60 protein-coding genes and 1 tRNA gene (1 of these 61 cut by a window edge) are annotated in these 54,325 nt (G+C 64.9%); 24 read left to right on the forward strand and 37 right to left on the reverse strand.

The genetic code is table 11. From position 1 onward, the window contains the following. A partial coding sequence (locus AC3XQU_RS13505; RefSeq protein ID WP_489874904.1) for a sugar phosphate nucleotidyltransferase occupies positions 1–64 on the reverse strand: 64 nt, incomplete at its 3' end. Positions 65–318: 254 nt separating this feature from the next. Continuing rightward, complete coding sequence (locus AC3XQU_RS13510) at positions 319–840, reverse strand: hypothetical protein (protein ID WP_489874677.1); 522 nt, start codon at positions 838–840, stop codon at positions 319–321. A gap of 214 nt (positions 841–1,054) precedes the next feature. Here AC3XQU_RS13510 and AC3XQU_RS13515 point away from each other — a divergent pair, with 214 nt between their 5' ends. From AC3XQU_RS13515 to AC3XQU_RS13555, 9 genes are all read left to right on the forward strand, one after another. Further along, positions 1,055–1,744, forward strand: a complete 690-nt coding sequence (locus tag AC3XQU_RS13515) for a response regulator transcription factor (RefSeq protein ID WP_489874678.1) — start codon at positions 1,055–1,057, stop codon at positions 1,742–1,744. 85 nt (positions 1,745–1,829) lie between these two features. After that, positions 1,830–3,110 carry a glutamyl-tRNA reductase gene (gene hemA, locus AC3XQU_RS13520; RefSeq protein ID WP_489874679.1) on the forward strand — a complete coding sequence of 427 codons (1,281 nt, stop codon included), beginning with the start codon at positions 1,830–1,832 and terminating at the stop codon, positions 3,108–3,110. 79 nt (positions 3,111–3,189) lie between these two features. Then, entirely contained in the window at positions 3,190–4,266 is a 1,077-nt protein-coding gene (gene prfA / locus AC3XQU_RS13525) for a peptide chain release factor 1 (protein ID WP_489874680.1), read from the forward strand. Positions 4,267–4,340: 74 nt separating this feature from the next. Further along, the gene (locus AC3XQU_RS13530; RefSeq protein ID WP_489874905.1) at positions 4,341–4,814 is read left to right on the forward strand and encodes a disulfide bond formation protein B; all 474 of its coding nucleotides are present in this window, start codon (positions 4,341–4,343) and stop codon (positions 4,812–4,814) included. Continuing rightward, complete coding sequence (gene prmC, locus AC3XQU_RS13535; protein WP_489874681.1) at positions 4,814–5,632, forward strand: peptide chain release factor N(5)-glutamine methyltransferase; 819 nt, start codon at positions 4,814–4,816, stop codon at positions 5,630–5,632. The genes AC3XQU_RS13530 and prmC overlap by 1 nt, the downstream gene beginning before the upstream one ends. 72 nt (positions 5,633–5,704) lie before the next feature. Beyond that, positions 5,705–7,519: a DUF885 domain-containing protein gene (locus AC3XQU_RS13540; RefSeq protein ID WP_489874682.1), complete on the forward strand. Its 1,815-nt coding sequence runs from the start codon at positions 5,705–5,707 to the stop codon at positions 7,517–7,519. Between the two features lie 79 nt (positions 7,520–7,598). Beyond that, positions 7,599–9,194 (forward strand): glutamate--cysteine ligase, encoded by a 1,596-nt coding sequence (gshA, locus tag AC3XQU_RS13545; protein ID WP_489874683.1) that lies wholly within the window; start codon positions 7,599–7,601, stop codon positions 9,192–9,194. Positions 9,195–9,218: 24 nt separating this feature from the next. Further along, on the forward strand, positions 9,219–10,265 hold the full coding sequence (locus AC3XQU_RS13550) for an arginase family protein (protein ID WP_489874684.1): 1,047 nt from the start codon (positions 9,219–9,221) through the stop codon (positions 10,263–10,265). A gap of 32 nt (positions 10,266–10,297) precedes the next feature. Beyond that, positions 10,298–10,750, forward strand: a complete 453-nt coding sequence (locus AC3XQU_RS13555; protein ID WP_489874685.1) for a GNAT family N-acetyltransferase — start codon at positions 10,298–10,300, stop codon at positions 10,748–10,750. Between the two features lie 543 nt (positions 10,751–11,293). Here the strand turns inward: AC3XQU_RS13555 and AC3XQU_RS13560 are convergent. Beyond that, on the reverse strand, positions 11,294–11,725 hold the full coding sequence (locus AC3XQU_RS13560; protein ID WP_489874686.1) for an FKBP-type peptidyl-prolyl cis-trans isomerase: 432 nt from the start codon (positions 11,723–11,725) through the stop codon (positions 11,294–11,296). Between the two features lie 153 nt (positions 11,726–11,878). Continuing rightward, positions 11,879–13,756 (reverse strand): potassium transporter Kup, encoded by a 1,878-nt coding sequence (locus AC3XQU_RS13565; protein ID WP_489874687.1) that lies wholly within the window; start codon positions 13,754–13,756, stop codon positions 11,879–11,881. Between the two features lie 166 nt (positions 13,757–13,922). Between AC3XQU_RS13565 and rarD the strand changes: the two genes are divergently transcribed. From rarD to AC3XQU_RS13580, 3 genes are all read left to right on the forward strand, one after another. Beyond that, entirely contained in the window at positions 13,923–14,801 is an 879-nt protein-coding gene (rarD, locus tag AC3XQU_RS13570; RefSeq protein WP_489874688.1) for an EamA family transporter RarD, read from the forward strand. 88 nt (positions 14,802–14,889) lie between these two features. Next, positions 14,890–16,557 (forward strand): energy-dependent translational throttle protein EttA, encoded by a 1,668-nt coding sequence (ettA, locus tag AC3XQU_RS13575; protein ID WP_489874689.1) that lies wholly within the window; start codon positions 14,890–14,892, stop codon positions 16,555–16,557. Between the two features lie 181 nt (positions 16,558–16,738). After that, a complete protein-coding gene (locus AC3XQU_RS13580) occupies positions 16,739–17,272 on the forward strand; it encodes an REP-associated tyrosine transposase (protein WP_489874690.1) in 534 nt (177 codons plus the stop codon). A 64-nt stretch (positions 17,273–17,336) separates the two neighbouring features. On the opposite strand, the gene AC3XQU_RS13585 is transcribed toward AC3XQU_RS13580, so the two are convergent. Both AC3XQU_RS13585 and AC3XQU_RS13590 read right to left on the reverse strand, forming a co-directional pair. Beyond that, complete coding sequence (locus tag AC3XQU_RS13585) at positions 17,337–17,909, reverse strand: outer membrane beta-barrel protein (protein ID WP_489874691.1); 573 nt, start codon at positions 17,907–17,909, stop codon at positions 17,337–17,339. Positions 17,910–18,081: 172 nt separating this feature from the next. Beyond that, positions 18,082–18,678 carry an alpha-ketoglutarate-dependent dioxygenase AlkB family protein gene (locus AC3XQU_RS13590; RefSeq protein ID WP_489874692.1) on the reverse strand — a complete coding sequence of 199 codons (597 nt, stop codon included), beginning with the start codon at positions 18,676–18,678 and terminating at the stop codon, positions 18,082–18,084. A 53-nt stretch (positions 18,679–18,731) separates the two neighbouring features. On the opposite strand from AC3XQU_RS13590, the gene AC3XQU_RS13595 reads away from it, so the two are divergent. Then, positions 18,732–19,310 (forward strand): putative pterin-binding protein, encoded by a 579-nt coding sequence (locus AC3XQU_RS13595; protein WP_489874693.1) that lies wholly within the window; start codon positions 18,732–18,734, stop codon positions 19,308–19,310. Positions 19,311–19,340: 30 nt separating this feature from the next. On the opposite strand, the gene AC3XQU_RS13600 is transcribed toward AC3XQU_RS13595, so the two are convergent. From AC3XQU_RS13600 to AC3XQU_RS13630, 7 genes are all read right to left on the reverse strand, one after another. After that, complete coding sequence (locus AC3XQU_RS13600) at positions 19,341–19,703, reverse strand: hypothetical protein (protein ID WP_489874694.1); 363 nt, start codon at positions 19,701–19,703, stop codon at positions 19,341–19,343. A 138-nt stretch (positions 19,704–19,841) separates the two neighbouring features. Further along, positions 19,842–20,219 carry an MAPEG family protein gene (locus AC3XQU_RS13605; protein WP_489874695.1) on the reverse strand — a complete coding sequence of 126 codons (378 nt, stop codon included), beginning with the start codon at positions 20,217–20,219 and terminating at the stop codon, positions 19,842–19,844. 113 nt (positions 20,220–20,332) lie between these two features. Next, on the reverse strand, positions 20,333–21,160 hold the full coding sequence (locus AC3XQU_RS13610; RefSeq protein WP_489874696.1) for a Rossmann-like and DUF2520 domain-containing protein: 828 nt from the start codon (positions 21,158–21,160) through the stop codon (positions 20,333–20,335). Between the two features lies 1 nt (position 21,161). Further along, on the reverse strand, positions 21,162–21,740 hold the full coding sequence (locus AC3XQU_RS13615; RefSeq protein WP_489874697.1) for a DUF924 family protein: 579 nt from the start codon (positions 21,738–21,740) through the stop codon (positions 21,162–21,164). A 41-nt stretch (positions 21,741–21,781) separates the two neighbouring features. Beyond that, positions 21,782–22,528: an MgtC/SapB family protein gene (locus tag AC3XQU_RS13620; protein WP_489874698.1), complete on the reverse strand. Its 747-nt coding sequence runs from the start codon at positions 22,526–22,528 to the stop codon at positions 21,782–21,784. A gap of 15 nt (positions 22,529–22,543) precedes the next feature. Further along, on the reverse strand, positions 22,544–22,813 hold the full coding sequence (locus AC3XQU_RS13625; protein WP_489874699.1) for a hypothetical protein: 270 nt from the start codon (positions 22,811–22,813) through the stop codon (positions 22,544–22,546). Beyond that, entirely contained in the window at positions 22,813–24,630 is a 1,818-nt protein-coding gene (locus AC3XQU_RS13630) for an aminopeptidase P family protein (protein WP_489874700.1), read from the reverse strand. Before AC3XQU_RS13630 ends, AC3XQU_RS13625 begins: the two co-directional genes overlap by 1 nt. A 165-nt stretch (positions 24,631–24,795) precedes the next feature. Here AC3XQU_RS13630 and AC3XQU_RS13635 point away from each other — a divergent pair, with 165 nt between their 5' ends. Together AC3XQU_RS13635 and AC3XQU_RS13640 are read left to right on the forward strand one after the other, a co-directional pair. Continuing rightward, entirely contained in the window at positions 24,796–25,146 is a 351-nt protein-coding gene (locus AC3XQU_RS13635; RefSeq protein WP_489874701.1) for an MmcQ/YjbR family DNA-binding protein, read from the forward strand. Between the two features lie 92 nt (positions 25,147–25,238). Then, a complete protein-coding gene (locus tag AC3XQU_RS13640) occupies positions 25,239–25,862 on the forward strand; it encodes a hypoxanthine-guanine phosphoribosyltransferase (protein ID WP_489874906.1) in 624 nt (207 codons plus the stop codon). A gap of 31 nt (positions 25,863–25,893) precedes the next feature. Here the strand turns inward: AC3XQU_RS13640 and AC3XQU_RS13645 are convergent, their stop codons facing one another. The 4 genes from AC3XQU_RS13645 to AC3XQU_RS13660 all read right to left on the reverse strand — a co-directional run bounded on the left by AC3XQU_RS13645 (position 25,894) and on the right by AC3XQU_RS13660 (position 28,486). Continuing rightward, entirely contained in the window at positions 25,894–26,850 is a 957-nt protein-coding gene (locus tag AC3XQU_RS13645; protein WP_489874702.1) for an NAD(P)H-dependent flavin oxidoreductase, read from the reverse strand. 92 nt (positions 26,851–26,942) lie between these two features. Then, complete coding sequence (locus AC3XQU_RS13650; RefSeq protein ID WP_489874907.1) at positions 26,943–27,836, reverse strand: MBL fold metallo-hydrolase; 894 nt, start codon at positions 27,834–27,836, stop codon at positions 26,943–26,945. Positions 27,837–27,869: 33 nt separating this feature from the next. Then, positions 27,870–28,070 carry a DUF1289 domain-containing protein gene (locus AC3XQU_RS13655; protein ID WP_489874703.1) on the reverse strand — a complete coding sequence of 67 codons (201 nt, stop codon included), beginning with the start codon at positions 28,068–28,070 and terminating at the stop codon, positions 27,870–27,872. A gap of 50 nt (positions 28,071–28,120) precedes the next feature. Beyond that, a complete protein-coding gene (locus tag AC3XQU_RS13660; protein WP_489874704.1) occupies positions 28,121–28,486 on the reverse strand; it encodes a thioesterase family protein in 366 nt (121 codons plus the stop codon). A 227-nt stretch (positions 28,487–28,713) separates the two neighbouring features. On the opposite strand from AC3XQU_RS13660, the gene AC3XQU_RS13665 reads away from it, so the two are divergent. Continuing rightward, positions 28,714–29,760: an extracellular catalytic domain type 1 short-chain-length polyhydroxyalkanoate depolymerase gene (locus tag AC3XQU_RS13665; protein ID WP_489874705.1), complete on the forward strand. Its 1,047-nt coding sequence runs from the start codon at positions 28,714–28,716 to the stop codon at positions 29,758–29,760. Between the two features lie 7 nt (positions 29,761–29,767). Here AC3XQU_RS13665 and AC3XQU_RS13670 read toward each other — a convergent pair whose 3' ends face one another. After that, entirely contained in the window at positions 29,768–29,953 is a 186-nt protein-coding gene (locus AC3XQU_RS13670) for a cysteine-rich CWC family protein (RefSeq protein ID WP_489874706.1), read from the reverse strand. 139 nt (positions 29,954–30,092) lie between these two features. Here AC3XQU_RS13670 and argB point away from each other — a divergent pair, with 139 nt between their 5' ends. Together argB and AC3XQU_RS13680 are read left to right on the forward strand one after the other, a co-directional pair. Beyond that, the gene (gene argB, locus AC3XQU_RS13675; RefSeq protein WP_489874707.1) at positions 30,093–31,022 is read left to right on the forward strand and encodes an acetylglutamate kinase; all 930 of its coding nucleotides are present in this window, start codon (positions 30,093–30,095) and stop codon (positions 31,020–31,022) included. A gap of 66 nt (positions 31,023–31,088) precedes the next feature. Beyond that, positions 31,089–31,163, forward strand: a tRNA-Thr gene (locus AC3XQU_RS13680). A gap of 27 nt (positions 31,164–31,190) precedes the next feature. Here the strand turns inward: AC3XQU_RS13680 and AC3XQU_RS13685 are convergent. Beyond that, a complete protein-coding gene (locus tag AC3XQU_RS13685) occupies positions 31,191–32,084 on the reverse strand; it encodes a TraB/GumN family protein (protein WP_489874708.1) in 894 nt (297 codons plus the stop codon). Between the two features lie 26 nt (positions 32,085–32,110). Between AC3XQU_RS13685 and AC3XQU_RS13690 the strand changes: the two genes are divergently transcribed. From AC3XQU_RS13690 to AC3XQU_RS13700, 3 genes are read left to right on the forward strand one after another with little or no spacing between them, the layout of a single operon-like run. Beyond that, positions 32,111–32,839, forward strand: coding sequence for a pyrimidine 5'-nucleotidase (locus tag AC3XQU_RS13690; RefSeq protein ID WP_489874709.1), 729 nt, complete (start codon positions 32,111–32,113; stop codon positions 32,837–32,839). A 26-nt stretch (positions 32,840–32,865) separates the two neighbouring features. After that, positions 32,866–33,444, forward strand: a complete 579-nt coding sequence (gene slmA, locus AC3XQU_RS13695) for a nucleoid occlusion factor SlmA (RefSeq protein WP_489874710.1) — start codon at positions 32,866–32,868, stop codon at positions 33,442–33,444. Positions 33,445–33,464: 20 nt separating this feature from the next. Then, on the forward strand, positions 33,465–35,306 hold the full coding sequence (locus tag AC3XQU_RS13700; RefSeq protein ID WP_489874711.1) for a chorismate-binding protein: 1,842 nt from the start codon (positions 33,465–33,467) through the stop codon (positions 35,304–35,306). Position 35,307: 1 nt separating this feature from the next. On the opposite strand, the gene AC3XQU_RS13705 is transcribed toward AC3XQU_RS13700, so the two are convergent. Together AC3XQU_RS13705 and AC3XQU_RS13710 are read right to left on the reverse strand one after the other, a co-directional pair. Further along, complete coding sequence (locus tag AC3XQU_RS13705) at positions 35,308–35,898, reverse strand: glutathione peroxidase (protein WP_489874712.1); 591 nt, start codon at positions 35,896–35,898, stop codon at positions 35,308–35,310. 74 nt (positions 35,899–35,972) lie between these two features. After that, a complete protein-coding gene (locus AC3XQU_RS13710) occupies positions 35,973–36,395 on the reverse strand; it encodes a CoA-binding protein (protein WP_489874713.1) in 423 nt (140 codons plus the stop codon). Positions 36,396–36,525: 130 nt separating this feature from the next. On the opposite strand from AC3XQU_RS13710, the gene AC3XQU_RS13715 reads away from it, so the two are divergent. Next, the gene (locus AC3XQU_RS13715) at positions 36,526–37,158 is read left to right on the forward strand and encodes a peptidoglycan recognition protein family protein (RefSeq protein ID WP_489874714.1); all 633 of its coding nucleotides are present in this window, start codon (positions 36,526–36,528) and stop codon (positions 37,156–37,158) included. A 93-nt stretch (positions 37,159–37,251) separates the two neighbouring features. Here the strand turns inward: AC3XQU_RS13715 and AC3XQU_RS13720 are convergent, their stop codons facing one another. Next, entirely contained in the window at positions 37,252–38,931 is a 1,680-nt protein-coding gene (locus tag AC3XQU_RS13720) for a serine hydrolase (RefSeq protein ID WP_489874715.1), read from the reverse strand. Positions 38,932–39,070: 139 nt separating this feature from the next. Next, positions 39,071–39,433, reverse strand: coding sequence for a hypothetical protein (locus tag AC3XQU_RS13725; RefSeq protein WP_489874716.1), 363 nt, complete (start codon positions 39,431–39,433; stop codon positions 39,071–39,073). A gap of 235 nt (positions 39,434–39,668) precedes the next feature. Between AC3XQU_RS13725 and AC3XQU_RS13730 the strand changes: the two genes are divergently transcribed. Continuing rightward, positions 39,669–40,373, forward strand: a complete 705-nt coding sequence (locus tag AC3XQU_RS13730) for a PEP-CTERM sorting domain-containing protein (protein WP_489874717.1) — start codon at positions 39,669–39,671, stop codon at positions 40,371–40,373. A 54-nt stretch (positions 40,374–40,427) separates the two neighbouring features. Here the strand turns inward: AC3XQU_RS13730 and AC3XQU_RS13735 are convergent, their stop codons facing one another. The 14 genes from AC3XQU_RS13735 to AC3XQU_RS13800 form a co-directional block, all read right to left on the reverse strand. Further along, the gene (locus tag AC3XQU_RS13735) at positions 40,428–40,850 is read right to left on the reverse strand and encodes a F0F1 ATP synthase subunit epsilon (protein WP_489874718.1); all 423 of its coding nucleotides are present in this window, start codon (positions 40,848–40,850) and stop codon (positions 40,428–40,430) included. A 27-nt stretch (positions 40,851–40,877) separates the two neighbouring features. Further along, positions 40,878–42,284 (reverse strand): F0F1 ATP synthase subunit beta, encoded by a 1,407-nt coding sequence (gene atpD, locus AC3XQU_RS13740; RefSeq protein ID WP_489874719.1) that lies wholly within the window; start codon positions 42,282–42,284, stop codon positions 40,878–40,880. A 56-nt stretch (positions 42,285–42,340) separates the two neighbouring features. Next, entirely contained in the window at positions 42,341–43,216 is an 876-nt protein-coding gene (gene atpG / locus AC3XQU_RS13745; RefSeq protein WP_489874720.1) for a F0F1 ATP synthase subunit gamma, read from the reverse strand. 56 nt (positions 43,217–43,272) lie between these two features. Beyond that, positions 43,273–44,814: a F0F1 ATP synthase subunit alpha gene (atpA, locus tag AC3XQU_RS13750; RefSeq protein WP_489874721.1), complete on the reverse strand. Its 1,542-nt coding sequence runs from the start codon at positions 44,812–44,814 to the stop codon at positions 43,273–43,275. A 72-nt stretch (positions 44,815–44,886) separates the two neighbouring features. Then, complete coding sequence (locus tag AC3XQU_RS13755; protein WP_489874722.1) at positions 44,887–45,420, reverse strand: F0F1 ATP synthase subunit delta; 534 nt, start codon at positions 45,418–45,420, stop codon at positions 44,887–44,889. Positions 45,421–45,422: 2 nt separating this feature from the next. Next, a complete protein-coding gene (locus tag AC3XQU_RS13760) occupies positions 45,423–45,893 on the reverse strand; it encodes a F0F1 ATP synthase subunit B (protein WP_489874723.1) in 471 nt (156 codons plus the stop codon). A 73-nt stretch (positions 45,894–45,966) separates the two neighbouring features. Next, positions 45,967–46,215: a F0F1 ATP synthase subunit C gene (gene atpE / locus AC3XQU_RS13765; protein WP_171087272.1), complete on the reverse strand. Its 249-nt coding sequence runs from the start codon at positions 46,213–46,215 to the stop codon at positions 45,967–45,969. An 86-nt stretch (positions 46,216–46,301) separates the two neighbouring features. Further along, the gene (gene atpB, locus AC3XQU_RS13770; protein ID WP_489874724.1) at positions 46,302–47,141 is read right to left on the reverse strand and encodes a F0F1 ATP synthase subunit A; all 840 of its coding nucleotides are present in this window, start codon (positions 47,139–47,141) and stop codon (positions 46,302–46,304) included. Then, entirely contained in the window at positions 47,141–47,482 is a 342-nt protein-coding gene (locus tag AC3XQU_RS13775; protein WP_489874725.1) for an ATP synthase subunit I, read from the reverse strand. The genes atpB and AC3XQU_RS13775 overlap by 1 nt, the downstream gene beginning before the upstream one ends. Positions 47,483–47,731: 249 nt before the next feature. Further along, positions 47,732–48,604, reverse strand: a complete 873-nt coding sequence (locus tag AC3XQU_RS13780; RefSeq protein ID WP_489874726.1) for a ParB/RepB/Spo0J family partition protein — start codon at positions 48,602–48,604, stop codon at positions 47,732–47,734. 27 nt (positions 48,605–48,631) lie between these two features. After that, a complete protein-coding gene (locus tag AC3XQU_RS13785) occupies positions 48,632–49,402 on the reverse strand; it encodes a ParA family protein (protein WP_489874727.1) in 771 nt (256 codons plus the stop codon). A gap of 126 nt (positions 49,403–49,528) precedes the next feature. Next, a complete protein-coding gene (rsmG, locus tag AC3XQU_RS13790; protein ID WP_489874728.1) occupies positions 49,529–50,188 on the reverse strand; it encodes a 16S rRNA (guanine(527)-N(7))-methyltransferase RsmG in 660 nt (219 codons plus the stop codon). Beyond that, entirely contained in the window at positions 50,185–52,119 is a 1,935-nt protein-coding gene (gene mnmG / locus AC3XQU_RS13795; RefSeq protein ID WP_489874729.1) for a tRNA uridine-5-carboxymethylaminomethyl(34) synthesis enzyme MnmG, read from the reverse strand. Before mnmG ends, rsmG begins: the two co-directional genes overlap by 4 nt. A gap of 207 nt (positions 52,120–52,326) precedes the next feature. Next, positions 52,327–53,097 carry a sulfite exporter TauE/SafE family protein gene (locus AC3XQU_RS13800; RefSeq protein WP_489874730.1) on the reverse strand — a complete coding sequence of 257 codons (771 nt, stop codon included), beginning with the start codon at positions 53,095–53,097 and terminating at the stop codon, positions 52,327–52,329. 117 nt (positions 53,098–53,214) lie between these two features. On the opposite strand from AC3XQU_RS13800, the gene AC3XQU_RS13805 reads away from it, so the two are divergent. Further along, on the forward strand, positions 53,215–54,325 hold the 5' portion of the coding sequence (locus AC3XQU_RS13805; RefSeq protein ID WP_489874731.1) for an iron-containing alcohol dehydrogenase. 47 nt of this gene lie beyond the right edge of the window; the window shows 1,111 of its 1,158 coding nt (coding positions 1–1,111); its start codon is at positions 53,215–53,217; its stop codon lies beyond the right edge, outside the window.

Genomic DNA, 54,325 nt, shown 5'->3' on the forward strand with positions numbered 1-54,325 from the left:
CCCGCGACAATGGCCACAGGCGGGTGCCGGCGCCGCCGGAGAGGATGACTGGATAAATTTTCATGCGCTGACTTTCTTTGGGGTTCTTTTAGAAGCGGGCTTCATGCACTCGGGCGATAGATAAAGACACAGGTTCGCCCCGACACATTGCGACCATTCGAAATCAATTAGATGGGCGTTAAATATTGGATCAACTAAAAATTAATCAATATAATATTACACTACGCAACACATGTGTTCATTTGAACAACGTGCGATTGTTGTTTTAATGTCTATTCGCTAACTTCCTCAAGCAAGGCAGTTTGTTGGCCCGATTTGTTAAATCGGCGCAACCGCACTCCCTAAGTCGATCGGATTGAGGCTCTCCAGCTCGCGCGCCACCTGCGCGCAGGCTTCGACGTGCTGGTTCCCCATCTTGCGAAACAGCGCGAACCCGATTGCCGCCGAGGCGATCTGCCCGGCGATCGGCACTACCTTGGCCACCGTCTTGGCCGCGATCCGGATGCCCGCGCGCTGGAACACGGCCAGCACCAGCTTGCGCGTCACCAGTTTCCCCACCAGCATCCCGCCCACCGAGGCCGCGGCCCGGTAGATCAGCACCTGCCGTTGCGGGTTCAGGCGCTCGATCTGCTTCTGGCTCAGCCCGAATTCCTTGTTGACCTCTTCGACCAGCACGGCAAACGTGGTCAGGTCGGACAGGATGTCCACGCCCGGCAAGGGCACTGCCGCCACGCCGGCCGACACCATCGCGCGCTTGCGCACCATCTCGCGGCAGCGCGTGCGCGCCAGTTCGATCCCGGCGCCGCTGACCGGCACCAATGGCGGCTCCGCCTCCAACATGTTCTTGTTTTTGCGTCCAAACAACATATCGCCTCCCGGTTATTGTCTGGTCAAAGTGTAACGCGGAGCCTGCTATCCCCTTAACACAACAGAACAAAGGTTCCAAATGTAAATTTCTAGTTTTCCTATAGCATTATTTTGTGAAAGTCTGCTATATTCGGTTTAACCCTTGTAGGAGACTTCCTACAAGGGTAACCTTACCAGTAGATGACCTATGAAGATTGCGATTCTGGAACAAGACCGTGCTCAGGCAGAGCTGATTTGCCAGGTGCTGACCGCGGCCGGCCATAGCTGCCTGGCCTTCGACAGCGCCCGCGAATGCCTGGCCCAGTTGCGCAAGGAAACAGCGGACATGCTGGTCATGGACTGGAACGTGCCGGACATGGAAGGCGGCGAAGTCATGCGCCGCGCCAAGGAAAAGATGGCGTCCAACGCTCCCATCATCTTCCTGGTCGCCAACAATGCCGAGGACGACATCATCGCGGGCGTGACCGCCGGCGCCGACGACTACCTGGTCAAGCCGCTGCGCCGCGGCGAGCTGGTAGCGCGCGTCTCGGCCCTGCTGCGCCGCGCCTACCCGTCGCAAAACAGCGCGGAACAGCTGCAGTTCGGTCCCTACATTTTCGAAACCCGCCCGGGCCGCCTGATCAAGGATGGTTCGGTGGTCGACGTCACCCAGAAGGAATTCTCGCTGGCGCTGCTGTTCTTCCGTAACATCGGCCGCCCGCTGTCGCGCGCCTACATCCACGAATCGGTCTGGGTACGCGATACCGACGTGCCTTCGCGCACCATGGACACCCATGTCTCGCGCGTGCGCAACAAGCTGAGCCTGCGCCCGGAAAACGGCTTCCGCCTGGTGCCGGTCTACAGCTACGGCTACCGCCTGGAAAAACTGGGCGCCTGAGCCTCCTCACGGCCGTCCTCGGCGGCCGCTGAAACCCTTCCCGCACAAGGGTATAATGGGCGCATACCGTCCACCCCGCCCCACCATGCAACTGCTTGCCGTTGGCCTGAACCACACGACCGCACCGGTCTCGCTCCGCGAGCAGCTGGCGCTCGGGCCTGAGCAGCTCGGCGGCGCGGTGCAGGCCGCGCGCGGCTGGTTCGCGCGCCAGGGCGGCAGCGGCGGCGCCAGCAACGAGGCGGCCATTCTCTCGACCTGCAACCGCACCGAGATGTACGCGGCCAGCGACGCCCCCAATCCGCTCGACGCCTCGGCCCAGTTCCTGGCCCACTACCACGCCCTGAATTTCGCCGAGCTGCGCCCCCACCTGTACATGCTGCCGCACGACAGCGCGGTGCGCCATGCCTTCCGGGTCGCCTCCGGGCTCGACTCGATGGTGCTGGGCGAGCCCCAGATCCTGGGCCAGATGAAGGATGCGGTGCGCACCGCCGACCAGGCCGGGGGCCTGGGCACCTACCTGCACCAGCTGTTCCAGCGCAGCTTCGCGGTCGCCAAGGAAGTGCGCAGCACCACCGAGATCGGCGCCCACAGCGTTTCCATGGCCGCGGCCGCGGTACGCCTGTCGCAGCGCATCTTCGATTCCATCGCCGACCAGCACGTGCTGTTCATCGGCGCCGGCGAAATGATCGAACTGTGCGCGGCGCACTTCGCCGCGCAGAACCCGAAATCGGTCACCATCGCCAACCGCTCGCTGTCGCGCGGCCAGGCCCTGGCCACCCGCTACAACGGCGAGGCGATCCTGCTGGCCGACCTGCCCGAGCGGCTGCACCAGTTCGACATCGTGGTCTCGTGCACCGCGTCCACCCTGCCCTTGCTGGGCCTGGGCATGGTCGAGCGCGCGATCAAGGCGCGCCGCCACCGTCCCATCTTCATGGCCGACCTGGCCGTGCCGCGCGATATCGAACCGGAAGTCGCGCGCCTGGACGACGTGTTCCTGTATACCGTCGACGACCTGGCGCAGGTGGTGCAGACCGGCCTGGAAAGCCGCCAGGCCGCGGTGTCGCAGGCCGAAGCCATCATCGAGACCCGGGTCCAGTCCTTCATGCACTGGGTGGGCGACCGCGCCGTGGTGCCGGTGATCCGCGACCTGCACGAGTCGAGCGAGGCGCTGCGCCTGGCCGAACTCGAACGCGCGCGCAAGCTGCTGGCGCGCGGCGAAGATCCCGAGGCCGTGCTCGAGGCATTGTCCCGCGGCCTCACCGCCAAGTTCCTGCATGGCCCGCAGCAGGCGCTGCACCATGCCCAGGGCGACGAGCGCGCCCGCCTGGCAGCCCTGCTGCCGCAGCTGTTCCGCGGCCGCCGTTAGCGGTCCTCCCCCATTTGCCGTGCCTGCTCCAGGCGCGTCCCGGCCGCACCGCGGCTTTCCGAATTGAACGAGTATCCCCATGAAACCATCCATGCTGGCCAAGCTGGAACAACTGGCCAACCGATTCGTCGAACTCGACGAGCTCCTGATGTGCGAAGGCGCCACCGCCAACATGGACAGCTACCGCAAGCTCACGCGCGAGCGCGCCGAGCTGGCGCCGCTGGTCGAGCTGTTCCACCAGTACGGCGCCGCGCAGGGCGACATGGATGCGGCCCAGGAGATGGCGCAGGATCCGGAGATGAAGGAGTTCGCGCAGGACGAGATCGAAGCGGCCAAGGCGCGCCTGGCCGCGCTTGAACTGGACCTGCAAAAAATGCTGCTGCCGAAGGACGTCAACGACGAGCGCAACATCTTCCTCGAGATCCGCGCCGGCACCGGCGGCGACGAATCGGCGCTGTTCGCGGGCGACCTGCTGCGCATGTACACGCGTTTCGCCGAGCGCAACCGTTGGCAGGTCGAAGTGGTGTCGGAGTCAAACTCGGACCTGGGCGGCTACCGCGAAGTCATCGTGCGCATCATCGGCAACGGCGTGTACTCGAAGCTGAAATTCGAATCGGGCGGCCACCGCGTGCAGCGCGTGCCGGCCACCGAGACCCAGGGCCGCATCCACACCTCGGCCTGCACCGTGGCCGTGATGCCGGAAGCGGACGAAGTCGAGGACGTGAACATCAACCCGGCCGACCTGCGCATCGACACCTACCGCGCCTCCGGCGCCGGCGGGCAGCACATCAACAAGACCGATTCGGCAGTGCGCCTGACCCACCTGCCGACCGGCATCGTGGTGGAATGCCAGGACGACCGCAGCCAGCACAAGAACAAGGCGCAGGCGCTGAAGGTGCTGGCGGCGCGCATCAAGGACGTGCAGCTGCGCGAGCAGCAATCGAAGGAAGCGGCCACCCGCAAGAGCCTGATCGGCTCGGGCGACCGCAGCGAGCGGATCCGCACCTACAACTTCCCGCAGGGGCGGCTGACCGACCACCGCATCAACCTGACCTTGTACAAGCTGGACTTCATCATGGATGGCGACCTGGCGGAACTGACCAATGCGCTGGCGGCGGAGCACCAGGCGGAATTGCTGGCGGCGCTCGGCGATTAAGTTTCACGACGGGTTCACCCGGCGTCAATTATGCGAGAATGCCTCGTCCCGACCACGCCCATAACAACACCATGATGCTGCCTACCACCCGCCAGATCCTGTTCGCCATCTCGTCGATCTGCTTCGCGCTGATCGCCGTGGCCCTCTATCTCCAGCACATCCAGCAGATGCTGCCTTGCCCGCTGTGCGTGATCCAGCGCTACATGTTCCTGGCGATCGGCGTGGCCACCCTGGTCTCGGCCATCAGCGGCAAGGTCCGCGAGGGCACGATCCTGGCGCTGCTGGCGGCGCTCGGCGGCCTGTACGCGGTCGGCAAGCACCTGTACGTGATCGCCAACCCGGGCTTCAGCTGCGGCATCGACCCGATGGAGACCTTCCTCAACAAGATTCCGACCGCCGAATACCTGCCATGGCTGTTCCGCGCCGACGGCCTGTGCGCCGGCGCCACCGATGCGGTGATGGGCCTGGCGATCCCGCAATGGTCGGCGATCTGGTTCGTGGCCCTGACCGTGCTGCTGGTCTTCGTCCTGGTGCGCAAGGCACGCTGATGATCGAGGCCGGGGCCACGCTCAAGCAGCTGCAGGCATCGCTGCCGCTGGACCCGCTGGAAAACCGCATCCTGCTGTGCCATGCGCTGGGCCTGGCAAGGGTTGGCTTGATCACGCAGTCCGAACGCGCCCTCACGCTTGAGGAAGCGGCGAGGCTGGCCGCGCTGGTGCAGCGCCGGCTGGAGGGCGAGCCGATCGCGTACATCGTCGGCAGCCGCGAGTTCTTCGGGCTGCCGTTCCGCGTCGCCCCCGGCGTCCTGATTCCCCGCCCCGACACCGAATTGCTCGTCGAACTGGCGCTGGAACGCCTGCCGCCGCAAGGCCGGCTGCTCGACATGGGCACCGGCAGCGGCGCCATTGCCGTGGCCTGCGCCCACACCCGGCCCGATGCGATCGTCACCGCGCTCGACCTGAGCGAAGCGGCGCTGGCGATTGCGCGCGACAATGCGGCGGCCAACGGCGCCGCGGTGCGCTTCCTGCGCAGCGACTGGTTCGCTGCCGTCGCCGAGGAGCGGTTCGAGCTCATCGCCTCGAATCCCCCCTATATCGCGGCGGGCGACGCACACCTGACGCAAGGCGACCTGCGCTTCGAACCATCGGGCGCACTGACCGACTTTGCCGACGGCCTGTCGGCGCTGCGCACCATCGTCGATGGCGCACCGGACCACCTGGCGGCAGGCGGCCGGCTGCTGCTCGAACACGGCTACGACCAGGCCGAAGCCGTGCGCGCCCTGCTTGCGGCGCGCGGTTTCCTCGACGTGCAGAGCTGGCGCGACCTGTCGAACATCGAACGCGTCAGCGGCGGCCGCCTGCCCTAGCCTGCGCGGCGCCGGGCCGGGTCTTGCTACAATGACCATTCCTTGACTGTCGGCCCATTGCGCGGGCACCGCATGCGCACCTTCCTCGCCTCGTTCTTCCTGCTGCTTCCCCTGGCCTGCGGCGCCGCCGACACGGCTGACGAGGCGCGCCGGCTGTTCGAGCGCGAATGGCAATACCAGCTGCGCCAGCAACCCGAATTCGCCACCAGCATCGGCGAGCACCGCCACAATGCGCTGCTCACCGACACCTCGCTGGCCGCACGCGCCGCCGCCCTCGAGCACACGCGCCAGGTGCTGGACGAAGCCCGCAAGCTCGACCGCAGCGAGCTCGACGCCCAGGACCAGCTGTCCTACGACCTGTTCATAGCCGCGCGCGAGCGCAGCCTGGCGGCGGCCGCCTTCACCGCCTTCGACCCGCAGCCGATCAGCGCTTGGGACGGCCTGCACCTGCGCCTGCCGCGCCTGGCCGCGCAGATGCCCTTCGCCACCGAAGCGGACTACCGCGCCTACCTGGCGCGCCTGAAGGCCTTGCCGGCCCATGTCGACGGCCTGATCGAGCAGCTGCGCGCGGGGATGCGCGCCGGCTGGACCGTGCCGAAGGCGGCGATCGCGCCGGTGCCCGATGCGCTGCGCGCACTGCGCGAGAACATCGCCACCGGCCCGCTGAATGCCCCGTTCGGCCGCATTCCGGCATCGATCGAGCCGGACACCCGCGAGGAACTGGTCGACCGCAGCATCACCGTGCTGGCCAATGCGGCAGTGAGCCTGCACCGGCTGGAAGACTTCCTGCGCAGCGACTACCTGCCGGCCGCGCGCGAGACCATCGGCGCATCGTACCTGCCCGGCGGCGCGGCCTGGTATGCCTTCCTGCTGCGCAGCGCCACCACCACCGGCCTGGCGCCAGGCGATGTGCACGCCATCGGCCTGCGCGAAGTGGCGCGCATCCGCGGCCAGATCGCGGCGCTGGTTCCGCGCACCGGCTTTCGCGGCACGCTGCCCCAGTTCCTGGTGTTTGCACGCACCGACCCGCGCCTGTTCTTCAGCGAGCCCGACGCCCTGCTGGGACGCTACCGCAAGGCCCTGGCGCGGGCCGAGGCCAGGCTGCCGAAGGTGGTGGCCACGATTCCCGAGGCCGGCATCGCGGTCAAGCCGATGATCCAGGACGGGACCTGGCAGCCGGTGGCGTATTACGAAGCCGGCAGCGAGGCGCGCAGCGCGGCACTGGTGGTGAACATCACGCAGCTGGGCGCGCGCCCGCTGTGGCAGGTCGACAGCGTGGCGCTGCACGAAGCGCTGCCCGGCCACCACCTGCAGGTGGCGCGCGCGCAAAGCCTGGCGCTGCCGGCCTTCCGCCGCCATGGCTGGATCGACGCCTTCGGCGAAGGCTGGGCCACCTATGCGGAAGGCCTGGGGCCGCAGCTCGGCTTCTTCGACGATCCCTTCTCGCGCTTCGGCCAGCTCAACGAAGAGATGCTGCGCGCCGCGCGGCTGGTGGTCGATACCGGCATCCATGCGATGGGCTGGTCGCGCCGCCAGGCGATCGACTACCTCCATGCCCACACGGCCAACCCGCCGCAGGACAACGAAGCGGAAGTGGACCGCTACATCGCCCAGCCGGCCCAGGCGCTGGGCTACAAGATCGGCCAGCTGCGCATCGCCGCCCTGCGCGAGCGCGCCCGCGCCGTGCTCGGCGCGCGCTTCGACCTGCGCCGCTTCCACGATGCGGTGCTGGGCAGCGGCGCCCTGCCGCTCGACGTGCTCCAGCGCCAGGTCGAACGCTGGATCCAGGCCGAAAGAACCGCAGTCCCGAAGGCCGCCCCACGGCCGGTCCCGAAGGCCCGCCAGGGGCCCTCCGTGCCGGCCGCGGCGGCTACCCGGCGGGAATGAGGGGGTGCCCGGCGCGCTTGGCGTTTTTCGGTTAATCTCTGCTCCAATCCGCATTGGCAGTATAAGAAAGGAAACACCCGTGTCGACCCAATTACAACGCCGCCTGGCCCTGCTCGACGACGACGACCACCGCGCCCTGCTCGGCCAGGGCCTGCGTGGCATCGAGCGCGAGACCCTGCGCGTCGACCGCTACGGCCACCTGGCGCGCACCCCGCACCCGGTACAACTTGGTTCGGCACTGACTCACCCGCTCATCACCACCGACTACGCCGAAGCCCTGCTCGAGTTCATCACCCCGGCCGAGCACGATATTTCGGTGGCCCTGAACCGCCTCGACGCCATCCACCGCTTTGCGCACGCCCGCATGGACGGCGACATGCTGTGGAGCGTGTCGATGCCCGGCGAATTGCCGTCGGAAGAAGAGATCGAGATCGCCTGGTACGGCAAGTCGAACCTGGGCATGCTCAAGCACGTGTACCGGCGCGGCCTGGCGCTGCGCTACGGGAAAGCGATGCAGTGCATCGCGGGCATCCACTACAACTACTCGCTGCCCGAAAAACTGTGGCAGCTGGTGGCCGCCAGCGAAGGCATCGTCGAAGAACGCCGCAATGCGCTGCGCGACTTCCAGTCCGAAAGCTATATCGCGACCATCCGCAACTTCCGCCGCTACAGCTGGCTGCTGATGTATTTGTTCGGCGCCACCCCGGCCCTGACCACCAGCTTCCTGCGCGGCCGCACGCACAATCTCGAGACCTTGTCGAGCGACACGCTCTACCTGCCTTACGCGACCAGCCTGCGCATGAGCGACCTCGGTTACCAGAACGACGCGCAAAGCGGCTTGCGCCCGCACGAGAACAGCCTGGAGAGCTATGTCACCAGCCTGATGACGGCGGTGAACACGCCCTACGAGCCTTACCAGGCGATCGGCACCAAGAAGGACGGCGAGTGGATCCAGCTGTCCACCAACGTGCTGCAGATCGAGAACGAGTACTACTCGACGATCCGCCCGAAGCGCGTGATCCGCACCGGCGAGCGCCCGGTGCAGGCCCTGTGCAACCGCGGCGTGCAGTACATCGAAGTGCGCTGCCTCGACGTCGATCCGTACGAGCCGGTCGGCATCAGCCTGGAGACCGGCCGCTTCCTCGACGCCTTCCTGCTGTTCTGCGCGCTCGAGGAAAGCCCCCTGATCAGCGCCCTCGAAGGCCAGGTCCATGCGCGCAACTTCGCGCGCACGGTCAAGCAAGGCCGCGACCCGGCCTTGCTGCTCACCCGCGACGGCGTCGAGGTGCCCTTGAAGCAGTGGGCGCTGGAACTGATCGAACGCATCCGCCCGGTGGCGCGTCTGCTCGACGAGCAGCACAACGAGGGCGAGGTGCATGCCAGCTCGCTCGGCCTGCAGAAGGCCAAGATCGAGAACCCGGCGCTCACGCCGTCGGCGCGGGTGCTGGAAGACATCCGCGCGCTCGGCTCGGCCAGCGCCTTCGGCCTGCGCCAGAGCGAGCTGCATGCGGCCAGCTTCCGCGATAGTCCACTCATGCCGGCCGAGGAAGCGCTGTTCGACGAGCTGGTCGAGGTGTCGCTGGCCGAGCAGGCACGCATCGAGGCGGCCGACAGCGGCAGCTTCGACGACTTCGTGGCGGCCTACAACACCAGCACCCTGTGCGGCAACCAGTAGGCTGCGATCGCCTGCGGGGATGCCTTGCTCACCTTTTATAACGAACACCATGCCCAGCACGATGCCGGCGCGCCTGCCCCCTGGCAGGAAGGCAGCGGCGCAGTCGATGCGCTCGGCCTGACGCTGGCGGAGTTCGAGCGGCGCGGCCTGGGACGCATCGTCACGCCGCACGGCGTGCCGCTGGTCTCGCTCGAGCGCGTGCACACGCCGCGCTACCTGCACTTCCTGCGCACGGCCTGGAGCGAATGGACGGCCCGAGAACCGGGCAATGCGGCGCGTCCGCTGCTGCCGTCGCTGTGGCCGGTGCGCGGCATGCGCGCGCATGGCGACGCCCCCGAGCCCGAGGATTTTCTCGCGCGGGCCGGCCTGTATGCGGCGGACAGCCACACGCCGCTGGGCCCGGGCACCTGGACCGCGGCCAAGACCGGCGCCGACTGCGCCGTGAATGCCGCCCACGCCCTGCGCATGGGCGAGCGCGGCACCCTCGCCTTGAGCAGTCCACCCGGGCGCCATGCGGGCGCCGACTGGTTCGGCGGCGGCTGCTTCCTGAACAATGCCGCGCTGGCGGCCCAGCACCTGCTGGACGACGGCCTGCAGCGCGTCGCCATCCTCGACATCGGCCGCCACCACGGCCACGGCACCCAGCACATCTTGTATGAACGGGCCGACGCCCTGTTCGTGTCGATCCACCTCGACCCGCGCGGCGCCTACCCCTTCTACCTCGGGCATGCCGGCGAACAGGGCGCCGGCGCGGGACTGGGCTACAACATGAACCTGCCGCTGGCGGCAGGCAGCGGCAGCGCGCAGTGGTTCGCCGCGCTGGAGACGGCCTGCCTCAAGCTGGCGATGTTCCGCGCGGACGCGCTGGTGGTGTCGCTGGGGGACGAGAGCGCACCCAGCTTCGGCCTGCAGGGCGGCGACTTCCTGCGCATCGGCGAACGCCTCGCGCATCTGGGCCTGCCTACTACCTTCATCTTCGAGGGCGGCTCTGCCGCGGCGGAGCCTGGCGCAGGCAGCAGCGCCGGCACCAATACCGTCAACATCCTCGAAGGCTTCGAAACCGCCGCATAAGCCCTGGCGCTGCGGCATAACACCACACCATCATGATCGACTGGCAGTTCTCCCCTTTCAACGACCTCAGCCCCGCCGACCTGTACGAGGTGCTGGCCCAGCGCCAGAACGTGTTCATCCTCGAGCAGACCTGCCTGTATCCCGACATCGACGGCCTCGACCCGGTGGCCCACCACCTGCTCGGCTGGCGCACGGTCGAGGGCAAGCGCCAGCTGGCGGCCTACCTGCGCGTGCTCGGTCCCGGCGTGAAATACACCGAGATGTCGCTCGGCCGGGTGATCACCACCCAGGCCGCACGCGGCAGCGGTGCCGGACGCGCGCTGCTGACGCGCGGCATCGCGTGCGCGGAAAACCTGTACCCGGGTCATCGCATCCGCATCGGCGCCCAGCAATACCTGGAACAGTTCTACCAGGGCTTCGGCTTCGAAACCGTCTCTGCCCCCTACGACGAAGACGGCATCATGCACGTCGACATGCTGCGCTGAACGCAGCCCGGCCTGGCTGGCCGGCACCGGGTCGGGACGCACCTCACCCGCGCCGGCTCGTGGCAAGCCGGCCCGCCGTGCAGACGGCCACGGCGGCCAGCAACAGCCAGATGTCGTTATCGGCCGGAGGCGGATCGGCAGCGACCGCGCAGGCGCGCGCTGGCATGGATGCAGTGCAGCCATGGAGACATTCAGGAGTAGAAAATTCTTCAGCGCCGCACACGCGGCAGGCGGACAAGAGCAGGAGGAGCAGGAAGAAAAAGCGCATGGCGGCAGCGTGCAGTGATCAGGACCTGCAGCTTCCGCCATCCGGGCAGCGCGCCATGTGCGCCAGCTCAGGCGTGCGCGCCAAAAAAGCCGGGCAATGCCCTGCGCCTGTGTGTAATCCAGCAAACCCGGGGTCAGGTCTGACATTTGGACACGGGCTCAACCGGGGTAAGGCTGGGCTCGTGTCCGAATGTCAGACCTGACCCCGAAGTTGGCGTGCTTCCGTCATCCGGGCAGCGCGCCAAAAAAAACCGGGGCAGCGCCCCGGTTGTGTGGTTAGTTCACGCTCTTCAATACGAGCTCGAACACCAGGCCGGAGTTCGGCGGGACGCGGCCGCTGCCGGTGGCGCCATAGCCCAGGCTGGCCGGGACCAGGACGGTGCGCTTGCCGCCGACCTTCATGCCGAGCACGCCCTGCTGGAAGCCCTGGATGGTATTGGTCGAGCCGATCGTGAAGGTGTATGGACCCGATTCCAGCTGCGTGCCCTTGAAGTCGGCAGCCGAGGCCTTGTACAGCCACAGGGTGTAATCCACGGTGACGCTCTTGCCGGTGACGGCTTCGGCGCCGGTGCCGACGGTGTTGTCGGTCTTGGTCAGTGCGGTTGGGCTGCTGACGGCGACGCTGTCGGAAGAATCGCTGCCGCCACCGCAGGCGGTCAGGCTCAGCATGGCGACGAAGGCGGCGATCAGGGGGAACTTCAGCTTCATGGGACAGTCCTTGCGAGGTGGGTGCGAAAAAAGTTTATACGGCGAAACACCGCACCTTACCTCAGCCGTGTAACGGCGTCTATCCCGGGACTGTCCGGCTTTTGTATTTTTTTGTAAAGGCGCTGCCGCCACGTGGGGGCAGCGCCTTGACGGTCAGATCTCGACCTGTGTGCCGAGCTCGATCACGCGGTTGGGCGGGATCTGGTAGTAGTCGGCCGCCGCGCGGGCATTGCGCGACATCATCACGTACAGGTGCTCGCGCCACGGCGCCATCCCGCCCCCCGGCGCCGAAATCACGGTCTGGCGCGCGATGAAGAACGAGGTTTCCATCATCTCGAACACCAGCCCCAGGCCGCCGCAGCGGCGCAGCACATAAGGAATGTCAGGCTCATCCTTGAAGCCGTAGCGCACGTTCAGCTGGAAGCAGTTATGGCCGAGCTCATTGATCTCGACCTGCTCGTCCACCGGCACCCACGGTTCCTCAATGATATGGACCGTGAGGAAGACGACACGCTCGTGCAGCACCTTGTTATGCGACAGGTTATGCAGCAGCGCATGCGGCACGCCATCGCTTTCGCCGCGCAGGAACAGGGCCGTGCCCGGCACGCGCGCCGGCGGCGCCACGAACAGCGATTCCATGAAGGCTTCCAGCGGGATCGCATGCTTTTCCAGGTTCTCGAACACCAGCTCGCGACCGCGCTTCCAGGTCAGCATCAGGGTCAGCAGCACGGTGCCCAACAGCAGCGGGAACCAGCCGCCGTGCAGCAGCTTGAGCGCGGTCGAGGAGAACAGCAGGATGTCGATGATGAGGAAGAAGCCGGTCGCGCCAAAGCACAGGATCAGCGGCAGTTTCCAGCGATAGCGCGTGACGAAGAAGGTCAGGATGGTGGTCGCCATCATGGTCGCGGTGACCGCGATGCCGTAGGCGCCGGCCAGCTCGTCCGAGGAACCAAAGCCGATCACCGCCATCAGCACGATGGCCAGCTGCACCCAGTTCACCGCCGGGATGTAGATCTGGCCGATCTCGCTCTCCGAGGTGTGCTGGATGCGCATGCGCGGCAGCAGGCCCAGCGCGATGGCCTGCTTGGTCATCGAATAGGTGCCGGAAATGGTCGCCTGCGAAGCAATCACCGCCGCCATGGTCGACAGGATCACCAGCGGAATGACGCTCCAGGTGCCGAGCTGGTGGTAGAACGGGTTCTCGACGGCTTCGGGCTGCATGATCAGGAGGCCGCCCTGTCCCAGGTAGTTCAGGGCCAGCGCCGGGAAGGCGATCGTGAACCAGGCCAGCCGGATCGGCTTGCGGCCGAAGTGGCCCATGTCGGCATACAGCGCCTCGGCGCCGGTGATGGCCAGCACCACCGCGCCCAGGGCGACGAAGGCAAGGAAGCGGTTTTCCAGCATGAAGCGCAGCGCGTGCCAGGGATTGAGCGCTTCCAGGATCACCGGCGCTTCGATGATGTTGATGACGCCCATTACCGCCAGCGCCAGGAACCAGACCACCATGATCGGCCCGAAGAAGCGGCCGATGCCGGCCGTACCGTGGCGCTGCACGCTGTACAGGGCCACCAGCACCACCACCGCCAGCGGCACCACGTAATGTGTCATGCCGGGGGCCGCCACTTCCAGGCCCTCGATCGCGCCGAGCACGGAAATGGCCGGGGTGATCACGCTGTCGCCATAGAACATGGTCGCGCCGAGGACGCCGATCACCATCAAGGGGAAATACCAGCGCGAGGCCTTGGTGACCGAATTGGTGGCCAGCGCCATCAGCGCCATGATCCCGCCTTCGCCGCGGTTGTCGGCGCGCAGCACCAGGGTGACGTACTTGAGCGAGACGACGACCGTCAGGCTCCAGAAAATCAGGGAAATGATGCCGAGGATATTCGGCGTGGTGAGCGGCAGGCCGTGCTCTTCATCGAAAATCGCCCGCAGCGTATACAAGGGGCTGGTGCCGATATCGCCGTAGACGATGCCGACGGCAGCCAGCGTCAGTGCGGCGACGCTGCTTTTCTTATTATCTGACCTCAAGATTGCCCCATGGTTGAGTGTTGGTGCAGCGCACCATAAAATATCGACAAGATAATTGCAAGAAGATTTCGTATTGGATCATACACTTCCTCAAAATCGGTCCGCGCCAGCGCGGATATTGCGTTAAGGGGATAATGCCAGCTCTGCAATTGCCCCTTCCTTCCTCATGCGTTCCGGTATCCTGTCCGCCGCCCTGGCCTTCCTGTGCTGGGGCCTGTTCCCTATTTATTTCCATGCCATCGGCGAGGTGCCGCCGACGCAGATCCTGGCGCACCGCGTGCTGTGGTCGCTCGCTTTCCTGCTGGTCGTGCTGGCTGCGCGGCGCCAGTGGAAATGGCTGGCCATCGTGCGCCAGCCGCGGGTGTTCTGGAGCTTCGCCGCTTCCGCCTTCCTGTTGTCGGCCAACTGGCTGGTGTATATCTGGGCGGTGAAGAACGGCCACGTCATCGAAGCGAGCCTCGGCTATTTCATCAACCCGCTGGTCAACATCATGTTCGGATTCTTGCTGCTCAAGGAACGCATGCGCCCGGCGCAGTGGGCGGCGATCGCGCTGGCGGCGCTCGGCGTGTGCTGGCTGACCTGGCAGTCGGGCACCGTGCCCTGGATCGCGCTGTTCCTGGCGGCCTCGTTCGGCGGTTACGGCCTGCTGCGCAAGACCGCGGCGCTGGGCGCCCTGGAGGGGCTGTCGTTCGAGACCATGGTGCTGTTCCCGTTCGCTGCCGGCTACCTTGCCTGGCTGACGATGAACGGTGCGAATGCCTTCGTGAATGCGCCCTTCGATACGACCCGCTGGCTGCTGGTCGCGGCCGGTCCGATCACGGCGATCCCGCTGCTGCTGTTCGCCAGCGGCGCGCGCCAGATCCCGCTGTCGATCCTGGGCCTGCTGCAATACCTGTCGCCGACCATCCAGTTCGTGCTCGGCGTCTGGTTGTTCCATGAAGCCTTCACCAGCGACCGGCTGGTGGGCTTCGTCATGATCTGGACCGCACTGGCCCTGTACGCCGGCGAAGGGCTGCTGCGCAGCCGGACCACCCAGAAAACCTGAGCCGGCAGCGCGTCCGGGCACAAGAAATCCTGTGTCCGGCGCGGGTTCTGTCGTATCCTGTGCACCTTAAACAACACCAGAGTAAAGCATGGCCAATTACGTCTATACCATGAACCGCGTGGGCAAAATCGTCCCGCCAAAACGTCAAATCCTGAAAGACATTTCGCTGTCCTTCTTCCCGGGCGCCAAGATCGGCGTGCTGGGCCTGAACGGCTCGGGCAAATCGACCCTGCTGAAGATCATGGCCGGCCTCGACACCGACATCCAGGGCGAAGCACGCCCGATGCCGGGCCTGAACATCGGCTACCTGCCGCAGGAACCGCAGCTCGATCCGGAAAAAACCGTGCGCCAGGAAGTGGAGTCGGGCCTGGGCGAAGCGTTTGAAGCGCAAGCCAAGCTGGAAGCCGTGTACGCGGCCTACGCCGAGGAAGACGCCGACTTCGAGGCCCTGGCCAAGGAGCAGGAACGGCTGGAAGCGATCATCTCGTCGTCCGACGGCGGCAACCTGAACCTGCAACTGGAAATGGCCGCCGACGCGCTGCGCCTGCCGCCATGGGATGCCAGGATCGGCGTGCTGTCCGGCGGCGAGAAGCGCCGCGTGGCGCTGTGCAAGCTGCTGCTGAGTAAGCCGGACATGCTGCTGCTGGACGAGCCGACCAACCACCTGGACGCCGAATCGGTCGAGTGGCTCGAGCAATTCCTGCTGCGCTTCCCGGGCACCGTGGTCGGCATCACCCACGATCGCTACTTCCTGGATAACGCCGCCGAATGGATCCTGGAACTGGACCGCGGTTCGGGCATTCCATGGAAGGGCAATTACTCGTCCTGGCTGGACCAGAAGCAGGCGCGCCTGAAGCAGGAAGAGTCGACCGAGTCGGCGCGCCAGAAGGCGCTGCAGAAGGAACTCGAATGGTCGCGCCAGAATCCGAAAGCGCGCCAGGCCAAGTCGAAGGCCCGCCTGGCCCGCTTCAACGAACTGAGCGAATTCGAATACCAGAAGCGCAACGAGACCCAGGAGATCTTCATCCCCGTGGCCGAGCGCCTGGGCAATGAAGTCATCGAGTTCAAGAACGTCTCGAAAGGCTTCGGCGACCGCCTGCTGCTCGACAATGTCTCCTTCACCGTGCCGCCAGGCGCGATCGTCGGCATCATCGGCCCGAACGGCGCCGGTAAGTCGACCCTGTTCAAGCTGATCGCAGGCAAGGAACAACCGGACAGCGGCGAAGTCGCCATCGGCAAGACCGCGCGCATCTCCCTGGTCGACCAGCACCGCGACGAACTGGCCAACAACAAGACGGTGTTCGAAGACGTCACCGGCGGCGCCGACATGCTCAGCGTCGGCCGTTTCGAGATGCCGTCGCGCGCTTATCTCGGCCGTTTCAACTTCAAGGGCTCGGACCAGCAGAAAGTCGTCGGCAACCTGTCCGGTGGCGAGCGCGGCCGCCTGCACCTGGCCAAGACGCTACTGCAAGGCGGCAATGTCCTGCTGCTCGATGAACCGTCGAACGACCTGGACGTGGAAACCCTGCGCGCGCTGGAAGATGCCCTGCTCGAGTTCGCCGGCAGCGTGATGGTCATTTCCCACGATCGCTGGTTCCTGGACCGTATCGCCACCCACATCCTGGCCTTCGAAGGCAATTCGCAGGTGACCTTCTTCGACGGTAACTACCAGGAATACGAAGCGGACAAGAAGAAGCGCCTGGGTGAAGAAGGCGCCAAGCCGAAGCGTATCCGCTACAAGCCGCTGACGACCTAAGTTGTTGTTCTATAAATAAAAAGCCCGGTTTTCGGGGCTGATGAACGCCCGGCCATGCCGGGCGTTTGCTTTCCGGAATCGGAACGCGGTCTGCGCAAAGTCATGTGTAATATCTTTCTTGTTGAGGCCATGTAGCGGCCTCGGATGCCGGCGACCGTCCAGGCGCCGGCTGACGGAGCTCATGATTGATTACCGCAACAACCGCGTCCCGGGCGGGACCTTCTTCTTCACAGTGCGCCTGCTGCAACGCGGCAGCACACTGCTGACAGACCATATATCCGCCTTCGGCGAAGCCATGCGCCTGGCGCGCGTGCGCAAGCCCTTCCACGTCGATGCCTGGGTAGTCCTGCCCGACCATGCCCATGCCATCTGGACCCTGCCGCCGGGCGACCACGACTGCTCGAGCCGCTGGCGCGCCGTCAAGATCGCGTTCTCAAAGGCCTTGCGCAAGTCCGCTATTCCCGGCGCCGACGACGGCTCCATCTGGGAGCGCCACTACCAGCATTACCGCGTCGGCGACGACGAGGAATACGCGGCCCTGGTCGACCTGACCCATACCGATCCCGTCAAGCACGGCCATTGCAGCCATCCCGCAGACTGGCCATGGTCCTCGCTGCACCGGTTTGTCTCGGCCGGCTATGCGATCCCGGTGCCGGAGCTGGTGATTCCACCCTGGGTACTCCGGCCGCAGCCGCAGGGGTTCGCGCGCCTGTGAATGGCCGCCGTCTCCCCAAACAAAAAGGACCCCGCAGGGTCCTTTTTGCTATCACGACATTGGCTTAGAAGCTGTACTTCGCGCCGATGGTAAGGACGTCGGCAGAGGCGCCGAAGTCCTTGGACTTGCCGTAGCGCTCATACTCGGCGATCAGCGCCACGTTCTGGTTCAGGCTGTACTGCGCGCCCAGGGCGCCGTAGGCTTCGGTCTTGCGGTGCTCGCGGTTCTGCGAGGAGTTGATCATGACCAGCTCGCTCTTGTTGCGGGCCGCGCCCAGCTTGCCGTAGAGCGAGAACTGCTCATTGATCGGCATGGTCGCCTTGGCGGCCAGGTAGATCGACTCGCCCTTGGTTTCGCCGCGCTGGTTCACGCCATTGGCGGTGTAGCTGACGCCGGATTTGCGGAAGTCGGTATAACCGGCTTCGACGCCCCAGGTCTGGTTGAACTCATAGCCGCCGAACAGCTTGCCCGAGGCTTTGTAGCCGTCGGTATCGACGTTCGAGGCGCCGGAGATCCGGTAATCATGGTCGGCGCTGGCCACGCCGGCGCCGACATAGCCGCGTGGGGTGGTCTGCTGGGCTTGGGCAGCCGACATGGCGGCAACGGTGGCGATCAGTGCAACGATAAGCTTTTTCATGCGCAATCCTTTTCTCGACTGGTTCGCGATTCCGAATGAATCGCGATGTGGTCAAGATAGCACCGGCACTTGTTTTTTAAAGCCCCCCAACCCGTAAGAACTGTAAGCAAATGTAAGTTAATGACCCGAAGGTTAGGTATTTTCCAGATAGATACTGGAAATTGCGTGTTGTTTAATCGACGTTACGAAAAGTTAGGTTAAGTCGCGCACCGACCGGCCTAGCGGTTTTGTTGATCCCATGCATCCAGTTGGCCTGCATCCGGCCGGCCATGAACAGCAGGCTGCCATCGGTGAGCGGCAGTCTCAAGGTCTCTTTCGTGGCCTTGTGGCGCAAGATAAAAGTCCGTGTCGCGCCAAAGCTGACCGAGGCAATCGCCGGCGCCGGGCCGAGCTCGGGCTCATCGTCGCTGTGCATGCCCATGCTGTCGCGCCCATCGCGATAATAGTTCAGCAACACACTGTTGTAGTGCCGGCTGGTGGCTTCTTCCGCCGCAAGACGGATACTGTCGAGAAGCGGCGTAAATGGCAGCGGCGCCAGGCTCAAGCCGGAATAACGGTAGGCCTTGTCGCCATGCCAGGCGCTCAGGCGCGGCTGCAGGTGGCGCTTGCCGTAGACGACCACCGTTTCTTCGCGCCAGGCGGTTTCCACAACCAGGCGCGCCATGACCTCCTCGTTGGGCCAAGGCAGGATCAACTGCGAAAGAAACGCGAGCTCGCCGTCACGCACCGGAATGGGCGTCAGGATGGGGGCTGAGGTAAATAAATCCATTGTGCAAGTTTCATGGCTATGATGCGGGCTTACCCTCACCACGCCATTTTCTCATGGACAAACGCGACTTCCTTGCCGCGACGCTGGCTGCAAGCGCCCTGCCCGGCAGCGCCGCGTCAGCCACCCCGGCGGGGGCAGGTCCCACCCTGCTGACCATCACGGGCGAGCTCAAGCGCAGCAACCGCGGCCCCCTCGACCCGGCCCTGGACCAGATGATGTCCAAGCATAAACTGGCCTTCACGCGCGCCTTCGCCCTGGATTTCGCGGCGATGACGGCGCTGCCGGCGCGCAGCATCCGGCCGACGCTGGAATACGACGGGCGGCCGCACTTGCTGCGCGGTCCCCTTCTGGCGGATGTGCTCGCCCTGGCGGGCGCGCGGCTGACCGAAAGCAGCAAGCTGGTATTGCGTGCGGTGGACGGTTATGCCGCCGCCATCGGCGTGCGGCAACTGCGCGCCTGGCACCCGATCGTGGCCACCCATCTCGACGGCAAGCCGATGGCGCTGGGAGGATTGGGACCCTTGTGGGCGGTGTTCGACGCGGACCGGGTGCCGGAACTGGCGGCGCGGCCGGTCAGTGAACGCTTCGGCGCCTGCCCCTGGGCGCTGTACCACATCGAGGTACAGGCTTGAGGCAGGAGCGGGTTCAGGCAAGCAGGGAATTCAGGCGTAGGCTTCGGCCAGGCTCATCACGCGTGGGGTCACGCTGACGCCGACGTTGCCGAACAGCGCTTCGATCGCAGCCAGGTTGGCTGCGCATTCGTCGGCCTTCCAGCCGTTGAACAGGTCGGTGCCATCCTTCTGGAAGTGCAGATCCAGCACTTTGCCCTTGTCCTTATGGACATAGCTCTGCTGGTGGGTATTTTTGAAACCCAGTTCGGCCAGGCCAGTCAGCACGGTTTGCGGCGGGTTGGCCGGATCGGTTGCCAGGAAGACGCCGAAGGTTTTGCCGGGCGGTTTCGCAGCCACGTCGACGTCATAGATGCCCGGTGCCTTGGTGACGCTGGTGCTCTTCAGGAACAGCATGTTTTCTCCTTCTTGCCCGCGCGCGGGGCCGCGATCTGGTGTTCGCGTGCGTGGCGGGCGGAGCGGTTGTGTGTGTACAACGTCCTAGCTTATTGCCACCCGGGAACTTTGTCGATCATTGTCTGTACTTTTTTCGCTTTAACGCAGCAATAGACCCCAAACAGTGCCGCCAATTAACAACGCACAGGCCAGCATGCCTGTAATAAAGCCTATTTCACGCTTGGCCGGATCGCGGTAATAGCCGAGCGCGTAGGCAATCCGTCCCAGGCACCAGAGCAGGCCGCCCGCGGCCGCCCACAGGTCGCCTAGATAGAAAGCACACATCCACAGCGGCACCAGGATCAGCGGCAATTGCTCGAGCGTATTGGCCTGCACCCGCTGGCAGCGCTGGAATTCCAGCGGGCCGTCCATCGAGGGCGCCGGGATGTCGTGGCGGATGCGGGCGCGGCCAGCGTTGACGCCGGTCCAAAAATAGACGCCGAGTGCGGCCAGGGTGGCCCAGGCTGTGAAGAACATGGAAAAACTCCTGTGGAAAATCTGTGGAAAAGGCCTGTACAAGCCATGTACAAGCCCGCGTAAAACCTGTGCAAGGGTAGTGGAAAAGCGTGGGAAAAGCTGTGGAGAAGTCGCTACTCGCCGCGCTTGCGCCGCGCCAGTTCCACCGTAGGCGCCACCAGCGCCCCGTACAGCCGGCCGGTGGCCGGATCCCAGGCGCTCACCGTTTCCTGCTGGCGCGCCACGGTGGCAAGGTCGCCGCGCGCGACCGGGCCGCTGAGCGCTGCTTCCGGACCGATACGGAACACATTGGCCACGGTTTCCAGCGCCAGCGGCCGCGCCAGCTCGCGCGCCACATTTTCCGGCACCCCGGCCGCCTGGTAGGCGCGTAGCGCCGCATCGAGCACCGTCACCAGGTAATTCGAGGCGAACACGGCGGCGGCGTGATAGACGGTTTTCGCGGCCGGATCGATGCGCACCAGGCGCGCGCCGAGCGCCTCGAACGCCGGTTCGAGCAGCGCCAGTGCCGCGCCGTTGCCTTCGATCCCGCAGAAGGTGCCGGCAAACGCCGCTGCCACGGCCTGGGGATCGGCGAAGCTGCGCACCGGATGCACGCTGGCTACGTGGGCGCCTGCATCCATTGCGTCTTGGAGTTCGGTGGACGCTTTCGCGCCGCTGCAGTGGAAGACGACGGCGCTCACCAAGGAGTGGGCGCCAGCCAGCGCCGCGCAAGCCGGGGCGATGGCGTCGTCGCCCACGGCCAGCAGCCATACCTGGGCCGGACGCATGGATTGCAGGTCGCTGCAGGCGCGGCCGGCGCCAATGAACGCCACCGCTTCCTGCGCGCTGGCGGCGGACCGGGTCAGTACGTCCTGCACGGTGAAGGCGCCGCCGGCGGCGAACAGCCGTCCCAGTGCGCGGCCGACATGGCCGGCGCCGACCAGGTTCAGCGTCGGCGCCACGTCAGAAGCTGGACCCGGGCAGCTGCAAGAAGGCCAGCTCTTCCGGGTTGGAAGCGCGGCCGAGAATGACGTTACGGTGTGGGAAGCGGCCGAAGCGGGCGATCACGCCGCGGTGGCGCAGCGCGTAGTCGAGCACCTCGATGAAGCCTTCGTTCTGCCGCGACAGTTCGGTGAACAGGCTGACCGACTGCTCCTGCATGCGGGCGTCCTCGGCATGCTCGAAAGGCAGGTAGGCGAACATGCGCTCCACGGGCGAGAGGGTCTTGTCGGCGCCGGAATCGACCAGCTGGCGGGCAGCAAGCAGGGCCAGGATGTCGCCGCCGAAGGATTCCGGCTTGCCGCGGTAGGCGTTGCGGGTGAACTGGTCGAGCACGAGGATGCGCGCGAGCGTGCCGCGCGGGCCCAGTTCGTCCCATTCGCGCAGGCCGCCCGCCACTGCCTGGGCGATCAGGGCGCCGAAGCGCTCGCGCAGCGCACTGTCGAAGGCTTCGTCCTTGCGGAACCATTCGGCCCGCTGCTTGCCATGGCCTTCGCTGCCTTCGGGCAGGAACCAGAAATCGAGTACGTCTTGTGCTTGCATGGTCAATCCCGTGTACCGGAGTGGTTGTTTTAATTGTTGATTTAATTACGCGCGTGGGACAGCTGGAAGGCTTCCAGGCCCTCGAACGCGGCCAGCTGGTCGGCCAGCTCGGACAAGGGCGCCCCGCTCTTGCGCGACAGGGCCAGCGCCACGAAGCGCCATTCCTGGCGGCCTTCGTCGCTGGCGATGGTCAGCGAACTGCCGGCGATTTCGTAGCCGCGTTCCAGCGCCGCCTTGCGCAGCACGTCCTCGCGCGGCATCACCTGCGGCTTGAAGCGCATGCGCACCGCCACCGCGTGGCGCGCCGGCAGCAGGGTTTCGATGCGGTTCAGGTAGATCATGATCATGGCCGAGAAGAAGGCCAGGCCCATCGCGGCGAGATAAAAGCCCACGCCCACCAGGATGCCGATCGCCGACGAGGCCCAGATCGAGGCGGCCGTGGTCAGGCCGCTGATGTTGAAGCCCTCGCGCATGATGACGCCGGCGCCGAGGAAGCCGATGCCGGTCACGATGCCCTGGATGATGCGGGTCGGGTCCACCGGCGCCAGCAGGCCGGCGTGGCCGCCGCCGTACCAGAAGTCCGGGTAGCCGGCCAGGATGGTCAGCGCGGCCGAGGCCATGCACACCAGGCCATAGGTGCGCATGCCGGCCGCGCGGCCATGGTAGGCGCGCTCGTAGCCCACCAGCAGGCCCAGCGCCAGCGCGCCGGCCAGGTGCAGCAGGATCAGCCCGTTGGTGTAGATCTCGGGCGCAGACCAATAGGTGTCCAGCAGGTCAGGACGTTGCATGCGGGTTCATCGCTTTCAGGGGGAGTCGGGCTTCTTGCGGACCAGCTGCTTCTCGAATTTCTCGTCGTTCTTGCTGATGCGCCGCACTTCCTGCGGGCCCAGGCTATTGACGAAGGCGACGAATTCGTCCAGTTCGAGCGGCGCATTCAGGGCCGGCGCGCCGGGCGCCTCGGAGAGGAAGAACAGGCCGTCGCCGGTGCGCGCCATCGAATAGCCTGCGTTGCCGGTGCGGCGCTTGAGGCGGTCGACGGCGGCGCTGGCGCGGGTGGAGCGGGCGCCGGCCATCAGAAGGCCTCCGTGCGCAGCAGCAGCCAGTCGCGCGCGGCGCCGCTCACATGCCGCTCCAGGCGCGCACGCACGGTGGCGTGGTAGGCGTTGAGCCAGGCGATTTCGTCGTCGCGCAGCAGCGCGCGCTCGATCGGGCGGGTGTCGATCGGGCACAGGGTCAGCGTCTCGAAGGCCAGGAACTCGCCGAACTCGCCCGTCTCGGCCACGGTATTGAGCACCAGGTTCTCGATGCGGATGCCCCAGCGCCCGGGACGGTAGATGCCCGGCTCGATCGAGGTGATCATGCCCGGCTCCATCGCGGTGTGCGGGTCCGGCGCCACGCTCGGCGAAATCGTCTGCGGGCCTTCGTGCACGTTCAGGAAGTAGCCGACGCCATGGCCGGTACCGTGGCCGTAGTCGATGCCGGCGGCCCAGATCGGGGCGCGCGCGATCGCGTCGAGCAGCGGCGCGCGGGTGCCGCGCGGGAAGCGCGTCGCCGACAGGTTGATCAGGCCCTTGAGCACCAGCGTGTAGTCGCGTTTTTGCGCGTCGGATGGCGAGCCGACCGGGATCACGCGGGTGATGTCGGTGGTGCCGCCCAGATACTGGCCGCCGGAGTCGACCAGCAGCAGGCCGTCGCCTTCGATCACGGCGCAGGATTCCTGCGCGGCGCGGTAGTGCATGATCGCGCCGTTGGCGTTGAAGCCGGCGATGGTCGAGAAGCTCGGGCTGACGAAATGCGGGCGGCGCGCGCGGGCGGCCGTGATCTGGGTGTCGATCGCCACTTCGTCGATCGGGGTCCTGGCGGCATCGAGCAGCTGCGCTTCGAGCGAGGAAAAGAATTCGCACAGTGCGGCGCCATCCTGCTCCATCGCGGCGCGCACGTTGACGGCCTCGCTGTCCTGCTTGCGCGACTTGGCGAACGTAGTGGGGTTGATCGCTTCGACCACGTTCACGCCCTGCGCGACGGCGGCGCGCATGCCGGCGGTGACCCGGCGCGGGTCGAGCAGCAGGGTCGCGCCGTCGGGCAGCGCCGACAGGGCGGTGGCGGCATTGGCGTACGGCGCCAGGTGCACGCCATCGGCTTCGAGGCGCGCACGCACGTCCTCCGGCACCTTGTTCTCGCCGACGAACAGGGTCGCATCGGCGCGTCCGATCAGGGCATGGGCCAGGAACACCGGGTTGTAGCTGACGTCGGCGCCGCGCAGGTTGAACAAATACGCGATGTCGTCCAGCGTGGAGACAAAGTGGAACCCGGCGCCCACATGCTCCATCGCGGCGCGGGTGGCGGCCAGCTTGTCGGCGCGGGTCGTGGCCGCATACGGCGGCAGGTGCTCGTACACCGCGTCGGCGGGCAGCGCCGGACGGTCCTGCCAGACTTCGTCGAGCAGGTCGACATCGAGACGCAAGTTGATGCCGCGCGCCGTCAGGGCGTCGGTGAGCAAGCGGGCGCCGGCCAGTCCCAGCACGCGCGCATCGACGGCCACGGTCTGGCCGGGATTCAGGTTGGCTGCCAGCCAGTCCACGTGCAGTTGGCTGGCCGCGCCCGGGATCTTCATGAGGGCGATCTCGCTGCCGCCCAGTTCGGTCTCGGCCTGGGTCCAGTAGCGGCCATCGGTCCAGACGCCGGCAAAACCGGCGGTGGCGATGAAGGTGCCGACCGAACCGGTGAAACCGGAGATCCATTCGCGTCCCTTCCAGTGCCCGGGCAGGTATTCCGACAGGTGCGGATCGCTCGAGGGCAGGACATAGGCGTCGATGCCGGCGCGCGCCATGGCGCTGCGCAGCTGGAGCAGGCGGCTGCTGCGCCCGCGTTCGAATTCAGGGGTCGGCATAAAGGAAGATTCGTTGTTTTCCAAGCCACGTATGATACGCCCCAATGCCGCCACGTGGCGCATCGCATTATTGCGTTATGGCATCAAAGCGCTCGTCTGGCGCTACAATGCGCGCAAGGACAACCAGAATCCCGGCGCCATGCACGCCGGGCACAGGAGACAGACATGGATTTCGATGCCGCCAAAGCCTTGTGCCGCAGCTTCCCCGGCTGCACGGAAGACACCAAATGGGACCACGACACGGTCTTTTCGGTCGGCGCCAAGATGTTCGCCGTGACCAACAAGGATGGCCCCTCGACCGGGTTCAGCTTGAAGGCCGACGACGAGCGCTTCCTGGAACTGACCGACCGTCCCGGCATCATCCCCGCGCCCTACCTGGCGCGCGCCAAATGGGTATTCGTCACGCCCGAGGCCCAGCTCGACGACGACGAATTCTCTGCCCTGCTGCGCCGGTCCTACGAGCTGGTGTTCGCCAAGCTCACCCGCAAGCTGCAGCGGGAAATTGCCGGCGAGTGAATTGCCGGCGGCTGATTCCAACAGGAACGCCGCCACACCCCCGGATGGCGCATAATCGCCCTGACCCTTTAGACCTGAACAATCGAATGACCATGCAAGATTTCCATCATGACCGCGCCCGTGCCCTGCTCGCCAACGCCAGGCAGATCGTCACGCCCGACGAAGTCCAGGCCGCAGTGGCGCGCGTTGCCGACGCGCTGAACGCCCGCTTCGGCCATCCCGACGACAAGTCCTTCCCGCTGGTGCTCGGCGTGATGGGCGGCGCCGTCGTCTTCACCGGCAACCTGCTGCCGCAACTCGATTTCCCGCTCGAATTCGACTACATCCACGTCAGCCGCTATGGCGACGACGACCGCGGCGGCGAAGTGGTGTGGAAAGTGATCCCGCGCCAGGATGTGACGGGACGCATCATCGTCGTGGTCGACGACATCCTCGACGAAGGCGAGACCCTCGCTCACGTGAAGCAGCGCCTGCTCGACATGGGCGCGGCCGAAGTGGTCATCGTGGTATTCGCCGACAAGGACCTCAAGCGCGCCAAGCCGATCAAGGCCGACCTGATCGGCCTGACGATCCCGAACGAATTCGTGGTCGGTTTCGGGATGGACGTCTATAACTACTGGCGCAACCTGCCGGGGCTGTGGTCGATCAACCAGGAGGACCTGAGCGCCGCCGAACCGGTGCCGGCTTTCCCGACGCCCGACGCCAAGCGCCTGTAATTCACAGGGTGGGCGGGTATCCGCCCACGACTCAACGCAAGGCCAGGCGGCTGCGCGCGGCCTCGTATTCCGCCTTGAGCCGCTCGACCATCTCGGCCACGGTCGGCACGTCGTCCATCAGGCCCACGCCCTGGCCGGCGCCCCAGATGTCGCGCCAGGCCTTGGCGCTGCCTGAACCGAAGCTCATCTTGCTCTTGTCCGATTCCGGCAGGTTCTCCGGATCGAGCCCGGCCGCGACGATCGACTTCTTCAGGTAGTTGCCGTGCACGCCGGTGAACAGGTTGGTGTACACCACGTCCGCCGCGCTCGACTCGACGATCGCATTGCGGTAATCGTCGCTGACATTCGATTCGCGCGTGGCCAGCCAGCGCGAGCCGATGTAGGCAAAATCCGCCCCCATCGCCTGCGCCGCCAGGATCGCATCGCCCGTGGCGATCGAGCCCGACAAGGCCAGCGGCCCCTTGAAGAACTTGCGCACCTCGCCCACCAGCGCGAAGGGCGACAACGCCCCCGCATGGCCGCCCGCGCCGGCCGCCACCAGGATCAAGCCGTCCACGCCTGCTTCGAGCGCTTTTTCCGCATGCCGGATCGACACCACGTCGTGCAGCACGATGCCGCCGTAGCTGTGCACGGCGTCCATCATCTCTTTCGGCGGCGCGCGCAGCGAGGAGATGATGATCGGAACCTGGTGCTTCACACACACTTCCACGTCGTGGGCCAGGCGGTCGTTCGACGCGTGCACGATCTGGTTGACGGCGATCGGGCCGACCCGCGCATCCGGATTGGCTTGCTGGTAGTCGCCCAGCTCGCGCTGCAAGTCCGTCAGCCAGGTGTCGAGCAGCTCGGCCGGGCGCGCGTTGAGCGCCGGGAAGGAGCCCACGATGCCGGCCTTGCACTGGGCCGCCACCAGCGCGGGGCCGCTGGCGATGAACATGGGCGAAGCGATGACGGGAAGGGACAGGTGTTGCAGCACGGGTGGCAAGGACATGGTGGCTCTCGCAGGTCAGGTTGAATGCGGTTGAAGGACAGGCTCCGGGCATTATGCAATGAAAAAAGAACGGTCGTGCTAGATTCTGGCCTCTAAACGTCGGCGTCGAGCAACTGGCCGCTCTCGACGCGGGCGGCGCCGGCCCGCACCAGCGCACTGCCGGCCCATGCCGCCAGCTCCTCCGGGTCGCGCTTCAATAGCTTGGTGCGCACGCGCTCGACCAATGGAATCGACCCCAGCAGAGCGGGCAGCGCATCCAGCGCCAGCGCACGGCGCTCGAGCAGCAGGAACTTGAGCAGGACCTTGACCGCGTTTTCCCCATTGCGCACGGGATCGGCGCTCAGGTAGTCCAGGCGCGAACGGGCCCGGCCCAGGGCCGCGCCGACGTCGCCGAAGACCGCGCCATGGCCGGGAATTACGACACGGGCATCGAGCGTGGCGATCAGGGCTAGCGTGGCGCCCACTTCCGCGAAGCCCGGCTCGCCCGCCAGTTCGGGAAAGACCACCCCAAAACCGTTTTCCCACAGCGCGTCGCCCGAGATCAGCACGCCCTCCTCTTCGCAGAAGAACAGCAGCGCATGCGGATCGTGGCCGGGTGCGGCCAGGATGGTCCAGCGCAGGCCGCCCAGTTCCACCACGTCACCGGGCGCGAGGGTGGCATCGAAACTGAAGCGCGAGCATTGCTGGCCGGTGGCGCGGTAACTGAGCGCCTCTTCGTCCCAGGCCGCGACTTTGCCGGCCTCGGCAGCGGGGATCGCGACCCGGCAAGCGTAGGCCGCCTGCAGCAGCGCATTGCCGCCGCAGTGGTCGGAATGCAGGTGGGTATTGAGCAGGCGGTCGAGCGGGCGGCCGCCCAAGGCATGGCGCACCAGCGCCAGGGTTTGTCCGGCGTGGGTCGCATAGCCGCTGTCGACCAGCGCCGTGCCCTCGGGTCCGATCAACAGGATGTTGTTGGACGAGAGCCAGCCGCGCTCGAACACGTGCATCGCTGCGGGCAGGCTCAGGTCCGCGGGCACCGGTCAGCCCCAGTCGATGGCGGCTTCGCGGCGCCGGATCTCGGCCCAGACCGCGCGCTTGTAGTCGTCTCCCGCCGAGCCCCAGGCGACGATTTCGTCGATCGTGCGCAGGCATCCCTGGCACAGGCCGGTGTCGGGCGCCATCTGGCACAGGTTGATGCAGGGCGAGGGAACGGGGGTGTGCAGTTCTGGATTCATCGACATGGTGGTGAAGCAAGGAGACACACCATTATCGCCTGTTCCGGGAAAAGCGCTTACCGTTCCTCAGGGAAAGGCGATTCCGGCAGGATGGCCGCCGCGCTGCGCCATTGTGTTGTTTTGCGCGCCAGTTTTTCAGCAAATCGCGCTGGATCTATCAGGCAACGTTCGTGGATGCCTTCGCACACTTTTTCGATGTCGTCCCAGGCTTCGACCCGGAAGCGCACGCGCCGTCCCTCGACCGCCAGCACTTCGCCGCGAATGGCGAGGGTCATCCCGGGAGGCGTCGGCGCCAGGTGCTCGAAGCTGACCATGGTGCCAAGGCTCTGTTCGCGTGGCCAGTCCACATAGGGCATCAAGCCGTGCAAGCAGGCAAGTTCCATCATGCCGACCAAAAAACCGGTGGCGAGCACGTCGGGCATGTCGCGGCAAAAAGGGGTATCGTGGTACAGCCGGGGCACGGTAGCGTGGCTTGGGACCGTATAAGACCATTCGAAACGAAGGCCGGGCAGGAGTTGGGGAGACATGGGCACAAGCTTACCGCACCGGTGTCATGCATGCATGCGTTGCCGGGGCGGAAAGGATACAGCTGCAAGGCTGCCGTAAGTAAGCGGGCCGACATTGAGGCAAGCGAAAAACAGGAGAGCCAATGAAGCTGAACAACAAACTGCTGGCACAAGTACGTGCCGCTACCCGATCTTTCTGGGGCCGCGGGCCCGCCAACGCACAACTGGTCGTGCAGGAAACCCTGAAGAATGCCTCGGCCATGCAAAGCGCCGCCCAACGCCAGATGCGCAGCATCGGCGTCGGCGTCTCCCCCACGGCGAACGATCCCTTTGAAGCCGAACTCGGCGTCAACTTGCCGGGTAAATTTATCGACGGCACCCATACCACGCCCGCCGGCAGCCGCGACTACAAGCTCTACGTGCCGTCCAGCCATACCGGCAAGCCGACGCCGCTGGTAGTCATGCTGCACGGCTGCACCCAGGATCCCGACGATTTTGCCATCGGCACCAAGATGAACGAACTGGCCGAAGAAACGGCTTGCCTGGTGCTGTATCCGGCGCAGAGCAAGGCCGCCAACGCCTCGCGCTGCTGGAACTGGTTCAACGCGGTCGACCAGCAACGCGACCAGGGCGAACCCTCGATCATTGCCGGCATGACCCAGGCCGTCATGGCCCTGCATCCGGTCGATCCGGAACAGGTCTACGTGGCCGGGCTCTCTGCAGGTGGCGCGATGGCGACCATCATGGGCACGCTGTATCCGGACCTGTACGCCGCCGTGGGCGTGCATTCCGGCTTGCCGTTTGCCTCGGCCAAGGACTTGTCGTCGGCGATGGCGGCCATGAAAGGCGATTTCCTGCGGGCCCAGGCACCGGGGCGGCCGCTGCCCATCATCGTGTTCCATGGCGACCAGGACACCACCGTGCATCCCGCCAATGGCGACGAACTCATTGCCCAGGGCGCGCAGCATTTGCACGAGCAGCCGGCTGTCGAGCCGGGGCGCGTGCCCGACGGCCACGCCTACACCCGTACCCTGCACCGGCGCGACGACGGCGCGGTGCACGCCGAATACTGGCTGATCCATGGCGCGGGCCATGCCTGGTCGGGCGGCAATGCGCGCGGCAGCTATACCGATGGCCGCGGTCCCGACGCCAGCCGCGAAATGCTGCGCTTTTTCCGCACCGTGCGCTAAGCCCGCCTCACGGCAGGGGCCTGGGGGCGGACTCGATGTGCGCACGCAGGCAGGCCGGGCACCAGCATCCGGCCGCCTCCTGCGGCAAGGGCACCGGTACGGCCGCCGGCAGCGCCGTGCACCAGCACGGTTCGGCGCTGCCCTCCACCATCGCACAATGGAATTCGGCGCCACAACGGGTACAGCTGCTCATGCGGGATTCCAGAGTTGATTGAAATACATGGTTCGATAGAGTGGGCCTGACGGCCATAAAATACAACAACAGGCCATATAATGAGCACAAGGACTACCCTGTTGCCTTAAAATCTCGCGACATTTATTTTGGACCCTCCATGAACGCACCCCTGAGCAGCTTGAATTCCGACGACCAACCCAACGACCTGACCAAGGTGTCGCCGCAGATCAAGGCACAGATCCTGGCCGAGGCGCTGCCCTATATCCGTAATTTCCACGGCAAGACCATCGTCATCAAATACGGCGGCAACGCCATGACCGACGAGCGCCTGAAGCATGGCTTCGCACGCGACGTCATCCTGCTGAAACTGGTGGGCATGAACCCGGTCGTGGTGCATGGCGGCGGTCCGCAGATCGACAATGCGCTGAAAAAAATCGGCAAGCAGGGCAGTTTTGTCCAGGGCATGCGCATCACCGACGAAGAAACCATGGAAGTGGTCGAGTGGGTGCTGGGTGGAGAAGTGCAGCAGGACATCGTCATGCTGATCAACCACTACGGCGGCCAGGCAGTGGGCCTGACCGGCAAGGACGGCGGCCTGATCCGCGCACGCAAGATGGCAATGCCGGACAAGGAAAAGCCGGGCGAATTCGTCGACATCGGCTTCGTCGGCGAGATCGAGGCGATCAACCCGGCAGTCGTGAAGGCGCTGCAGGACGACGCCTTCATCCCGATCATTTCGCCGATCGGCTTCGGCCAGGATGGCCAGGCCTACAACATCAATGCCGACGTCGTCGCCGGCAAGATCGCGGAAATCCTGAAAGCCGAAAAGCTGATCATGATGACCAATATCGCCGGCGTGCAGGACAAGGCGGGCAACCTGGTCACCGACCTGTCGGCGCGCGAGATCGACGAGATGTTCGAAGACGGCACGATTTCGGGCGGCATGCTGCCGAAAATCTCGTCGGCCCTGGATGCCGCCAAGTCCGGCGTGAACACCGTGCACATCATCGACGGCCGCATCGAGCACTCTTTGTTGCTCGAAGTCTTGACCGAACAGGCATTTGGCACTATGATCCGGTCGCACTAAAACATTTGTGGCGGAAAACTCCGCCACAGATCATCGCGGTGGGCCCTGCCCGCCGGGAATCTACCCGCCCTTGTAGCTCAGTGGTAGAGCACTCCCTTGGTAAGGGAGAGGCCACGTGTTCAATCCACGTCAAGGGCACCATTCTCCTCCCTGCACTACCCTCCCTTTTCAGTACACCCGCTCCACCGTTATCCCGCGCTTGCGCAGCAATTCGGGCACGCCACGCTTGCCGACCAGGTGCAGCAGCCCGACCGCCACCACCGCGTTGTTTTCGCGCGCCAGCAGCGCCGCGACCTTGTCGGCCATCGGTCCGTTGCGTTCATCGAGCAGCACCTCGCGCGTAAAGCTGCCGGTAAGCGTGGTGTCGGTCTCGATGCGCAGCGCGATCGCGTCCAGGGCCTTCTGGTCGGCGCGCTCCCAGGCGGCGAACAGTTCGCGCGTCTCGCGCAGCTGGCGGCCAGACGCCATGTCGTCCACGGTTTCTTCCAGCAGGCGCCATTGCGCTTCCTCGGGCAGGCGGCTGAGCAGGGCCAGCTGGTAGTCGATCGATTCGAGTTCGGCGATGCGGGTTTTACCCGGCGTGGCGCGCGCCAGCTGGGTCAGGTGATGGTCGACGCCCAGGGCGGGATCGTAGCCCAGCCTGGCCGCGTCGTTCACCGCCAGCATGGTCGCCAGCATCCAGGGCCGCAAGCGCGCCACCGCGGCCGGGTCCATGCCCTGCCGGCTCAAGCCGGCTTCGATGCGCGCGCGGCGCGCCGCCGGCAGGGCCGCGATGCCGGGGCTTCCGGGCGCCACCATGCCGTACCGGCGGAAGGCCGCGGCGGCGGCATCGGGATCGCGCGCGGCGTCGATCTCGAGCGCCAGCGTGGGCGCGGCCGCCACTGCCGCGCGGATGCGCGGTTCGAGCGGGTAGTAATCGGCGCGGCCGGCGTGGATGGTGCCGTACAGGTGCAAGGTGTGGCCCTTGGCGGTGACCTTGAACAGCGCGCCGCGCTCGGCCGCAAAGGCCTGGAGCGCCGTCAGGAACAAGCTGAAGAAGACCACTATAATCGAACGTCGCATCCACTTCTCCCGTCTGGTCTCGAATCGTGTCAAATCATACCCCCGGCTCTCCCGTCTGGCTGTTCGATCTGGACAATACCCTGCACGATGCCTCGCACGCGATCTTCCCCGCGATTAGCGCCAACATGAACACCTATATCGCGCGGGTGCTGGGCGACGGCGTCACGCCCGCCAGCCAGGAGCGCGTGGACGCGGCGCGCCTGGGCTACTGGAAGCGCTACGGCGCCACCCTGCTCGGCATGATCCGCCACCACCAGGTGTGTGCGGCCGATTTTTTACACGTCACGCACGACCTGGGCGCGCTCGAGAAGCTGGTGCGCTTCGAAAAGGGGCTCGGCACCCTGCTGCGCCGCCTCCCGGGCCGCAAGATCCTGCTCACCAATGCGCCGACGCGCTATTCGACGGACGTGATGCGCCACCTGGGCCTGGGCCGCCATTTCTCGCACCATGTCGCCATCGAGCACATGCACGTGCACCGCCAGCTGCGTCCCAAGCCATCGAGCCTGATGCTGCGCCGCCTGCTGCGCAAGCACGGCGTGGCGGCGCGCCGTTGCATCCTGGTCGAAGACACGCTGGCCAACCTGAAAAGCGCCAGCCGCCTCGGCCTGCGCACGGTCTGGGTCACGCAATACCTGCGCATGGCCGACCCGATCGGCAAGGCGCCGCTGCCGCGGACCCTGAAACGCCCCGGCTACGTCGATGTCAAAGTAAAATCCGTGCGGCAGCTACCGGCGCGCCTGCACCGGCTGCGCTGACACGGATAACAATCAATAGGGATCACATGGCAAGCACCAAGCCTGGCCAGCGCAAGCTGCAAATCCTCCAAGCCCTGGCCTCGATGCTCGAGCAGCCCAAGGGCGAGAAGATCACCACCGCGGCGCTGGCGGCGCACCTGGCGGTGTCGGAAGCGGCGCTGTACCGCCATTTCGCCAGCAAGGCGCAAATGTACGAGGGCCTGATCGAGTTCATCGAGTCCAGCGTCTTCGGCCTGATCAACCAGATCGCCGAGCGCGAGGAAGACGGCGTGGCCCAGGCCCATGCCATCCTGCAGATGCTGCTCGCCTTTGCCGCCAACAACCCGGGCATGACGCGGGTCCTGATCGGCGACGCCCTGGTCAACGAGGACGAGCGCCTGCAGCTGCGCATGAACCTCTTCTACGACAAGATCGAGCTGGCCTTCAAGGGCGCGCTGCGCATCGCCGTCACCCAGCAGCACGGCCTGGAAGCCGACGTGGCGGCGCGCGCCAGCCTGCTGGTGAGCTATGTGACCGGACGCTGGCACCGCTTCGCCAAGACCGGCTTCAAACAGAACCCGGCCGAAGGCACGACATTGCAGCTGTCGCTGCTGCTGGCCGCTTGAGCAGGATCCCGTACGACGCCATGGATACGCAGGAAGTCTTCGCATTGCTGGACGATGCCGGCTCGCCCGGCCTTGCCAGTTCGCGCCTGTACAGCCGCCACGCGGGCACGCTGGTCTGTGACGATGCGGCGCAGTGGCCGCAGCTGTTGCACGAGATGCGGGAAGCGCTGGCGCGCGGCCTGTACGCGGTGCCGCTGCTGACCTACGAACTCGGCGCCCGGCTGCAAGACCTGCCCGCGCATCCCGTGGAGCCGCCGCTGGCCCAGGTACTGCTGTTCGCGCAGTGCGAGCTGCTCGATGGGAAGCAGGTCGAGGCCTGGATCGCGACGCGCGCCTCGTCACTGGACCCGTCCGGCGTGGCCGGCATCGCGCCGAACGTCGACGAAGCCGCCTTCACCGAGGCGATTGGACGCATCCGCGACTACATCGCCGCCGGCGACACCTACCAGGTCAACTACACCTACCGCCTGCGCTTCGAGGCCTTCGGGCCCCTGGTCGCCCTGTATGCGCGCCTGCGCGCGCGCCAGCGCGTGCCCTATGGGGCCCTGGTCACCCTGCCCGATGGCGGCGCGGTGCTGTCCTTCTCGCCCGAGCTGTTCGTGCGCCACGAGGCGGGTACCCTGGTGGCGCGCCCGATGAAGGGAACGGCGCCGGCCAGCGGCGACGACGCCATCGACGCGGAACGCGGGCGCGCGCTGGCGCTGGACACCAAGAACCGCGCCGAGAACCTGATGATCGTCGACCTGCTGCGCAACGACCTGGGACGCGTGGCCGTCACCGGCAGCGTGCAGGTGCCGGCCCTGTTCGAGGTGCAGCGCTACGGCCGCGTGCTGCAGATGACGTCCACCGTGCAGGCGCGCCTGCGCCCGGACGTCACGCCGGAACAGATCTTCGCCGCGCTCTACCCCTGCGGCTCGATCACGGGCGCACCCAAGCGCCGCACGATGGAGATCATCCACGAGCTGGAACCGGCCGCGCGCGGCCTGTACACCGGCGCGATCGGCTGGTTCGACCCGGCCCCGCCAGGCGCGGCGATCGGGGACTTCTGCCTGTCGGTCCCGATCCGCACCCTGGTGCTGGGCGCCTCCCAAGGCGGCACCCGCCAGGGCGAACTGGGCGTGGGCGCCGGCATCGTGCACGACAGCGACGCCCAGGCCGAATACGCGGAGTGCCGGCTCAAGGCGCGCTTCCTCACCGGCCTGGGTAACGAGTTCGAGATCTTCGAGACCATCCGCGCCAGCTGGGACGACGGCTGCCGCCACCTGGAAGAGCACCTGGCGCGCCTGGCCGGTTCCTGCCGCGCCTTCGGCCATCCCTTCGACCCGGAAGCGGCGCGCGCCGTCTTGAGTGACGCCTGCCTGGCCCTGCCCCCGGGCCAGCTGCACCGCCTGCGCCTGGCGGTCGCGCCATCGGGCAGCTTGAATGTGCAGGCCGCGCCGATCCAGCCCCTGGGCGAGCCGGTTGCCGTGCTGCTGGCGGCCGAGCCGACCCAGTCGGGCGACGTCTTCCTGCGCCACAAGACGAGCGTGCGCAGCCGCTACGACGCGGCCTGGCGCGCGGCCGAGGCGCAGGGCGCCTTCGACACCCTGTTCTTCAACGAGCGTGGCGAATTGACCGAGGGAGGACGCAGCAATGTGTTCGTGCGCTTCGGCGCCGAGTGGGCCACCCCGCCCGTGTCCTGCGGATTGCTGCCGGGCGTGATGCGCGGCGTGTTGCTGGCCGCTCCGGCCTGGCATGCGAGCGAGCGCGTGATCACGCGCGCGATGCTGGAAGCCGCGGACGACCTGGTCGTCTGCAATGCGCTGCGCGGGCCGCTGCGCGCCGTCATCATGGACGGCCCGGCGGACGGCCCGCCAGGCTGATTTACGGCGCCAGCGCCTGTTCGATCTTGCCGACCAGCGCAGGATCTTCCGGCGTCACCTTGCTCGGGAAATGCTCGAGCACCTTGCCGTCGCGGCCGATCAGGTATTTGGTGAAGTTCCACTTCGGCGCCTGGCCGGTGGCTTTCGCCAGGCTCGCGTGCAGCGGGTTGGCGTCGGCGCCGGTGACCACGCTCTTGGCGAACATCGGGAATTTCACGCCATAGGTGTTGTAGCAGAGGTCGGCGATTTCCTTCGCATTGCCCGGCTCCTGCTTGCCGAAGTCATTCGACGGGAAGCCCAGCACCACCAGGCCGCGGCTGCCGTACTTGGCGTACAGCTTTTCCAGGCCTTCGTATTGCTTGGTGAAGCCGCAATAGCTGGCGGTGTTCACCACCAGCACCACCTTGCCCGCGTACTGGCACAGGTCCTGTGGCGTCTCGTCCTGCAGGCGCTTGAAGTTCTGCTTGAGGATGGCGGGACAGGCGGCCAGCGGGCGCACCGCGGCCGGCGCCGTGGCGGCCTGCGCGGCAGCCGGTTGGGCAAGGCTCACGGCCGCGACAGCGCCGCACAGCAGGATCGTATTCTTGAACATGGCAGGGAAATCCGGGGGGTTAGGGTGCCACGATTGTAACGCAGCTATCCTGTCGGCCATGCAAGGAATGCGGGTCAGGAATGCAGGCTGCGGTGCTCGATCTTGATGCAGTGGTTCATGACGACGTCGAGCCCGGCGGCACGCGCCATGTCGGCGGCCGGCTGGTTCTCGATATCGAGCTGCATCCACAGGCAGCCGGCGCGCACCGCGATGGCTTCGCGCGCGATCGGCGGGATGTCTTCGGACTTGCGGAAGCAGTCGACGATGTCGATGCGCTGGCCGGTCGTGGCCAGCACGTCCGCCGCTTCGCGCAAGCTGGCGTAGACCTTCTCGCCGAGGATGGTGTCGCCGGCATAGCTCGGGTTCACCGGGATCACCTGGTAGCCGGCCTCCTGCAGGTATTCGGCCACGCCATAGCTGGCGCGGTCCGGCTTGTTGGACAAGCCGACGATGGCGACGGTCTTGCTGTCGTTGAGGATCTGGGTAATGCTTCTCATGGGTGGCGTTCGCTCTGCTTCGATTCGGGGGGCGCCATTAGCTTATCAGGTTTGCATCTTTTCAGCGCGCGCGCTGGCGCCACGCGCGCAAACATGAAAAGATGCGCATTCGTTCACCTCGACTGTTCCCATGCGCCTGCCTGCCCTCTCCTGCCTCGCCGCTGCCCTGATCACCTTGTCCGCCGCCGCCCTGGCCGGCACGCCGCTGTCCGCGGTCGAACACGCCATCGTGCCCGTCGCGGCCTGGGGCGGCACCCCGGCCGATGCAGCCAAGGCGCGCCGGCATACCATCTCGCAGATCACGCTGCACCACCAGGGCGAGCCGTTCAAGCCGGGCACCGACCCGCAAGCCTATCTGCGCCGCCTGCAAACCTGGTCGCGCGCCGCCAAGGGCTGGCTCGACATCCCTTATCACTACGTGATCGACCTGGACGGCCGCGTGTACGGGGCGCGCGACATTGCGTTCGCGGGCGACACCAATACCGACTACGATCCGGCCGGCCATGCGCTGATCGAAGTGGTCGGCAATTTCGAGGAAGTGGAGCCGAACCAGCGGCAGCTCGACGCGATCGTGGACCTGATGGCGCTGCTGGCGGCGAAATACCAGGTCCCGCTCGACGACATCCGCAGCCACCGCGACCATACCGACAAGACCGTGTGCCCGGGCGCGAACCTGTATCGCTACGTGAAGGAAGATTATTTCCGCCACAAGGTGGCGCTGCGCCTGGCGGGCGAACAGGCCGCCAGGCGTGAGCAGCGCTAGCCCGTCGGGTGGGCAGATTCTGCCCACGCGTTCAACCGGCGGAACAACAGCCGCGCCGGGATGCCGGACGTGATGTGAGCGCGTGGGAGCACATCACAGCCTGCGGCCAGGCTGCCTGCGTCCGCCCTGCTTGAGCACGAAGGTTTGCCCGGCTTGCCCGGCTACCTGCTCGAAGCTGATCTCGGCATCGATCTCGCGCGAGAAGAACAGCGTGTCGCTCGACGCGAAGATCTCCTGCTTGCCCTGGCCGGTCGCCTGGGCAAAATAGCGCTCGCCCTCGCGGCTCAATTCGATCACGAAGCCGGGACGCAGCTCGTAGCGGCCCGCACGCGCATCGAAGGCGGCCTGGTCGAGCTTGACGGCCTGGCGCGGGGCCGGCGCGTCGCCGCTGCGCGGCTGGGCCAGCACGCCGCTGTCGGAGTACTGCACCACCTGGGTGACGCTGCCTTTGGCGTCGCGCTTGAACTCGAAATACTCGAGCGATCCGGGAGCGAAGAATTCGCTGTTTGATGCGGCCTTGAGTTTGACGGGCGGGCGTCCGGTGCGCTGCATGACCAGGGTCGCGCCTTCGCGACGGAACACGCGCTGCACGCCTTGCTCGACTTCGTAGGTGCCGGCCACGGCGTCGAGCGCCGCCGGCGCCAGCGTGACCTCGGTGAACTCGCGGTAAGGCTTGCCGATGGCGATGCCGGCCGCCTTGCGCGCCACCACGCCCGGATTGGCCGGGCCGCTGTCGCTGTTGGCCAGCACGGCGATATACAGCTTGTGTTCCGGCACGCGCAGCGCATAGGTCGAAAAGCCGTTGATGCCGCCGCCATGCCCGATCAGCGGCACGCCCTGCACCTTGCCGAGTTCCCAGCCATAGCCGTAGTTGGTGTCTTTTCCATCGCTCAGGCGGTACGAGGCAAAGGCGCGCGACAGGCTGGCCGGCTTGAGCAGCTGGCCGCCCTGGAGCGCCGCGTCCCAGCGCGCCAGGTCGTCCACGGTCGAGACCAGCGAACCGGCCGCGTAGGGCTGGCTCATGCTCAGGGGCTGGGATGGACCGTAGCCCTTGTCGCTACGGGTATGGCCGGCTGCGCGCGCGCCCTTGCCGCGCTCGAAGCCTTCGTAGGCCGTGTTCTGCATGCCGAGCGGGACGAAGATGCGCTGCTCGACGAATGTCGCGTAGGGCTGGCCCGAGATCTTCTCGATGATGGCGCCGAGCAGGAAATACCCGGAATTGTTGTAGCGATAGCGGCTACCCGGCTCGAACTCGAGCGGATCGTTCTTGAACGAGTCGATCATCTGGGCCACGCTGACATCCTGCGTCATCCGGGTCTGGAAGTCGGGCTTGCCGGTGTAGCTCGGGATGCCCGAGGTATGGGTCAGGAGGTGCTCGATCGTGATCTTCTTGCCCTGGGCGGGGTAGTCGGGCAGGTGGCGGGTGATGTCGTCGCCGAGGGCAAGTTTGCCGTCTTCGGCCAGCATCAGGATCCCGACCGCCGTGAACTGCTTCGTGATCGACCCCAGGCGCAGGACCATGTCCGGGTTCATCTTCACGCCCTTGCCCGTGTCGGCCATGCCGTAGGCCTTGCGCAGCACCGTCTTGCCATCCTTGACCACGATGACCGTGGCGCCCGGCGCATCGGGCTGGAAAAAGGGAGCGATCGAGGCGTCGATGCGGCCGGCCACGTCCTGCACGGCCAAGGGGGCCTTGGCGGCATCCTGGGCCAGGGCGGGATGGGCGTGGCAGAGCAGCAGTACGGCGGCGCAGATGGCGGGGCGAAGCAGCATGATCGGTGTCCCTTTCGTTGTTGTGAGGTGTTCAACAACTATAGACAGGGATGGACAAACCTTCAATCGCCAGGCGACGGCCGGAAGCGACAGCCGATAAACGGCGTAAATATGCAGCTGAACGGTGGCAGGATGCCGCTCAGGACAGCTTGGCGCTGGCCAGGAACAGCCAGGTCACGGCGATCACGACCAGGCCCGTGACGGTCATGCACGACCAGGTAAAGAACCAGGCCGACAGCATGGTTGCCTGCAGCACCCGCTCGAACAGCACGCCCAGCGTGAAATCGAAGGCGGCCAGCAGGGACCAGCGGCGCATGTAGAGCGGCAGGTAGCGGCTCATGCGCTGGTTGTGCTGGCGCGCGGCGTGGCGCTCATACAGGTTGCGCGCGGCGTTCACATCGCGGAACAGCCAGTCGAAGAACAGGAAGCGGTACAAGGTCTGGCGGAACGAAGCTTCGGCCGGGGCTTGCCGCTCCTGGCCGGGTGGCGGGGTGCTTGGCATGGTGGACTCACGGTCACGGTGTCAGGAACATACTAAGCCCAATGCGAGGCAGGCACTAGCACGCTACCGAATCGTGCCGGCAGGAAGATGCGCTTAGGCAAACAACGTCGCGTTCGATGCGTTCGCAGGCTTGAGCGAGCGAGGATGCGGCATGCCCACAACGCCGCAAGCGTGCGCGCGCGGAGGAAAAACGACCGGCCTATACTGGCCTGCGTCTACCCTTCGGGAGCACGGCATGAATCTCACCAGGCAGCTGTCCGCGGTCGTGCTTGCCCTGCCCCTGGCGGCGGCGGCCGAACCTGTGCGCATCACCACCCACCTGACCGGCCAGATGCATCCCAGCCCCTTCATTCTCGAGCAGATAGGCCTCGGTAATTTCTACGACCACTCCGGAGGGCCCCTGCCCTTCGTGCTCACGGTGAATACAGTGTTCGATCCGGAAGGCGCCGGGGCGATCTGCCAGCCAGACCGATGCGACGACTATGCCGCCGACATCTCCTATAGCTTGCGCATGGGTGGCAGGTCGGTCGACTTTTCGGATAGCGACGGCATCGCCAGGATCGGCTGGAGCGACTCTTCCTACCAGAATGGCTTGTCCTACCTGATCTACCCCTATCCTGTCGTAGGCGGCAACTACTACATCTCCATCAACACCTGGATATCGGGACCGCCAGGCAGCTTCGGGGACGATCCGCTGGCGCCGCAAACGATCAGCGGAACCAGCGTGACGGGCATTGTGGAGTTTTCGGCACTGCCGGTCGACCCGGAAGTGCCAAGCTATTGGACCATGGGCAGTATTGCCGCTACCGCGAGCTTGCAGGTCAGCGCGGTTCCCGAGCCGGGCGGCGTAGGCATGCTGGCTGCAGGGCTGGCGCTACTTGCGGCAGCGGCGCGACGCAGGCCGGCACGCCTGCACAGCATGCGCCCTGCGCTGAAATAAAAAAGGCAGCCCGAAGGCTGCCTCTTTGCGGTCCGCGTGGTGCGGATGCCGTGCTCAGCGTCCTTTCGAACGCAGCTTCTGGATCGCAGCCAGCTGCGCGATCGCCGCGGCCATTTCGGCCTGGGCTTTCGCGTAGTCGATCTTCGATTCCTTGTTCAGCATCAGCTCTTCGGCCTGTTGCTTGGCTTCCAGTGCCTTGGCTTCGTCCAGGTCGCTACCGCGGATCGCGGTGTCGGCCAGCACGGTCACGCCGTTCGGCTGCACTTCGAGGATGCCGCCGGCAACGAAGACAAACTCTTCGCCGCCGCCAGCCTTCTGGATGCGCACGGCGCCCGGACGGATGCGCGTGATCAAGGGGGTGTGGCGTGGGTAGATACCCAGCTCACCCGCTTCACCCGGCAACGCGACGAATTCGGCCTGACCGGAGAAGATCTGCGCTTCGGCCGAAACCACGTCCACTTGCATAGTGTTTGCCATGTCTGTCCTCTAGATTAAGAAACCAGCTTAAGCAGCTGCCAGTTTCTTGGCTTTCTCGATGGCTTCCTCGATGGTGCCGACCATGTAGAAGGCCTGCTCCGGCAGGTGGTCCAGTTCGCCCGATGCGATCATCTTGAAGCCCTTGATCGTGTCTTTCAGCGAAACGTACTTGCCTGGTGCGCCGGTGAAGACTTCAGCGACGTGGAAAGGCTGCGACAGGAAACGCTGCATCTTGCGGGCGCGGGCGACGACCAGCTTGTCTTCCGGAGCCAGTTCGTCCATGCCCAGAATCGCGATGATGTCGCGCAGTTCCTTGTAGCGCTGCAGGGTGTTCTGCACGGCGCGCGCGGTGGCGTAGTGCTCTTCACCGACGACCAGCGGGTCCAGCTGGCGCGAGGTCGAATCGAGTGGGTCGACCGCAGGGTAGATACCCAGCGAAGCGATGTCACGCGACAGAACGACGGTCGAGTCCAGGTGGGCGAAGGTGGTAGCAGGCGACGGGTCGGTCAAGTCATCCGCAGGGACGTAGACGGCCTGGATCGAGGTGATCGAACCGGTCTTGGTCGAGGTGATGCGCTCTTGCAGGCGGCCCATCTCTTCGGCCAGGGTAGGCTGGTAGCCCACCGCCGATGGCATACGGCCCAGCAGTGCCGAGACTTCGGTACCGGCCAGGGTGTAGCGGTAGATGTTGTCGACGAAGAACAGCACGTCCTTGCCTTCGTCACGGAAGGCTTCGGCCATGGTCAGGCCGGTCAGCGCGACGCGCAGACGGTTGCCTGGTGGTTCGTTCATCTGACCGTAGACCATTGCCACTTTCGAGTTGGCAGGGTTTTCCAGGTCGACGACCTTGGCATCGGCCATCTCGTGGTAGAAGTCGTTACCTTCGCGGGTACGCTCGCCCACGCCGGCGAACACGGACAGACCCGAGTGTGCCTTGGCGATGTTGTTGATCAGTTCCATCATGTTGACGGTCTTGCCGACGCCGGCGCCGCCGAACAGGCCGACTTTACCGCCCTTGGCGAACGGGCAGACCAGGTCGATGACCTTGATGCCGGTTTCCAGCAGGTCGGTCGATGGCGACAGCTCGTCGTAGGCCGGTGCATCGCGGTGGATCGATGCCATGCGCTCGTGGCTGACCGGACCGCATTCGTCGATCGGGTTGCCCAGCACGTCCATGATGCGGCCCAGGGTCGGGGTGCCGACCGGGACCATGATTGGATTGCCGGTGTTCTGGATGATCATGCCGCGACGCATGCCGTCCGAGCTACCCAGAGCAATGGTACGGACCACGCCGTCACCCAGCTGCTGCTGGACTTCCAGGGTCAGATCCGAGCCTTCCATTTTCAGTGCGTCGTACACTTTCGGCATGGCGTTACGTGGGAATTCCACGTCAACCACTGCGCCGATACACTGAACGATTTTGCCATCAGCCATGTTCGTTCCTTCAGAAATATAATTAGATTCTTTTACTTGATCGGTGGATGTTCAGCTTAAACAGCTGCAGCACCAGAGACGATCTCGGAGAGTTCTTTGGTAATCGCAGCCTGGCGGGTCTTGTTGTAGACCAGCTTCAGGTCGCTGATGACACTGCCGGCGTTATCGCTCGCGGCCTTCATCGCGACCATGCGCGCCGATTGCTCGGACGCCAGGTTTTCCGCCACCGCCTGGTAGACCAGCGCTTCCACGTAACGCACCAGCAGCTCGTCGATGACGACTTGCGCTTCCGGTTCGTAGATGTAGTCCCAGCTGTGCGCGCCCGCTTCGGTCTGCAGGTGCTTGGCCGGCAGCGGCAGCAGCTGTTCGACCATCGGTTCCTGCTTCATCGTGTTGATGAACTTGGTGTAGCACAGGTAGACAGCATCGAGCTTGCCTTCCTGGTACGCGTCCAGCATCACTTTGACCGGGCCGATCAGCTTCTCCAGGTGCGGCGTATCGCCGAGCTGGGTGGCTTGCGACACCAGTTTCATGCCCATGCGGTTCAGGAAGCCCAGGCCCTTGTTGCCAATGGCAACGGCCTCGACGCGGTTGCCCGCCTGTTCCTGTTCGCGCGCCTTGACGGTCACTTGGCGCAGCACGTTGGTGTTCATGCCGCCGCACAGACCCTTGTCGGTCGTAACGACGATGAAGCCCACGGCCTTTGCCGACACGCCCTTGGCTTGCGCCATGAATGCGTGGGTGTATTCCGGGTTCGCGCCAGCCAGATTGGCGGTGATGTCACGCACCTTCTCGCTATAGGGACGGGCGGCGCGCATACGGTCCTGCGCCTTGCGCATTTTCGATGCGGCGACCATTTCCATCGCCTTGGTGATCTTCTTCGTATTTTCTACGCTCTTGATCTTGCCACGAATCTCTTTGCCTGCTGCCATGAGTCCTTACTCCTTCCGCGCACCGGCGCCGCCCTCGGGCGACGCCGGTTTGACGATTAATATGCGCCGGATTTCTTGAAATCAGCAATGGCGGCGGCCAGCGCAGCTTCGCCGTCCTTGTCCAGTTGCTTGGTATCGTCGATCTTCGACATCAGGGCGGCGTGGCCCGACTTCAGGAAGTTGTGCAGTCCATGCTCGAACGGCAGCACTTTCTTGACTTCGACGTCGTCCAGGTAGCCTTTGTTCACGGCGAACAGCGAGGCGGCCATCAGCGAGGTCGACAGCGGCGAGAACTGCGGCTGCTTCAGCAGTTCGGTGACGCGCGCGCCGCGGTCCAGCTGCTTGCGGGTCGACTCGTCCAGGTCCGATGCGAACTGCGCGAACGCGGCCAGCTCACGGTACTGGGCCAGGTCGGTACGGATACCGCCCGACAGGTTCTTGATGACCTTGGTCTGTGCTGCACCACCGACGCGCGACACCGAGATACCGGCGTTGATCGCAGGACGGATACCGGCGTTGAACAGCGAGGTCTCCAGGAAGATCTGGCCGTCGGTAATCGAAATCACGTTGGTCGGCACGAAGGCCGAGACGTCGCCCGCCTGGGTTTCGATGATCGGCAGTGCGGTCAGCGAACCGGTCTTGCCGGTGACGGCGCCGTTGGTGAACTTCGACACGTAGTCGGCGTTCACGCGTGCTGCGCGCTCGAGCAGGCGGCTGTGCAGGTAGAACACGTCGCCAGGGTAGGCTTCGCGGCCTGGTGGGCGGCGCAGCAGCAGCGAGATCTGGCGGTAGGCAACGGCCTGCTTGGACAGGTCGTCGTACACGATCAGCGCGTCTTCGCCGCGGTCGCGGAAGTATTCGCCCATCGCGCAGCCCGAGTAGGCCGAGATGTATTGCATGGCGGCCGATTCCGACGCCGATGCCGCCACGACGATGGTGTATTCCATCGCGCCGTGCGTCTCGAGCGAGCGCACGATGTTCTTGATGGTCGATGCCTTCTGGCCGATTGCGACGTACACGCAGGTGACGCCCTGGCCCTTCTGGTTGATGATCGCGTCGACTGCGACAGCCGATTTACCGGTCTGGCGGTCGCCGATGATCAGCTCGCGCTGGCCGCGGCCGATCGGCACCATCGCGTCGATCGACTTGATGCCGGTCTGCATAGGCTGCGAGACCGATTCGCGGGCGATGACGCCTGGCGCGATCTTTTCGATCGGGGCGGTCATGGTGGTGGCGATCGGACCCTTGCCGTCGATCGGCTGGCCCAGCGCGTTGACCACGCGGCCACGCAGTTCAGGACCGATCGGCACTTCCAGGATGCGGCCGGTGGTCTTGACGATGTCGCCTTCCGAGATGTGCTCGTAGGCGCCCAGGATGACCGAGCCGACCGAGTCGCGCTCGAGGTTCATCGCCAGGCCAAAGGTGTTGCCAGGGAATTCCAGCATTTCGCCCTGCATCACGTCCGACAGACCGTGGATGCGGCAGATACCGTCGGCGACCGAGATCACCGTGCCTTGATTGCGAACGTCAGCCGAACCTTCGAGGCCCTGGATGCGGCTCTTGATCAGTTCGCTGATTTCAGATGAATTAAGTTGCATGAGTGCTAACTCCTAATGTTTTTGATGCGTAGGGCAAGGGCGCGGCGCGGGCGGGCGAAATGCGATGTTCAGTTACGACACCAGTGCAACATGCATCTGTTGCAGCTTGGCGCGCACCGAGGTATCGAGCACTTCGTCGCCGACGACCACGCGCACACCACCGATCAGCGAAGGGTCCACTGTTACCGTTGGGTTCAGCTTGCGGCCAAATTTCTTTTCCAGCGTAGCGACCAGCTGGGCCAGCTGGTCACCCGAGATCTCGAAGGCGCTGAAGATGCTCGCATCGGCGGCGCCTTCGTGGGCGTTCTTCAGTGCCGCAAACTGGACGGCGATCTCGGGCAGCAGGGTGACGCGGCCGTTTTCGGCCAGCATCGCGATAAAGTTCTTCGCTTCAGCGTTCAGCGGCGACTTGACCAGGGACGCAATCGTGTCGCCCAGCTGTGCCGGCGTGACGTTCGGGTTGCTGGCAAAAGCCTGCACATCGGGATTGGCGCCGATCTGGCCCAATTCCGATGCGATGGCCGACCAGGCGCCCATGTCGCCCGACTGGGCAACACGGAACAGCGCTTCGGCGTAAGGGCGGGCGACGGTTGCGATTTCTGCCATGATTAGAGCTCGGTCGACAGTTTCGACAGCAGGTCGGCGTGGGCCGATGCGTTCACTTCGCGCTTCAGGATCTGCTCGGCGCCTTGCACTGCCAGTGCGGCAACCTGGCCGCGCAGTTCTTCGCGGGCACGGGTCACTTGCTGCTCGGCGTCGGCTTTGGCTGCGGCGACGATACGGGCGGCTTCTTCGTTGGCGGTCAGCTTGGCTGCGTCGATGATCTGGGCAGCGCGCTTTTCGGCGTCGACGATACGTTTCTGGACTTCGTCACGGGCGCCTGCCATTTCAGCCTGCACGCGCTTTTCAGCGGCGGCCAGGTCGGCCTTGCCACGGTCAGCAGCGGCCAGGCCATTCGCAATCCTCTCAGCGCGCTCGTCGAGCGCTTTCATCAGTGGAGGCCACACGAATTTCATCGTGAAGCCTGCCAGGATGAGGAAGACCACGAGCTGTGCAAACATCGTTGCGTTAAGGTTCACGGTATTTTCCTTCTCACAAAAACGGATGCCGAACCGTGATGGTTCGGCCCTTCAAAACCAGACTGTCGTGTTATTAGACAGGTGGGGTGAACGGATTTGCGAATGCGAACAGCATGGCGATACCAACGCCGATCAGGAATGCCGCGTCGATCAGACCAGCCAGCAGGAACATCTTGGTCTGCAGGGTGTTCATCAGTTCTGGCTGACGTGCAGAAGCTTCGAGGTATTTACCGCCCATGATGGCGATGCCGATGCAAGCACCGATAGCACCCAGGCCGATGATCAAACCGCAAGCCAGTGCAACAAAAGAAAGGTCAGTCATGAGTTACTCCAAAAGTTAAATTGAAAACTAGATTAAAAACTACAACTTCTTTACAACCACTATCTGTTCGATGCTTGCGGCGCCGATCAGTGGCCTTCATGGGCCTGACCGAGGTACACAAGCGTCAGCATCATGAAGATGAAGGCCTGCAGGAACACGATCAGGATGTGGAAGATCGCCCAGATCGAGCCTGCGATTACCTGGCCGACGAAACCGAAGATGGTAGCGGTCGAACCAAGCAAAGCGATCAATAGGAACAGCAGCTCGCCGGCAAACATGTTGCCGAACAGTCGCATACCGAGCGACACCATTTTTGCTGCGTATTCGATGATGTTCAGCAGGAGGTTGAACGGCGCCATCCAGATGCCGAACGGTGCTGCAAACAATTCGTGGAGCCAGCCGCCCAGGCCCTTGACCTTGATGCCGTAGTACAGCATCAGGATCAGCACGCCGAGCGAAATACCGATGGTGCCGTTCAGGTCGGCGGTCGGGACCACGCGGTGGTACGGGAAGATGTTTTCCACGCCAGCCAGGCTGAAGAGGTACGAGAACATGTCGACCGGCAGGAAGTCCAGCGAGTTCATCAGGGCAACCCAGACGAACACGGTCAGTGCGGCCGGGGCGATGAAGCTGCGGTCGCCATGGACGATCGATTTCGATTGGTCTTCGACCATCTCGACCAGCATCTCGACGGCAGCCTGGAAACGGCCCGGCACGCCCGAAGTGGCGCGGCGCGCAGCCATCCACATGATCAGGCAGCCGATCACGCCCATGGCGATCGACCAGAACAGCGTGTCGTAGTGAATGACGGAGAAGTCGACCGGACCGTTCTGGTGCTGGTTCGACAGGTGGCCCAGGTGGTGTTTGATGTATTCTGAAGCGGTGGGCGCGTGTGCTGCTGCGCCGTCTACAGTTGGATTCGCCATTATCGGTGCCTAAATAATAAGATGATGTAACTCTTCAGCGCCACGATGAACCCGGCGATCAGCGCCAGCCAGTTCAGATCGTGGTACAGCGTGGCGACCGCGAACAGAAGCGCGACCGTCAATGCAATCTTTACAAATTCCCAGATGAAGAATGTCGCAGGATTCGCCCCACCCGGCGCCTTGGTGCCGGCAAACAGGCGTGCTGCCATGATCGCGTTGGGCACAACACAGCACAAACCGCCCAGCATTGCCGAAAACATCGCAGCCAGTCCCCCCAGTAGTGCGGCGATGAGGCCGACGACTACCGTTGCCATCAATTGCAGGGAGACGATGCGCAGCATGTTTTTCTTATTCCGCGCTAGCGCATTGGGACGAGTTACGATGTGGTAATTACACGAATCAGCGGGATTATAAGTGGTTATACGGACGTGAGTCAAACGTTTCCCGACTTATAACTGCTGTGTAAAGATGCGCTGAAAGCAACAGAAATCGTAGTGAAAACTCCATCTTTTCAATTACTTAACTGTCGAGCAGCCAGGCTGTTTGCAGGGTGGCCAGTTCCATTTGGCCACCCTGTGCGATGACACAATTCAGGCGCGCAGGCGGGCCAGCACGCCGTCGAGGATGTCGAGATCGGCGAAGTCGATGATCAGTTGACCCTTGCCCTTGGTCCCCATCTTGAACATCACCGGGGTGGCGAGCTTGTCCGACAGTTCTTCTTCCAGGCGCACGATGTCGCCCGGCTTGTCCTTGGCGCGCGCGCCGGCCGCCGGGCTGGCCTGTTCCTCGATTGCACGGGCGACCAGCTTTTCGGTCTCGCGTACCGACAGGCGCTTGGCGATGACCTGGTTGGCCAGCGTGATCTGGTGCGCGCTGTCCACCGCCAGCAGGGCGCGGGCGTGGCCCATGTCGATGTCGCCCGCCATCAGCATGGTCTGGACGGGCGAAGCCAGGTTGATCAGGCGCAGCAGGTTCGACACCGCGCTGCGCGAGCGGCCGACCGCGTTGGCCGCCTGCTCGTGGGTGAAATCGAAATCGCTGATCAGGCGCTGGATGCCCTGGGCTTCCTCGAGCGGGTTCAGGTCTTCGCGCTGGATGTTCTCGATCAGGGCCATGGCCGCGGCAGACTGGTCGTCGACGTCGCGCACCAGCACCGGGATTTCCTCCAGGCCCGCCATCTGGGCCGCGCGGAAACGCCGCTCGCCGGCGATGATCTCGTAAGGCACTTTCGCTCCCTCCCCCAGCGGACGCACCAGCACCGGCTGCATGATGCCCTGGGTCTTGATCGAGGCCGCCAGTTCGCTCAGCGACGTTTCGTCCATGCGGGTGCGCGGCTGGTACTTGCCGGCCTGGATCTGCGTCACGCGCAGCGAGGAAGGCGCCTGGGCGGGCGCCGCTTCGCTGTCGCCGCCCAGCAGGGCGTCGAGGCCGCGGCCGAGGCCTTTCAGTTTTTTGGTTGCCATTTCTGTGTCAGCTTTCTTTTTTCAGGATTACATCGTCTTGATGCGTTGGACCATTTCGGCGCCAAAGGCGATGTACGCCTGCGCGCCCTTGGACGCGGGATCGAACACCACGCCGGGAATGCCATAGGACGGCGCTTCGGCCAGGCGCACGTTGCGCGGGATGATGGTGGTGAACACCTTGTCGCCGAAGTGCTGCTCGAGCTGGCTCGAGACCTGTTGCGACAGCGTCATGCGCGGATCGAACATCACGCGCAGCAGGCCGATGATGCGCAGGTCGGTATTGAGGTTGGCGTGCACCTTCTTGATCGTGTTGACCAGGTCGGACAGGCCCTCGAGCGCGTAGTACTCGCACTGCATCGGAATGATCACGCCGTGCGCGGCGCACAGGCCGTTCAGGGTCAGCAGCGACAAGGCCGGCGGGCAGTCGACCAGGATGAAATCGTAGTCCTGGCTGACCGCGGCCAGCGCGTCCTTCAGGCGGCGCTCGCGGTTCTCGAGCGAGACCATCTCCACTTCGGCGCCGGCCAGCTCGCGGTTGGCGGGCAATACATCGAAGCGCCCCGCCTCCGAGCGCATGCGCGCGGTGGCGACGTCGGCCTCGCCCAGCAGCACCTGGTAGATTGAGCTCGACAGCGAGGCCTTGTTGATGCCGGCGCCCATGGTGGCATTGCCCTGCGGGTCGAGGTCGACCAGCAGCACGCGCTGGTCAAGCTTGGCCAGCCCCGCCGACAGGTTGACGCTGGTGGTGGTCTTGCCGACGCCACCCTTCTGGTTCGCTACGCAAAAAATCTTCGCCATCTATTCTTATCCATGGAAGCAATGATACGGTGCAAGAGCAAGACGCTATACCGTTCATACCGTACAAACCATTTTAATGGTTCGTACCGTTTAAACGGTATAAACGATTTATACGGTTTATTTTGTTTAGTTCGTAGCGGCCGTGGCGCGCTCGACGAAGACCAGGTGGCGTTCGGCGCCCAGCTTTGGCACCTGCAGGGGCTGCAAACCGCTTACTTTCCACTCCCCTGGAATACGCTCTTGCTCCTCTGGCGGCGCCACCCCTTTCAAGGCGATGAATCTGCCGCCCTCTTCCAACAGGTGGCCCGACCAGTCCAGGAAATCGGAGAGGTCGGCGAACGCACGCGAGGTAATTACGTCAAATTTGTCGCTCACGGCCAGGTCTTGCACCTTCATCGTGTACACGGTGACATTGGCTAATTCCAGCTCCGCCTTGACCTGCTTGAGGAAGGCGGTTTTCTTGTGCACGGTGTCGATCATCGACACCTTCATATCGGGACGGCAGATGGCCAGCACGATCCCGGGCAGGCCCCCGCCTGCCCCGACGTCCAGCACATTGCGCGCACCTGCAAAGGCAGGCACCGCGGCGAGCGAATCGAGCAGGTGGTGGGTCACCATCTGCATCGGGTCGCGCAGCGACGTCAGGTTATAGACGCTGTTCCACTTGTTCATCAGCGCCAGGTAATCCAGCAGCCGGTCCTGCTGCGCCTGGGTCAGGTCGAGTTGCATCTCGGCGATGCCTTCGCCGAGCACCTGCGCCAGGGCGGCGCGGTCAAAATACTTCATTCAGCCAGCTCCGCGTTGGTGGTAGTGGTAAAGCCCTTGGCGCCGCGCTTTTTCAGGTGCACCAGCAGCAGCGAGATCGCGGCCGGGGTGACACCCGAGATGCGCGAAGCCTGGCCGAGCGTTTCCGGACGACCCTTGTCGAGCTTCTGGCGCACCTCGAAGGACAGCGCGGTGATCTCCAGGTAATCCAGGTTCTCGGGCAGCTTCAGGTTCTCGTAGTGGTCGTGGCGCTCCACTTCCTTGGCCTGGCGGTCGATATAGCCGGCGTATTTCAGCTGGATTTCCACCTGTTCCTTGACTGCCGGGTCTTCCACGCCAGGTCCGGCCAGCGCCTGGCCTTCGATGCCATTCATCGTCATCAAGGTGTCGTACTGCACACCCGGACGGCGCAGCAGATCGGCCAGGTTGTATTCGCGCTCGATCGCCTGCCCCACCACGCGCTCGGATTCGGCCGCTGCCAGGATGCGCGGGTTGACCCAGGTCGAGCGCAGGCGCTCGAGTTCGCGTGCGACGGATTCGCGCTTGGTCTCGAATGCGGCCCATTGGGCGTCACCCACCAGACCCAGCTTGCGGCCGATCTCCGTTAGCCGCATGTCGGCATTGTCTTCGCGCAGCGACAGGCGGTATTCGGCGCGGCTGGTGAACATGCGGTAGGGCTCGGCCACGCCCTGGGTGGTCAGGTCGTCGACCAGCACGCCCAGGTAGGCTTCCGAGCGGCCCGGGGTCCAGGCCTCCTCGTCCTTGGTTTGCAGGGCCGCGTTCAGGCCTGCCAGCAAGCCCTGGGCCGCGGCTTCTTCGTAGCCGGTGGTGCCGTTGATCTGTCCGGCAAAGAACAGGCCCTTGATCGACTTGGTTTCGAGCGAAGCCTTAAGGGCGCGCGGGTCGAAATAATCGTATTCGATCGCATAGCCAGGGCGCAGGATGAAGGCGTTTTCCATGCCCTTCATCGAGCGCACCAGGGCCAGCTGCACGTCGAACGGCAGGCTGGTCGAAATCCCGTTCGGATAGAACTCGTTGGTCGTGAGGCCCTCGGGTTCCAGGAAAATCTGGTGCGATTCCTTGGTGGCGAAACGGTGGATCTTGTCCTCGATCGATGGGCAGTACCGCGGGCCGACGCCTTCGATCACTCCCGTGTACATCGGGCTGCGGTCCAGGCCGGCGCGGATGATGTCGTGGGTTTGCTCGTTGGTATGGGTGACCCAGCACGGCACCTGGCGCGGGTGCATGGCGGCATTGCCCATGACCGAGAACACCGGCACCGGATCGAGGTCGCCCGGCTGCTCGGCCAGCACCGAGAAATCGATGCTGCGGCCATCGATGCGCGGCGGCGTTCCCGTCTTCAGGCGCCCTTGCGGCAGCTTGAGTTCCTTCAGGCGGCTGGAGAGCGACATCGCCGGCGGGTCGCCCGCGCGGCCGCCTGAATAGCTTTGCAGCCCGACGTGGATCTTCCCGTCCAGGAAAGTACCGGCGGTCAGCACCACGGCGCGGGCGCGGAACTGCAAGCCGACCTGGGTGACGGCGCCGACCACGCGGTCGCCCTCCACCATCAAGTCGTCGACGGCTTGCTGGAATAGCCACAGGTTCGGCTGGTTTTCGATACGCGAGCGGATCGCCGCCTTGTACAGGATGCGGTCGGCCTGGGCGCGGGTGGCACGGACTGCCGGGCCCTTGGACGAATTCAGGATGCGGAACTGGATGCCCGACTCGTCCGTGGCGATCGCCATGGCGCCGCCAAGGGCGTCCACTTCCTTGACGAGGTGACCTTTGCCGATGCCGCCGATGGACGGATTGCAGGACATCTGGCCCAGGGTTTCGATGTTATGGGTCAGCAGCAGGGTCTTTTGACCGGTGCGAGCAGACGCGAGTGCAGCTTCGGTGCCGGCATGGCCGCCGCCGACGACGATGACGTCGAATTCAGTTGGAAATAGCATGATGTGCGCAAGGCGAGGAGACTAATGCGCGATTATAGATTCTTTTTTCTTTAGGGACTCTGCAGCGGTCCGAAAACGACAGTTTTTGTTTCACGTGGAACAGTTAGCCCGGCAGGGAGCGCGGCCGTCTGAGTGTTTCACGTGGAACAAATAGGCTGACAAAAGAAAAGCCGGGCAAGCCCGGCTTCCTTGTTTCACGTGGAACAATCACCAGCCAATCGTCCGGAACGCGTCGTACGCTGTCTTCACGATTAACCCGGACACCACCACCAAAAATAGTTTGCGCACAAAACCGCTGCCATGTTTCAGCGCCAGCTTCGTACCGATCAGCGAACCCGCCACTTGGCAGCCGGCCATCATCAGGCCCAATTGCCAAAGCAGGTGTCCGCTATAACCGAACCACATCAGCGCCGAGAAATTGCAGGCCACGTTGACAATCTTGGCCGCAGCCGACGCGCTGAGGAAGTCGAAGCCGAAGAAGCGCACGAACAGGAAGATCAGGAAGCTGCCGGTACCCGGGCCGAAGAAGCCATCGTAGAACCCGATCGCCGCACCAATACCGATGGCCCAGTAACGCTCGGCCAGTCCGCTGTGCACCGGGGCATGCACGGCGCCGAGGTCTTTCTTTTTGAATGTGTAGACGGCGACGGCAACAAGGATGAACGGCAACAGCGTCCGCACGAAATCAGCGGGCACCCGTGTGACGGTCCAGGCACCGGCGAATGACAAAATAAAAGCGGCCATCGCGGCAGGCGCCGCGGTACTCCAGGCCACCCTCACCCGGCGCGCGTAGTTCAGCGCGGCAGCGCTGGTGCCGAAGATGCTGGCAAACTTATTGGTCCCAAGCAGGGTAGCAGGCACTTCTTTCGGCAACACCGAAAAAATGGCGGGAATCTGGATCAGGCCGCCGCCGCCGACAACGGCGTCGACCAGGCCGGCAGTAAACGCAGCAGCGCCGAGCCAAGCAAAATCAATCATGGAAAGAAATCAAGGAATGCAGAGGCTGCATTGTACGGCAGGCTCTTGCATCAAGGCAGCTCACGCGAGCGCCAACAGATGCGGTAAGCTGATGCGATAACAACCAGGAAACGCCGCATGACCGCTTTCGCCTTCAGCACCGTTGCCACGATCCTGTCGGAACCCGGCCTGAGCGCACGCCTGGGCGACGTGATCGCCGAACGCTTTCCCGGCACCCGGCGGGTGCTGGTGGTGACCGATGCCGGCTTCGTGCGCACCGGCCTGCTCGAGCAGCCCCGGCGCAGCCTGGAGCAGGCCGGCATGCATGTCGCGGTATTTTCTGGCGTGGTGGCCGATCCGCCGGAAGCCGTCATCCTTGACGCGGTCGACGCGGCCCGCCGATTCGCGGCCGACCTCGTGCTCGGCTTTGGCGGCGGCAGCTCGATGGACGTGGCCAAGCTGGTGGCGGTGCTGGCGCCGTCGCAGCAACCGCTCTCCGAGATCTACGGCATCGGTAAGGTCACGGGAAAACGCCTGCCGCTGGTGCAGGTGCCGACCACGGCCGGCACCGGATCGGAAGTGACGAACATCGCCATCGTGACTACCGGCGCCACCACCAAGATGGGCGTGGTCGCACCGCAACTGTATGCGGACCTGGCCATCCTGGATGCGGCCCTGACCCTGGGCTTGCCGCCGATGGTCACGGCGGCTACCGGCATCGATGCGATGGTGCACGCCATCGAAGCCTATACCAGCAAGCACAAGAAAAATCCGCTGTCGGACGCGTTGGCGCGCGAAGCATTGTCGCTGCTATCGGCCAACCTGATCCGCGCCTGCGAACAGGGCAGCGACCTGCAGGCGAGACAAAGCATGCTGCTGGGCGCCTGCCTGGCCGGCCAGGCATTTTCGAATGCGCCGGTGGCAGCCGTGCATGCGCTGGCCTATCCGATCGGCGGCATCTTCCATGTCCCACATGGGCTGTCGAACTCCCTTGTTCTACCGCACGTGCTGCGCTTTAACCTGCCGCAAGCCGGCAAGTTGTATGCGGAACTGGCCGGCATCGTGGTGCCCGACGCGCGCGGCAGCGAGACAGCAAGGGCGGAAGCGTTGATTGCTGCTATGCAACAAATCGGAACGATGACGGGAATCGAAACGACGCTGCGCCAGGTCGGCATCCAGGAGTCCGACCTCGACCGGCTGGCGGATGACGCCATGCTCCAGACCAGGCTGCTCGGTAACAACCCGCGCG

The organism is Telluria sp. AZSoR62, assembly GCF_058111565.1.

Bases quoted from the DNA above. Each gene is read 5' to 3' on its own strand.
- AC3XQU_RS13630 (WP_489874700.1), bottom strand. From the start codon at position 24,630: ATGCCGACCCCTGAATTCGAACGCGGGCGCAGCAGCCGCCTGCTCCAG.
- atpB (WP_489874724.1), bottom strand. From the start codon at position 47,141: ATGGCGAATCCAACTGTAGACGGCGCAGCAGCACACGCGCCCACCGCT.
- prfA (WP_489874680.1), top strand. From the start codon at position 3,190: ATGAAACCATCCATGCTGGCCAAGCTGGAACAACTGGCCAACCGATTC.
- AC3XQU_RS13800 (WP_489874730.1), bottom strand. From the start codon at position 53,097: ATGATTGATTTTGCTTGGCTCGGCGCTGCTGCGTTTACTGCCGGCCTG.
- AC3XQU_RS13710 (WP_489874713.1), bottom strand. From the start codon at position 36,395: ATGAGAAGCATTACCCAGATCCTCAACGACAGCAAGACCGTCGCCATC.
- AC3XQU_RS13590 (WP_489874692.1), bottom strand. From the start codon at position 18,678: ATGGATTTATTTACCTCAGCCCCCATCCTGACGCCCATTCCGGTGCGT.
- AC3XQU_RS13700 (WP_489874711.1), top strand. From the start codon at position 33,465: ATGGATACGCAGGAAGTCTTCGCATTGCTGGACGATGCCGGCTCGCCC.
- AC3XQU_RS13660 (WP_489874704.1), bottom strand. From the start codon at position 28,486: ATGCCCGACGTGCTCGCCACCGGTTTTTTGGTCGGCATGATGGAACTT.
- AC3XQU_RS13735 (WP_489874718.1), bottom strand. From the start codon at position 40,850: ATGGCAAACACTATGCAAGTGGACGTGGTTTCGGCCGAAGCGCAGATC.
- AC3XQU_RS13605 (WP_489874695.1), bottom strand. From the start codon at position 20,219: ATGTTCTTCACAGCCTGGGCCACCCTGGCCGCACTCGGCGTCTATTTT.
- AC3XQU_RS13560 (WP_489874686.1), bottom strand. From the start codon at position 11,725: ATGAAGCTGAAGTTCCCCCTGATCGCCGCCTTCGTCGCCATGCTGAGC.
- AC3XQU_RS13755 (WP_489874722.1), bottom strand. From the start codon at position 45,420: ATGGCAGAAATCGCAACCGTCGCCCGCCCTTACGCCGAAGCGCTGTTC.
- ettA (WP_489874689.1), top strand. From the start codon at position 14,890: ATGGCCAATTACGTCTATACCATGAACCGCGTGGGCAAAATCGTCCCG.
- AC3XQU_RS13725 (WP_489874716.1), bottom strand. From the start codon at position 39,433: ATGCCAAGCACCCCGCCACCCGGCCAGGAGCGGCAAGCCCCGGCCGAA.
- hemA (WP_489874679.1), top strand. From the start codon at position 1,830: ATGCAACTGCTTGCCGTTGGCCTGAACCACACGACCGCACCGGTCTCG.
- AC3XQU_RS13515 (WP_489874678.1), top strand. From the start codon at position 1,055: ATGAAGATTGCGATTCTGGAACAAGACCGTGCTCAGGCAGAGCTGATT.
- AC3XQU_RS13685 (WP_489874708.1), bottom strand. From the start codon at position 32,084: ATGCGACGTTCGATTATAGTGGTCTTCTTCAGCTTGTTCCTGACGGCG.
- AC3XQU_RS13585 (WP_489874691.1), bottom strand. From the start codon at position 17,909: ATGAAAAAGCTTATCGTTGCACTGATCGCCACCGTTGCCGCCATGTCG.
- atpG (WP_489874720.1), bottom strand. From the start codon at position 43,216: ATGGCAGCAGGCAAAGAGATTCGTGGCAAGATCAAGAGCGTAGAAAAT.
- AC3XQU_RS13595 (WP_489874693.1), top strand. From the start codon at position 18,732: ATGGACAAACGCGACTTCCTTGCCGCGACGCTGGCTGCAAGCGCCCTG.
- AC3XQU_RS13730 (WP_489874717.1), top strand. From the start codon at position 39,669: ATGAATCTCACCAGGCAGCTGTCCGCGGTCGTGCTTGCCCTGCCCCTG.
- AC3XQU_RS13780 (WP_489874726.1), bottom strand. From the start codon at position 48,604: ATGGCAACCAAAAAACTGAAAGGCCTCGGCCGCGGCCTCGACGCCCTG.
- rarD (WP_489874688.1), top strand. From the start codon at position 13,923: ATGCGTTCCGGTATCCTGTCCGCCGCCCTGGCCTTCCTGTGCTGGGGC.
- AC3XQU_RS13720 (WP_489874715.1), bottom strand. From the start codon at position 38,931: ATGCTGCTTCGCCCCGCCATCTGCGCCGCCGTACTGCTGCTCTGCCAC.
- AC3XQU_RS13580 (WP_489874690.1), top strand. From the start codon at position 16,739: ATGATTGATTACCGCAACAACCGCGTCCCGGGCGGGACCTTCTTCTTC.
- AC3XQU_RS13715 (WP_489874714.1), top strand. From the start codon at position 36,526: ATGCGCCTGCCTGCCCTCTCCTGCCTCGCCGCTGCCCTGATCACCTTG.
- AC3XQU_RS13555 (WP_489874685.1), top strand. From the start codon at position 10,298: ATGATCGACTGGCAGTTCTCCCCTTTCAACGACCTCAGCCCCGCCGAC.
- AC3XQU_RS13600 (WP_489874694.1), bottom strand. From the start codon at position 19,703: ATGCTGTTCCTGAAGAGCACCAGCGTCACCAAGGCACCGGGCATCTAT.
- AC3XQU_RS13645 (WP_489874702.1), bottom strand. From the start codon at position 26,850: ATGTCCTTGCCACCCGTGCTGCAACACCTGTCCCTTCCCGTCATCGCT.
- AC3XQU_RS13635 (WP_489874701.1), top strand. From the start codon at position 24,796: ATGGATTTCGATGCCGCCAAAGCCTTGTGCCGCAGCTTCCCCGGCTGC.
- AC3XQU_RS13615 (WP_489874697.1), bottom strand. From the start codon at position 21,740: ATGCAAGCACAAGACGTACTCGATTTCTGGTTCCTGCCCGAAGGCAGC.
- atpD (WP_489874719.1), bottom strand. From the start codon at position 42,284: ATGGCTGATGGCAAAATCGTTCAGTGTATCGGCGCAGTGGTTGACGTG.
- AC3XQU_RS13510 (WP_489874677.1), bottom strand. From the start codon at position 840: ATGTTGGAGGCGGAGCCGCCATTGGTGCCGGTCAGCGGCGCCGGGATC.
- prmC (WP_489874681.1), top strand. From the start codon at position 4,814: ATGATCGAGGCCGGGGCCACGCTCAAGCAGCTGCAGGCATCGCTGCCG.
- AC3XQU_RS13530 (WP_489874905.1), top strand. From the start codon at position 4,341: ATGCTGCCTACCACCCGCCAGATCCTGTTCGCCATCTCGTCGATCTGC.
- atpA (WP_489874721.1), bottom strand. From the start codon at position 44,814: ATGCAACTTAATTCATCTGAAATCAGCGAACTGATCAAGAGCCGCATC.
- atpE (WP_171087272.1), bottom strand. From the start codon at position 46,215: ATGACTGACCTTTCTTTTGTTGCACTGGCTTGCGGTTTGATCATCGGC.
- slmA (WP_489874710.1), top strand. From the start codon at position 32,866: ATGGCAAGCACCAAGCCTGGCCAGCGCAAGCTGCAAATCCTCCAAGCC.
- AC3XQU_RS13650 (WP_489874907.1), bottom strand. From the start codon at position 27,836: ATGCACGTGTTCGAGCGCGGCTGGCTCTCGTCCAACAACATCCTGTTG.
- AC3XQU_RS13785 (WP_489874727.1), bottom strand. From the start codon at position 49,402: ATGGCGAAGATTTTTTGCGTAGCGAACCAGAAGGGTGGCGTCGGCAAG.
- AC3XQU_RS13540 (WP_489874682.1), top strand. From the start codon at position 5,705: ATGCGCACCTTCCTCGCCTCGTTCTTCCTGCTGCTTCCCCTGGCCTGC.
- rsmG (WP_489874728.1), bottom strand. From the start codon at position 50,188: ATGAAGTATTTTGACCGCGCCGCCCTGGCGCAGGTGCTCGGCGAAGGC.
- AC3XQU_RS13625 (WP_489874699.1), bottom strand. From the start codon at position 22,813: ATGGCCGGCGCCCGCTCCACCCGCGCCAGCGCCGCCGTCGACCGCCTC.
- AC3XQU_RS13665 (WP_489874705.1), top strand. From the start codon at position 28,714: ATGAAGCTGAACAACAAACTGCTGGCACAAGTACGTGCCGCTACCCGA.
- AC3XQU_RS13705 (WP_489874712.1), bottom strand. From the start codon at position 35,898: ATGTTCAAGAATACGATCCTGCTGTGCGGCGCTGTCGCGGCCGTGAGC.
- AC3XQU_RS13620 (WP_489874698.1), bottom strand. From the start codon at position 22,528: ATGCAACGTCCTGACCTGCTGGACACCTATTGGTCTGCGCCCGAGATC.
- AC3XQU_RS13640 (WP_489874906.1), top strand. From the start codon at position 25,239: ATGCAAGATTTCCATCATGACCGCGCCCGTGCCCTGCTCGCCAACGCC.
- AC3XQU_RS13655 (WP_489874703.1), bottom strand. From the start codon at position 28,070: ATGTCGATGAATCCAGAACTGCACACCCCCGTTCCCTCGCCCTGCATC.
- mnmG (WP_489874729.1), bottom strand. From the start codon at position 52,119: ATGCTATTTCCAACTGAATTCGACGTCATCGTCGTCGGCGGCGGCCAT.
- AC3XQU_RS13670 (WP_489874706.1), bottom strand. From the start codon at position 29,953: ATGAGCAGCTGTACCCGTTGTGGCGCCGAATTCCATTGTGCGATGGTG.
- AC3XQU_RS13775 (WP_489874725.1), bottom strand. From the start codon at position 47,482: ATGCTGCGCATCGTCTCCCTGCAATTGATGGCAACGGTAGTCGTCGGC.
- argB (WP_489874707.1), top strand. From the start codon at position 30,093: ATGAACGCACCCCTGAGCAGCTTGAATTCCGACGACCAACCCAACGAC.